The 57671-nt window shown below is 62.5% G+C and carries 49 protein-coding genes (1 of these 49 running past the window's edge); 30 read left to right on the top strand and 19 right to left on the bottom strand.

The annotated features are described in order from the left end of the window. The 5 genes from U5782_RS19540 to U5782_RS19520 all read left to right on the top strand — a co-directional run. On the top strand, positions 1-1271 hold the 3' portion of the coding sequence (locus U5782_RS19540; RefSeq protein WP_322045522.1) for an MFS transporter. The gene continues 25 nt to the left of window position 1, outside the view; 1271 of the gene's 1296 nt are visible here — the last part of the coding sequence; its start codon lies beyond the left edge, outside the window; it ends in the stop codon at positions 1269-1271. A gap of 28 nt (positions 1272-1299) precedes the next feature. Continuing rightward, complete coding sequence (locus U5782_RS19535; RefSeq protein WP_322045521.1) at positions 1300-1977, top strand: response regulator transcription factor; 678 nt, start codon at positions 1300-1302, stop codon at positions 1975-1977. Between the two features lie 33 nt (positions 1978-2010). Beyond that, the gene (locus U5782_RS19530; protein WP_322045520.1) at positions 2011-3387 is read left to right on the top strand and encodes a sensor histidine kinase; all 1377 of its coding nucleotides are present in this window, start codon (positions 2011-2013) and stop codon (positions 3385-3387) included. A gap of 225 nt (positions 3388-3612) precedes the next feature. Continuing rightward, on the top strand, positions 3613-4566 hold the full coding sequence (locus U5782_RS19525; RefSeq protein WP_322045519.1) for a DUF6402 family protein: 954 nt from the start codon (positions 3613-3615) through the stop codon (positions 4564-4566). Between the two features lie 777 nt (positions 4567-5343). Next, entirely contained in the window at positions 5344-5949 is a 606-nt protein-coding gene (locus U5782_RS19520) for a hypothetical protein (protein WP_322045518.1), read from the top strand. Between the two features lie 112 nt (positions 5950-6061). On the opposite strand, the gene U5782_RS19515 is transcribed toward U5782_RS19520, so the two are convergent. From U5782_RS19515 to U5782_RS19505, 3 genes are all read right to left on the bottom strand, one after another. After that, the gene (locus tag U5782_RS19515) at positions 6062-6799 is read right to left on the bottom strand and encodes a response regulator (RefSeq protein WP_322045517.1); all 738 of its coding nucleotides are present in this window, start codon (positions 6797-6799) and stop codon (positions 6062-6064) included. Positions 6800-6895: 96 nt separating this feature from the next. Then, the gene (locus U5782_RS19510) at positions 6896-7024 is read right to left on the bottom strand and encodes a hypothetical protein (protein WP_322045516.1); all 129 of its coding nucleotides are present in this window, start codon (positions 7022-7024) and stop codon (positions 6896-6898) included. Then, positions 7021-8250 carry an MFS transporter gene (locus U5782_RS19505; protein WP_322045515.1) on the bottom strand — a complete coding sequence of 410 codons (1230 nt, stop codon included), beginning with the start codon at positions 8248-8250 and terminating at the stop codon, positions 7021-7023. The genes U5782_RS19510 and U5782_RS19505 overlap by 4 nt, the downstream gene beginning before the upstream one ends. Before the next feature lie 201 nt (positions 8251-8451). Between U5782_RS19505 and U5782_RS19500 the strand changes: the two genes are divergently transcribed. Further along, a complete protein-coding gene (locus tag U5782_RS19500; RefSeq protein WP_322045514.1) occupies positions 8452-9432 on the top strand; it encodes a helix-turn-helix domain-containing GNAT family N-acetyltransferase in 981 nt (326 codons plus the stop codon). 9 nt (positions 9433-9441) lie between these two features. On the opposite strand, the gene U5782_RS19495 is transcribed toward U5782_RS19500, so the two are convergent. After that, entirely contained in the window at positions 9442-10371 is a 930-nt protein-coding gene (locus U5782_RS19495; protein WP_322045513.1) for a LysR substrate-binding domain-containing protein, read from the bottom strand. Positions 10372-10468: 97 nt separating this feature from the next. Between U5782_RS19495 and U5782_RS19490 the strand changes: the two genes are divergently transcribed. Next, a complete protein-coding gene (locus U5782_RS19490; protein ID WP_322045512.1) occupies positions 10469-11428 on the top strand; it encodes a serine aminopeptidase domain-containing protein in 960 nt (319 codons plus the stop codon). Positions 11429-11494: 66 nt separating this feature from the next. Next, on the top strand, positions 11495-12490 hold the full coding sequence (locus U5782_RS19485; protein ID WP_322045511.1) for an alpha/beta hydrolase: 996 nt from the start codon (positions 11495-11497) through the stop codon (positions 12488-12490). 131 nt (positions 12491-12621) lie between these two features. On the opposite strand, the gene U5782_RS19480 is transcribed toward U5782_RS19485, so the two are convergent. Together U5782_RS19480 and U5782_RS19475 are read right to left on the bottom strand one after the other, a co-directional pair. Continuing rightward, positions 12622-13350, bottom strand: coding sequence for an immunity 52 family protein (locus U5782_RS19480; protein WP_322045510.1), 729 nt, complete (start codon positions 13348-13350; stop codon positions 12622-12624). A gap of 164 nt (positions 13351-13514) precedes the next feature. Next, positions 13515-13673: a Tox-REase-5 domain-containing protein gene (locus U5782_RS19475; protein WP_322045509.1), complete on the bottom strand. Its 159-nt coding sequence runs from the start codon at positions 13671-13673 to the stop codon at positions 13515-13517. Between the two features lie 373 nt (positions 13674-14046). Between U5782_RS19475 and U5782_RS19470 the strand changes: the two genes are divergently transcribed. The 13 genes from U5782_RS19470 to U5782_RS19410 all read left to right on the top strand — a co-directional run bounded on the left by U5782_RS19470 (position 14047) and on the right by U5782_RS19410 (position 30260). Then, positions 14047-14571 carry a sigma-70 family RNA polymerase sigma factor gene (locus tag U5782_RS19470; protein WP_322045508.1) on the top strand — a complete coding sequence of 175 codons (525 nt, stop codon included), beginning with the start codon at positions 14047-14049 and terminating at the stop codon, positions 14569-14571. Positions 14572-14581: 10 nt separating this feature from the next. Continuing rightward, positions 14582-15631, top strand: a complete 1050-nt coding sequence (locus U5782_RS19465; protein ID WP_322045507.1) for a FecR domain-containing protein — start codon at positions 14582-14584, stop codon at positions 15629-15631. A gap of 131 nt (positions 15632-15762) precedes the next feature. Continuing rightward, positions 15763-18279, top strand: a complete 2517-nt coding sequence (locus U5782_RS19460; RefSeq protein ID WP_322045506.1) for a TonB-dependent siderophore receptor — start codon at positions 15763-15765, stop codon at positions 18277-18279. Between the two features lie 265 nt (positions 18280-18544). Beyond that, complete coding sequence (locus U5782_RS19455) at positions 18545-19021, top strand: type VI secretion system tube protein Hcp (RefSeq protein WP_322045703.1); 477 nt, start codon at positions 18545-18547, stop codon at positions 19019-19021. A 150-nt stretch (positions 19022-19171) separates the two neighbouring features. Next, complete coding sequence (locus tag U5782_RS19450; protein ID WP_322045505.1) at positions 19172-19747, top strand: hypothetical protein; 576 nt, start codon at positions 19172-19174, stop codon at positions 19745-19747. Then, positions 19744-20313: a T6SS effector amidase Tae4 family protein gene (locus U5782_RS19445; protein ID WP_322045504.1), complete on the top strand. Its 570-nt coding sequence runs from the start codon at positions 19744-19746 to the stop codon at positions 20311-20313. The genes U5782_RS19450 and U5782_RS19445 overlap by 4 nt, the downstream gene beginning before the upstream one ends. Positions 20314-20577: 264 nt before the next feature. Then, positions 20578-20967: a hypothetical protein gene (locus tag U5782_RS19440; protein ID WP_322045503.1), complete on the top strand. Its 390-nt coding sequence runs from the start codon at positions 20578-20580 to the stop codon at positions 20965-20967. Positions 20968-21165: 198 nt separating this feature from the next. After that, positions 21166-22134 carry a LysR family transcriptional regulator gene (locus U5782_RS19435; RefSeq protein WP_322045502.1) on the top strand — a complete coding sequence of 323 codons (969 nt, stop codon included), beginning with the start codon at positions 21166-21168 and terminating at the stop codon, positions 22132-22134. Positions 22135-22183: 49 nt separating this feature from the next. After that, on the top strand, positions 22184-22858 hold the full coding sequence (locus tag U5782_RS19430; RefSeq protein ID WP_322045501.1) for a response regulator transcription factor: 675 nt from the start codon (positions 22184-22186) through the stop codon (positions 22856-22858). Positions 22859-23104: 246 nt separating this feature from the next. Further along, a complete protein-coding gene (locus U5782_RS19425; RefSeq protein WP_322045500.1) occupies positions 23105-26374 on the top strand; it encodes an efflux RND transporter permease subunit in 3270 nt (1089 codons plus the stop codon). Next, positions 26364-27599 carry an efflux RND transporter periplasmic adaptor subunit gene (locus U5782_RS19420; RefSeq protein WP_322045499.1) on the top strand — a complete coding sequence of 412 codons (1236 nt, stop codon included), beginning with the start codon at positions 26364-26366 and terminating at the stop codon, positions 27597-27599. Before U5782_RS19425 ends, U5782_RS19420 begins: the two co-directional genes overlap by 11 nt. Beyond that, entirely contained in the window at positions 27592-29055 is a 1464-nt protein-coding gene (locus tag U5782_RS19415; protein ID WP_322045498.1) for an efflux transporter outer membrane subunit, read from the top strand. The genes U5782_RS19420 and U5782_RS19415 overlap by 8 nt, the downstream gene beginning before the upstream one ends. A 191-nt stretch (positions 29056-29246) precedes the next feature. Continuing rightward, a complete protein-coding gene (locus U5782_RS19410; RefSeq protein WP_322045497.1) occupies positions 29247-30260 on the top strand; it encodes a CAP domain-containing protein in 1014 nt (337 codons plus the stop codon). A gap of 606 nt (positions 30261-30866) precedes the next feature. On the opposite strand, the gene U5782_RS41660 is transcribed toward U5782_RS19410, so the two are convergent. Continuing rightward, positions 30867-31040 carry a hypothetical protein gene (locus U5782_RS41660; protein ID WP_415914371.1) on the bottom strand — a complete coding sequence of 58 codons (174 nt, stop codon included), beginning with the start codon at positions 31038-31040 and terminating at the stop codon, positions 30867-30869. Between U5782_RS41660 and U5782_RS19405 the strand changes: the two genes are divergently transcribed. From U5782_RS19405 to U5782_RS19395, 3 genes are read left to right on the top strand one after another with little or no spacing between them, the layout of a single operon-like run. Then, complete coding sequence (locus tag U5782_RS19405) at positions 30957-32453, top strand: OmpA family protein (RefSeq protein ID WP_415914370.1); 1497 nt, start codon at positions 30957-30959, stop codon at positions 32451-32453. The two genes, U5782_RS41660 and U5782_RS19405, sit on opposite strands and share 84 nt — an antisense overlap. Before the next feature lie 23 nt (positions 32454-32476). Then, a complete protein-coding gene (locus tag U5782_RS19400; RefSeq protein WP_322045495.1) occupies positions 32477-34144 on the top strand; it encodes a hypothetical protein in 1668 nt (555 codons plus the stop codon). Positions 34145-34194: 50 nt separating this feature from the next. Then, positions 34195-35061: a hypothetical protein gene (locus U5782_RS19395; RefSeq protein WP_322045494.1), complete on the top strand. Its 867-nt coding sequence runs from the start codon at positions 34195-34197 to the stop codon at positions 35059-35061. A 45-nt stretch (positions 35062-35106) separates the two neighbouring features. Here the strand turns inward: U5782_RS19395 and hutC are convergent, their stop codons facing one another. From hutC to U5782_RS19365, 6 genes are all read right to left on the bottom strand, one after another. Next, positions 35107-35868: a histidine utilization repressor gene (gene hutC / locus U5782_RS19390; protein ID WP_322045493.1), complete on the bottom strand. Its 762-nt coding sequence runs from the start codon at positions 35866-35868 to the stop codon at positions 35107-35109. Between the two features lie 42 nt (positions 35869-35910). Continuing rightward, positions 35911-37530 (bottom strand): histidine ammonia-lyase, encoded by a 1620-nt coding sequence (locus U5782_RS19385; RefSeq protein ID WP_322045492.1) that lies wholly within the window; start codon positions 37528-37530, stop codon positions 35911-35913. A 76-nt stretch (positions 37531-37606) separates the two neighbouring features. Beyond that, entirely contained in the window at positions 37607-38398 is a 792-nt protein-coding gene (locus U5782_RS19380; protein WP_322045491.1) for an ABC transporter ATP-binding protein, read from the bottom strand. Between the two features lie 35 nt (positions 38399-38433). Continuing rightward, a complete protein-coding gene (locus tag U5782_RS19375) occupies positions 38434-39180 on the bottom strand; it encodes an ABC transporter permease subunit (RefSeq protein WP_322045490.1) in 747 nt (248 codons plus the stop codon). 47 nt (positions 39181-39227) lie between these two features. Next, positions 39228-39950: an ABC transporter permease subunit gene (locus U5782_RS19370; RefSeq protein WP_322045489.1), complete on the bottom strand. Its 723-nt coding sequence runs from the start codon at positions 39948-39950 to the stop codon at positions 39228-39230. A gap of 86 nt (positions 39951-40036) precedes the next feature. Further along, a complete protein-coding gene (locus U5782_RS19365) occupies positions 40037-40897 on the bottom strand; it encodes a transporter substrate-binding domain-containing protein (protein WP_322045488.1) in 861 nt (286 codons plus the stop codon). Positions 40898-41302: 405 nt separating this feature from the next. Here U5782_RS19365 and U5782_RS19360 point away from each other — a divergent pair, with 405 nt between their 5' ends. Continuing rightward, positions 41303-43003 carry a metallophosphoesterase family protein gene (locus U5782_RS19360; RefSeq protein ID WP_322045487.1) on the top strand — a complete coding sequence of 567 codons (1701 nt, stop codon included), beginning with the start codon at positions 41303-41305 and terminating at the stop codon, positions 43001-43003. A gap of 30 nt (positions 43004-43033) precedes the next feature. Here the strand turns inward: U5782_RS19360 and U5782_RS19355 are convergent, their stop codons facing one another. Beyond that, complete coding sequence (locus tag U5782_RS19355; protein ID WP_322045486.1) at positions 43034-43999, bottom strand: sulfonate ABC transporter substrate-binding protein; 966 nt, start codon at positions 43997-43999, stop codon at positions 43034-43036. Between the two features lie 300 nt (positions 44000-44299). Between U5782_RS19355 and U5782_RS19350 the strand changes: the two genes are divergently transcribed. Beyond that, positions 44300-44572: a DUF4148 domain-containing protein gene (locus U5782_RS19350; RefSeq protein ID WP_322045485.1), complete on the top strand. Its 273-nt coding sequence runs from the start codon at positions 44300-44302 to the stop codon at positions 44570-44572. Positions 44573-44771: 199 nt separating this feature from the next. On the opposite strand, the gene U5782_RS19345 is transcribed toward U5782_RS19350, so the two are convergent. The 5 genes from U5782_RS19345 to U5782_RS19325 form a co-directional block, all read right to left on the bottom strand. Further along, positions 44772-45488, bottom strand: a complete 717-nt coding sequence (locus U5782_RS19345; protein ID WP_322045484.1) for a response regulator transcription factor — start codon at positions 45486-45488, stop codon at positions 44772-44774. Positions 45489-45549: 61 nt separating this feature from the next. Beyond that, on the bottom strand, positions 45550-47016 hold the full coding sequence (locus tag U5782_RS19340; protein ID WP_322045483.1) for a HAMP domain-containing sensor histidine kinase: 1467 nt from the start codon (positions 47014-47016) through the stop codon (positions 45550-45552). A 6-nt stretch (positions 47017-47022) separates the two neighbouring features. After that, positions 47023-47697 carry a response regulator transcription factor gene (locus tag U5782_RS19335; RefSeq protein WP_322045702.1) on the bottom strand — a complete coding sequence of 225 codons (675 nt, stop codon included), beginning with the start codon at positions 47695-47697 and terminating at the stop codon, positions 47023-47025. A gap of 155 nt (positions 47698-47852) precedes the next feature. After that, on the bottom strand, positions 47853-48542 hold the full coding sequence (locus tag U5782_RS19330) for a response regulator transcription factor (protein WP_322045482.1): 690 nt from the start codon (positions 48540-48542) through the stop codon (positions 47853-47855). Beyond that, positions 48539-50260, bottom strand: coding sequence for a HAMP domain-containing sensor histidine kinase (locus U5782_RS19325; RefSeq protein ID WP_322045481.1), 1722 nt, complete (start codon positions 50258-50260; stop codon positions 48539-48541). The genes U5782_RS19330 and U5782_RS19325 overlap by 4 nt, the downstream gene beginning before the upstream one ends. Before the next feature lie 258 nt (positions 50261-50518). Between U5782_RS19325 and U5782_RS19320 the strand changes: the two genes are divergently transcribed. From U5782_RS19320 to U5782_RS19305, 4 genes are all read left to right on the top strand, one after another. Continuing rightward, entirely contained in the window at positions 50519-51040 is a 522-nt protein-coding gene (locus U5782_RS19320; RefSeq protein WP_322045480.1) for a hypothetical protein, read from the top strand. 1463 nt (positions 51041-52503) lie between these two features. After that, positions 52504-53880, top strand: coding sequence for a replication initiation protein (locus U5782_RS19315; protein WP_322045479.1), 1377 nt, complete (start codon positions 52504-52506; stop codon positions 53878-53880). Positions 53881-55299: 1419 nt separating this feature from the next. After that, the gene (parA, locus tag U5782_RS19310) at positions 55300-55983 is read left to right on the top strand and encodes a ParA family partition ATPase (protein ID WP_322045478.1); all 684 of its coding nucleotides are present in this window, start codon (positions 55300-55302) and stop codon (positions 55981-55983) included. Next, positions 55973-57055 carry a ParB/RepB/Spo0J family partition protein gene (locus U5782_RS19305; protein ID WP_322045477.1) on the top strand — a complete coding sequence of 361 codons (1083 nt, stop codon included), beginning with the start codon at positions 55973-55975 and terminating at the stop codon, positions 57053-57055. Before parA ends, U5782_RS19305 begins: the two co-directional genes overlap by 11 nt. The last annotated feature ends 616 nt before the right edge of the window (positions 57056-57671 follow it).

The raw sequence follows: 57671 nt of genomic DNA, 5'->3' as shown, positions 1-57671 counted from the left end.
CGGGCGACTCGAAAGCGCGCACCGTGTTCCGCGCGGTCAGCGGCAACTTCCTCGAAATGTACGACTTCATGGTGTACGGCTACTACGCCGCCGCCATCGGCACGGCGTACTTTCCCGCCGGCAACGAGTTCGTCTCGCTGATGCTCGCGTTCTCCGTGTTCGGCGCGGGCTTTCTGATGCGCCCGCTCGGCGCGATCGTGCTGGGCGCCTACATGGACCGCCACGGCCGCCGCAAGGGCCTCATCATGTCGCTCACGCTGATGGCGATCGGCACGATGTGCGTGGCCTTCGTGCCGGGCTACGCGACCATTGGCCTGCTCGCCCCGGCGCTCGTGCTGATCGGGCGTCTGCTGCAAGGCTTCTCGGCGGGCGCTGAACTGGGCGGCGTCTCGGTCTATCTCGCCGAAATCGCCACCAAGGGCAACCGCGGCTTCTACTGCGCGTGGCAGTCGGCCAGCCAGCAAGTGGCCGTGGTGTTCGCCGCCGCGCTCGGCGTGCTGCTCAACAGCCTCGTGCCTGCCCAGGCGATGACGAGCTGGGGCTGGCGCGTGCCGTTCGTGATCGGCTGCCTGATCGTGCCCTTCCTGCTCTATATCCGCCGCACGCTGCGCGAATCCGACGAATTCACGGCGCGCCGTCATCATCCGAGCCTCGGCGAAATCACCCGCGCGATCGTGGCCAACTACGGCATCGTGCTCGCGGGCATGGGCCTCGTCATCATGACGACCACTTCGTTCTACCTGATCACGGCCTACACGCCCACCTTCGGCAAGGTCGTGCTCAAGCTCTCCTCGTACGACGCGCTGCTCGTGACGGTCTGCGTGGGCGTCTCGAACTTCATCTGGCTGCCGATCGCGGGCGCCGTGTCCGACCGCATCGGCCGCGCCCCCGTGCTGATCGCCTGCACCGCGCTGACCGTGTTCACCGCTTACCCGGCGATGCAGTGGCTCGTGGGCGCACCGTCGTTCGCAACGCTGCTGGTGGTCGAGCTGTGGCTCTCGACGCTCTATGCGTGGTACAACGGTGCGATGGTCGTCGCGCTGACCGAGCTGATGCCGGTCCACGTGCGCACCACGGGCTTCTCGATGGCGTATAGCCTCGCCACGCTCGTGGGCGGCTTCACGCCGGCCATCTCCACCTGGCTGATCCACCTGACCGGCGACAAGGCCGTGCCGGGCGCATGGATGAGCGTCGCCGCCGTGTGCGGCATGGTGGCGACCCTGTTCCTGTACCGCGCGAAGGCCACCCGCGAGCAATACAAGACGGCCTGACCGGCCTGCATCATTTCCGGAAACACGCATGAGATTGCTGCTCGTCGAAGACAACGAACAACTCGCGCACTGGCTCGTGCGCACGCTAAGCGACGACGGCTTCATGATCGACCACGTCGGCGACGGCGAGGCCGCCGAGGACGCGCTGCGCGCCTCGTCCTACGACGTGGTGCTGCTCGACCTCAACCTGCCGCGCATGTCGGGCAAAGCGCTGCTGCGCCGCATGCGCGGTCGCGGCGACGCCACGCCCGTGCTGATCCTCACGGCCACGGGCGCCATCGACGAAAAAGTGGTGTGCCTGGGCGCCGGCGCCGACGACTACATCGTCAAACCCTTCGACGCGCGCGAGCTGGTGGCGCGCGTCAAGGTGCTGGCGCGCCGCCAGGCGCCCTCGCGCTCGAACCGCATCCGCTGCGGCAATCTGCTTTACGACATGGACAGCCGGCGCTTCTATCTGGACGAGGAAGCGCTCACGCTCACGCCGCGCGAACATACCGTGCTGGAAACGCTGATCCTGCGCGCGAAAAAGACCGTCTCGAAGGCCGCGCTCGCGGAATCGGTCAGCGACGCCGATGCGCCCACCAGCGAGGACGCCATCGAAATCTACGTCTCGCGTCTGCGCAAGAAGCTCGAAAAGAGCACGGCGACCATCATCACGCTGCGCGGCCTCGGCTATCTGCTCGAAGATGCCGAAGCGGACGAGTGAGCTTCCTCCCTTCTTTCATCGCCTGGGGCCGCCATGAGGCCCACCAATAGCCTGCGCGTGCGCCTGCTGCTCTGGCTCGTGCTGCCGATGACCTTGTTCATCGCGGCGGCCGGGCTGATCACGCGCGGCAACGCCTGGCGCACGGCCAACCTGCTACAGGACGACGCGCTGCTGTCGGCGGCGCGCGTCATGGCAGGCGACATCGGCTGGGAAGGCAACACGCTGAGCGCGTCGATCTCGCCCAGCGCGATCGAGATCCTGCGCACGCCGCACCGCGATCAGGTGTTTTTCCGCGTGCAGGAAATCGGCGGGCCGATCATCGCGGGCACCTCGGACTTTCCGCAGCGCGTGCCCGCCACCTCGCCGCAGTGGTACGACGCCGAGGTCAACGGCACGCCCATCCGCGCGGTCTCACTGATTCGGCCGATGTACGACGCAGGCGCGACGCGCCGCGTGATCGTCTCGGTCGGACGCACGCTGTACGAGCGCGACGCGATGGCGGGTGCGCTCTGGCGTCCGCAGATGTTCTATTTCGCGGGCATCGTCACGGCCGCGGTGATACTCGTGTGCGTCGGACTCACGCTGGAGCTGCGCCCGCTCACGCGCCTCGCGCGCGGTCTGCCGCAGCGCGTGCGCACGTCGCCGAGCATGGCGTCGGTGCGTATCGACGTCGAGCCGCTGCGTACCGAACTACGCCCTATCGTCAGCGCGTTCAACGCCTGTCTCGATCTGATCGAGCGGCAGACGGCCATGCAGCGCCGCTTCATCGCCGATGCCGCGCATCAGTTGCGCACGCCGCTCACGCTGCTCGGCACGCAGTTGCAATATGCGCGCCGCCAGCAGGACCCCGAGCGGCTGCATGAGACGCTGCAGGCGATGCATCAGAGCAATCGATCGCTCGTCGGGCTCACCAACCAGCTACTGACGCTTGCGCAGGCCGAGTCTGCGGATTACACGCAGTTCGAAGGCGTGCCCGTGGATATGCGCGCGGTCGCGACGGGTGTGATCGAGCAACTGGCGCTGCTCGCGCAGCGGCGGCGCGTTGAACTTGTGGCGACGCTTGCCGAGAAAGCCGAGGTCATGGGCAACGAGCAACTGCTTTCGGTGCTGGTGTTCAATCTCGTCGATAACGCGATTCGTTATTCGCCCGAGGGCGGCACGGTGGTTGTGGCGCTCACGGCGGGTGCGAACACCCACATGCTCACGGTCGCCGATGAGGGCGCTGGAATCGCCGATGAGCTACGCGACAAGGTGTTCGAACCGTTTTTCCGGGCGTCGACTTTGCCGGGCAGTGGTTTGGGACTTGCGATCGTGCGCGAGATCGCGCGCGCGCATGGTGCGGAGGTCAAGCTCGAACGAGGCGGGCAAGGGCGTGGGACGGTGGCAGTGGTGGAGTTTGCGGTGGGGTGAGCGGGCTGCTGCCGCGCCGGGAATCATCCCAACCAGCAAGGTGAATGACCGCGAACTGACTACTCATCCCATAGGACGGCTGATTTAATACACAGCGAAAAATCCAGGTCGACGCAAATTTCTCAGACGATGAAAAGAATTGTCACACGCCATTGACGCCAGAACTCCACACAAAGAGAGTCGTTTAATTGTCCTCACAACGGAACGACCTGGAGTTCAAACGATATGCCGGAAGCATATATCGATGGTAGCGCCATTCCCTACTGCAAGATCAATTTTCTTAGATTGAGTTGGACGGTAAAGGAGAGTTGCCAGTGTGTCCGTGGAGTCGGATTATCTTCGGATCAGCCTCCACCTGCCGACAAATCAGCGCCACCGCCCCGACCGAAGCCCGAGCCAGTCAGGAAGAAAGACGCCGCGGACACGCTGATTGCCATCCTGGACGGCATAGAGCGCTTCAAGGCCTGGCGAGACGCACCTCCGGCTCCGAGGCCACCGCAAAAGCCCAAAGTAGTTCCACGATTCGATATTCAGCAATTTCCTGATGCGATGCGCGCCGAAGCCATGCCTGTCGCAGCAAAGCTTATGGAACGATGGTTTGCGGGGCAACTGAACTACTCTCCGACCGACGCCGATGAGGACAATGAGATAAATCAGGATGGAAACCCCTATCCTGAGGGCATGATTGATCGAACAACGATCAAGATGAAATGGGTACTCTCCTATGGCCGGGCGAAGCGAGCATACGATGAATTAATAGAGACGCGAATTTACAACGAAAGAGCCTACGCTGTATTGCAAAGAAGACTGCGCCCTTACGCAGACCGCATTGACCTCAAACCGTGGGATTTATGTGCCAGCGATCTGCATCTCCTGCATAAGCATTTTCAGTTTCAAAGGATGCCTGTAGGCGTCACACTGGCAGAGAAGAACGGTATGATTGTCGTTCCGAGCTATGCCCTGGCCGATGTCGCCGGTGTTCGATGGCTCGATTCTCCAGTCGTTGTTGGTGCAAGCGTCCCGTCAAGCATTTACGAGGAAGGGAAAGTATTTTTTCCGGTAAGAAATCGCGATTTCCGGGAGTGGCAATTGAAGCATAAGCGTGGCGGAGATTTCATAATCTTCTCAAATTACATATCACTTAGACTTCCGATGCCAATACGCGTTTTCATAGGATAAGTTGGCGATGTCAAGATCAATTTTATTCGCTGCGTCACTGATTTTTTTCATATCTTTCACCATTGAAATCCTTCTTCTCATAGTAGCAAGTGGAGAAAGAAAGAGCAGGTTTGTAAAGATTGTACGTCGCTACGGATTCGTTTTTATTCTTATAGGAGTAACGTTTCACGCATCCAACTATTACGACATCGCGATGAAGCGAGAGGCCGTATCGAAGTTCCATGATGACAAGTCAGATTCGGACAGGGGAATATATACAGCACGCTATGGCTATATGGGAAACCGAATGATACTTTTACGTGTTTACCGAACGTCAGATATGAGCTTGCTCGCTGAGCGGACTTACTACGATTCCGAAGCACCGTTATTAGCATGGTCGCAAGATCGCCTGTCCTATGGGCCTAATGATGGCGACTTCATCAAACTCCCGCCGACTTTGTTAGACCGCCTTCGTGCTCGCTTGCCCTAAGGCCTCGGAGAGCAGGCACAGCGACCCGTTTAGCGCCTCGCCGATAATCAAGCGCCACGCGAGAAAGCCGCGGCCGCCTCGTCTAATTCGTGAACTTGCTGATTTCCAGCCTCAAGTTGCAACTTCGCCAAACAGTCGACATCGCCACCAGACCCAGCGGCCAATTGCGAAGTCGACTTTGACGGAAGCACTTCCGGCTATCCCTGTCCCCTTCCTTCCCGCGACTTACAAACCCACCCCACCGGCGCGTGAACGGCATACGATGGCGCGACATAACATCGACCCGTTTCACTCCCCGGGGGTAATCCATGCCTATCAGCGCCGTCGGCGGTTCATCTGGCGATCCCACTTCGTTCTACGCGTACTGGAGGTCTGGGCCGAGCGCCGTCGACACCGCATCGTCGGGCGACACGCCGCTGTCTTCCGACGATGCGTCATCGGACCTTTCGGACAATTCGGACAGTTCAAGCGCCGATCCGCTCGCGCAGGCCGTCGCGGCCGCGCTGGATTCGCTCGGAACGGGCTCGGCAAGCGACTCTGGCGATTACGACGACTTCGCCGACCTGTCGGACAGCACGTCGAACAACGATGCCACCCCCGCCGATAAACTCGCCGCGCTTCAGCAATTCCTCGGCTCGCTGTTCCAGGCCGCGGGACAACAAAGCAGCGTAACGTCCGCGAGCTATGGCAGCGATCTCGCCTCGGCGGTGTCGGGCCTCGCGCAGTCGTCTTCGGCCAGTAGCAGTCTGGCTTCGAATTACCAGAACCTGTTGCTATCGCTGGGCATATCGCCGGCTGACGTGTCGGTCGGCACCAGCCTGGATCTTCAGCATTTCCTTTCGACGCTCGCGAGCAATCTACAGACGCAAGGCGCTTCGTCAGCGAGCGGCCTGTTCATCGATACTTCGGCCTGAGCGGTCATAGAGCAATCCCTGAAAGGCCTACCGGTGTCTCGGTGGTACCTGTCGCGCCGGGCGGTTTCGCCGGCGCGCTTTTTTTCGCGCATCGACAATCGATGCGGCGAATTCAGGCCTGGATTTCGACCAGGGCTTCCGGCACTTGCGCGGGATCGGGCACAAACACGTAGCCCTTGCCGCGCACTGTATGGATATAGCGCGGGGCTGCGGGATCGTCTTCCACCACGCGGCGCAGTCTCCAGATCGGCACGTCGAGGCTGCGTTCGCGGAATTCGCGCGCGTCGCGATGCACGATGTCGTGAATCAGCGTGCGCGTGAGCACCTTGTACGGATGCGTGGCGAAGATCTTGAGCAGCGCGAATTCGCTTTCGCGCAGCGGGATTGGCGTGCGTTCGCGCGAGAGCGTACGCATCGTGAAATCGAGTTCGAACGGGCCGAACTGATAGCGCGTGCGCACTTCGGGCGCGCTCGCCGTGGAGGGTCCGCGCCGGCGCAGGATGTTCTGGATGCGCACGAGCAGTTCGTGTGGATCGAAGGGCTTGGGCAGATAATCGTCCGCGCCTAGCGTGAGGCCGCGAATGCGATCGGACACGCTGCCGCGCGCGCTCACGAAAATCACGGGAATATCGTCGCCGGCCGCGCGCAACGCAGCGATGGCTTCGAGGCCGTCGGTCTGCGGCATCATGATGTCCAGCACGACAATCGAAGGCCGTTCGCGTTCGAGACGGCGTAGCAAATGCTTGCCGTCATGCAGGACTGCCGTATCGAAATCGTGCGAGCGCAAGAAACGGCTCAGCAGGTCGCGCACGACGGGATCGTCGTCAACTATGAGGACACAGGGCTTCATGCGCGAATTTTAAAGCAGCGCCCGTGCCCGTATGGGGGGCGTTTTCTTTCCGTTCCTTTCCTGTACAACGCGGCTTTGCGCCTTGTTTTGCAACGCTCAACCGCAGAAAGTCAGCCCCCAGAGCAGCGCCAGCAGCGCGGACGACGTGAGCCACCCTGCGAACGCCACCGCGCTGATTGCTATGAGCAGTAACACACCGGCCGCTGCGAACCATGCCGATTTCATGCCGCCTGCACCGCGCTTTCAGGCAAATGCCCGACGCGCGGGTCGTCGATCGGCAGATGTAGCAGCCCGGACACCACGCCAAGCGCGATCGAACCATACCAGAGCCATGCATAGGAATGCGTAGCATCGAACACCACGCCGCCCAGCCACACCCCGAAGAAGCTGCCAAGCTGATGACCGAAGAATACGAACCCGAATAGCGTGGCGATATACCGCACGCCAAACACCTGCGAGACGATGCCGTTCGTGAGCGGCACGGTGCCGAGCCACATGAGCCCCATCGCGAAGGAGAATATATAGAGGCTCGCGGATGTGAGCGGCAGCGTAATGAATAGCGCCATCGCGGCGGCGCGCGCGAAGTAAATGCCCGAGAGCAGATACTTGCGGCGCAGCAGGCCGCCCGCGTAGCCACACAGGAACGTGCCCGCCGTATTGGCCAGCGCGATGATGGCAAGGGCCATGCTCGCCTCGCGCGCGCTCATGCCCCGGTCGAGCAGCCATGCGGGCAGATGCGCGCCGATGAAAGCAAGCTGGAAGCCGCACGCGAAGAAGCCCAGATTGAGCAGCCAGAAGCCGCGATGCGCGAGCGCTCCCATCACGGCGGCGCGGATCGTGTCGCCCGGGTGGCTCGGCGAGCCGCTGGCCGCTGGCCGGTCGCGCAGCCATGCCGCGAGCGGCGCGGTCGCAAGCACGACCACCGCCAGCACGCCGATCGCCGCCGACCAGCCGATCGAGCCGATCATCCCTTGCGCGAGCGGCACCATCCAGAACTGCCCGAGCCCGCCGATAGTGCCCGCCACGCCCAGCGCCCAGCCGCGCTTGTCGGCGGGAAAAAGCCGCGATAGTGCCCCATACACGGCGCCGAAGGCCGTGCCCGACAACGCGACGCCGATCAGCACGCCCACGCCGAACGTATAGACGCCCACCGTCGCCGCGTGCGCCATCACCGCGAGGCCGAGCGCGTAGAGCAGCGCGCCCGCGAAGATCACGCGCGCCGAGCCGTAGCGATCCGCGATCATGCCGGTGAGCGGCTGCGCCACGCCCCAGAGCAGGTTCTGCAAGGCGAGCGCGAGGCCGAAGGTCTCACGCGGCCAGCCACGGTCGATCGTCACCGGCAGCAGAAACAATCCCTGCACGTTGCGCACACCCAGCGCCGCGCCCATCACGATGCCGCCCGCCAACACCAGCAGCCAGCGCTGCCGCCATGCCTCTTCGGGTGCCCTCACTGCGGTTCTCCTCGGCGCTTGCCGCGACACGTCCGGTCGCCATGCACGCAGTAAACCGCGCGTGAGGCAAGGTGCTCAAGTGAGTTTTTGGCTTGCTTCACATGCACCGGGCGCATGCGAGTCGCGCTAAAAATCCGCCCTTGAACAAGTTGCAACTTGCAACTAATATAAGTTGCGAATCGCAACTATTCGAGCACACGCATGGACTTCGTCGATCCCCCACCGCAAAACCGCGACACCACCATCCTGGAATTGCGCGACTTCTCGCGAAAGCTGGTGCGCGAGTTGGGTTTCATGCGCGCGACGCTGGCCGACAGCGAACTCGCGCCATCGGCGGTGCATGCCGTGCTGGAGATCGGCATGCAGCCGGGCGTCAACGCGAAAGATCTGGGCCAGACGCTGCGGCTCGACAAATCGAACACCAGCAGACAGGTGGCGCGGCTCGAAGCCGACGGTTTCGTCGAGCGTCGCGCCAGTGCCGACGATGCACGCTCGTCCGAGCTCTATCTCACGGCCGAAGGCCAGAAGCTGCGGCGCAAGATCGACCGGTTTGCCACGGATCAGGTCTCCAATGCCTTGCGACGCATGGTGCCGTCCGATCAGCAGGCGCTGCTGCGCTCGCTCGCGCTTTACGCCGATGCGCTCGCGCAGGACAACGGCGCCAAGGCCATTGCCGTCGATGCAAAAGACGGCCCGCAGATTCTCGAAGGCTACCGTCCCGGCTGCATCGGCGATATCGCGAGTCTGCACGCGCGCTACTACGCGCAGCATTGGCACTTCGGCGCGTTTTTCGAGCAGCGAGTCGCGACGGAACTCGCGGCTTTCGCCGCAGCGTTGCCGGCCACAGGCAAGGCGCTCTGGCTGGGTGTCGAGAACGGCCGCACGCTCGCTTCGCTGGCGATCGACGGCGATCCGCAAACGGGTATTGCGCATCTGCGCTGGTTTATCGTCGACGATAGCTTGCGCGGTTCGGGTATCGGCCGCCAGTTGATGACGCAGGCGATGCGCTTCGTCGACGCTCAGGGCTTTAGCGAGACGTATCTCTGGACCTTCAAGGGACTCGACGCGGCGCGTCACCTCTACGAGTCGTTCGGCTTCGCACTGGCCCAGGAGGCCGAGGGCGCGCAGTGGGGCACCACCGTCACCGAGCAGCGTTTCAGCCGCGTCAATCCGCAGCTTTAACCCACGCGCTTAGCTCGCGCGCGCTTCGTCCAGAATCCACTCGACGACGGCGCCCACGTCGGCGCGCGGCGCCGCGTCGGCCTGGTAAAGCCAGTAGGCGTAGCCGGTTGGCGCGCTGGGTTGCGCCGCGCCGGTTGAGGCGCTTGAGCCGACGACAACGAGCCGCCCGTCCGCCAGCATCGGCTCGACCAGCGCGAGACGGCCGAGCGCGATGCCGCGCCCCGCGAGCGCGGCCTGGATCACCTGGTCGTAGCGGTTAAAGCGCAACACGCCACGCGCGGGCCGGCCCTCCAGGCCAAGCGCGCCCAGATGATCGGGCCAGCGCAGCATCGGGCGGCGCGGGCCGTCGAATTCGAGCAGGACGTGGCGCTCCAGCGTGGCCGCATCGAGCGTTTTCACGCCCAGCGAGGGATGCGCCACCGGCATCACATATTCCTCGTAAAGCCGGTGCGCCGCGGCAAACGTCGAGGCCGACGCATTCGCAGGCGCATAGCGCAAAGCGAGGTCGACGCCCTCGGCGCGCAGGTCGAGCACCTTGTCCGTTGCGGCCACCCGCAGGTCGATATCGGGATGACGCTGCTGCAGCGCGCCCAGACGCGGCAACAGCCAGAGCCCCGCCACGCCGATGCTCGCCGTGATCGTCACGGGCTGGCGCACGCGCGGCTGCATGAGCGCATCCACGACATCCTGGAGTTGCGCGACCGCCCCCTCGGCGGCGCGAAAGAGGCGCTCGCCTTCGGGCGTAAACGAAATCGACCGATAGCCGCGATTGAGCAGGCGCACGCCGAGCATCGTTTCGAGCGCGTTGACCTGGCGGCTCACGGCGGACTGCGTCAGGCACAGATCCTCGGCGGCGAGCGTGATACTCATGCGCCGCCCGACGGCGACAAAACCACGGATGAAATCGAGCGACGGCAGCTTGACGAGCGGAATTGACATGCATGGTCCTCATGCGAACGATGCAGGAAGATTGATTGAGCGAACGGCCGGGGTCAAGTGGAATGGCGAACACCGCCTACCGGAGCCATCCCGTCTCATGAACCTGCAAGCGACGCCCGAACCCCTCACGCTGCGCGCCGCCGATGGCTTTGCACTCGGCGGCTTTGTCTGGCGCCATCGCACGCCTGCGCTGGACCGCACGCCGCGTCCGCTCGCAATCGTCAATGCCGCGACGGCCGTGCGCTGCCGTTACTACTTTCGCTTCGCCGCGTGGCTGCATCGGCATGGCTGGGATGTGATCGTCTATGACTACCGGGGCATCGGCGAATCGCCGCCGCAACGGCTGGCTGCGTTAGACGCCACCTGGCTCGACTGGGGCGAGCGCGACTTCGAAGCGGTGCTGCGCCATGCGAACGTGGCGTTTGCGGGGCAGCCGATCGACGTGGTGGCGCATAGCATCGGCGGCTTCGTGACGGGGCTCGCGCCCTCCGGCGCGCTGATCCGGCGCGTCTTCACGGTCGGCGCACAGTACGCGCACTGGCGCGATTACGCTGCGCGCAGCCGGATCGCGATGCTGATCAAGTGGCATGCGGTCATGCCCGCCCTCGCCGGGCTTTGCGGCTATTTTCCGGCGGCCCGGCTGGGCTGGATGGAAGATACGCCGCGCGGCGTCGCGCTCTCATGGAGCCGCAGCCGCGCGCGCTTCGAGGACACTTACGCGCGGGCGCCCATCGCCCGCACAGAAAAGCAACGCGCGGCGCTGGTAGAGCGCCTCGCCAGCTTCGCCGCGCCGATCCTGGCCGTGAGCCTCACCGACGACCCCTTCGGCACGGTTGCCGCCATCGAGCGCCTGCTCGCCTATTTCACGCACGCGCCGCGCGCGCATCTGCGTATCGCGCCCGCGCAGATCGGCGTCCCGGAAATCGGCCATTTCGCGTTTTTTCATGCTCGCTTCGAAAACTCGCTCTGGCCTGGCGCGCTGCACTGGTTGCGCACCGGCACCCTCGCACCGCAAGCACCTGGCAAGGTGGTTTCCGCCCACACCAAGGCGAAATAGATCGACCGTTCTTTTTGCGACGATATCTGCTATCGTGCGGGAGCCGCGACCTTCCCAGGAGTCTCCATGAGCGCATCATTCGAGCACCGTTACGCGTACACCAACGGCATCCGCATGCACTACGTCGAGCACGGCGAAGGGCCGCTCGTGCTGCTCTGCCACGGCTGGCCCGAGTCCTGGTACTCGTGGCGTCACCAGATCGAGGCGATCGCCGCCGCGGGCTATCGAGTGGTCGCCCCCGACCAGCGCGGCTACGGCGACACCGAAGCGCCGCTCGACACCGCCGCCTACGACATCCTGAACCTCACCGGCGATCTGGTCGGCCTCGTCCATGCGCTTGGCGAAACGCACGCGATCCTCGCCGGTCACGACTGGGGCTCCATCGTCGCCGCCACGGCGGCCCTGCTCCGCCCCGATATGTTCCGCGCGCTCGCCCTGCTGAGCGTGCCGTATCTGCCGCGCTCGCGCGTGCGCCCCGCCGCGTATTTCCAGACCCATACGCTGGAGAAGCACTTCTACCAGGAGTACTTCCAGTCGCCGGGCCGCGTCGAGCGTGAACTCGAAGAGGACATCCGCCGCTCGCTGCTCGGCATCTACTACACGGCGGGCGGCGAGAGCCGCAAGCATCCGGAGCATCGGCGGCAGGGTTTTATCGGCTTTGCAAAGAACCTGCGCTTTATCGATAGCCTGGCGTATCCCGACACGCTGCCGGGCTGGCTGAGCGCCACGGATCTCGATACGTTCGCCGCGCAGTTCCGCAAGAGCGGCTTTCGCGGCTCGATCGACTGGTATCGCAACCTCGACCGCAACTGGGCGCTCACGCCCTTCCTCGACGGCGCGCGCATCCAGCAACCCACGCTGTTCGTCGCGGGCGAACAGGACGGCGTGATCCACATGATGGCGAAGGCCTACGAGCAGTTGCAGGACCATGTGCCGCGCCTGACGAAGAAAGTGCTGATACCCGAGGCCGGGCACTGGATCCAGCAGGAACGCCCCGAAGAAACGAACGCGCTGCTGCTCGAATTCCTGCGCGACCCGGTTGTGCGCGGCGAGGGTCGCTGAGGGCGGGTTCACCTGCGGCTAGAAAGGGGCGCTCGCGCCCCTTTCTATTTCCGAAATTGTTGTGGCAGCTGGGTCGATGAGACTCACGCCTGAATAACGAGTCCCGCAAAAACGGGGCAATACACACAGCGTTATAGATCAACGAATCGCGGCAACAGGTCTTGGTCTGCAAGGCGGATTTCGATATCGTTTGCCACCTTGACATGCTCGCGGTTGTTCACGTCGAACACGTCATCCATTACGCTGACAATGATCGTGCCTTTTTGCTGCCCTTCGTGCATCACGGGAATCAAAGCGCGCGCTTCGGGAACCTGTGCAGGTGTAAGGGCCTGCGGCAGGTAGAGCATCCAGCTTACGCCGGGGCGGTCATCGAAGACTTGCTTCTCAAAATACGGGCGAGGTCCAAACGTAGCGAAAGGACAATTAAATTCCACCGCAACGGTGGATACCGCCTTTGCGCATGGTAGATATAGCCCCAATCGAGATCCACATTTTTGTCTCTCGCTTATGCTCAATTCAAATTGATTTGCAATGCTGCCGCAATCAATAATAATTGATATTGAAGACGTGTTTCCTTTTCCCGGATTTCCATTCCAAATATTAATACTTTTCGGTTGACCCGACTCATGCTGACTACGGAGAATCAATTCTTCGATAGCGGCAGATCGTGGTCCAGTGCCGTCGAATACTGGAATTCCTGATTTATCGCCTTCACCATCTGCGTTCAAATACCAAGGCCCACCTAGTGTTCCATCACTACTGGAAAGGTCCGAAAGCAGCGGATAAACGCGGCGAAGCTGAAGTGAGAAATTTCCTTCATTCACAGACGCATCGTCTCTGAATGACGCTTGTAAATACATGATATTCCTTATCCAGCGCAGGTCGAAGGAACCTCTGCCCTCGTGAGCGTTGGTTGCATGAACTTATCGAATCGTGGTGTTTCAAAATACCACATTAGTCTACTCGCAGGATTCCTCTTGACCACGTCAGCCTGGCGGATAACCTGCTTCTTCGTTGAACTGAATCAGTCGAAATCGTAAATTGACTCACCGTCTTCATCGAGAAATTTATCCATTAGCTGATCGTAATTTCCTTTTGCCTCTTGCAGCAAGCATTGCGCTTTCATAAAGCCGTCGAAAGTTACTGGCTTAGGTTCGTCGCCAGGTTGCCATGCCCACTCCATATTCCAGCCCTTGGTGCTTCTCCTCCTCCCGCCATGCACCTTGCCGGACAGGTCCGTACCGTCGATACGGCCGAGATCGGTCGCAGCCAGCGTCAGGAGCCCCCATCGCTGATGGCTTACGAACGAATTCTCCCCTTGGAATTCCCCACAAAACAGATGCCACAGCCGGATACCAGTGATCCCAAAATCTAACCTGTTGAATTTAAACAGAACAGATGCATGTAGATGTGCTGCAACGCGATCAAAAATCCATCACGATATTTGTTGCGCAAACCGTAACATCAAGTTATAAATGCAAATCATTCGTATTTAATGCGCATAGTCAGGTCGACGACACTGGCCAGCGGCGCGGGGAAAAAAAGGGGTTTGCTCGATGTCCGCCGTCCTGATTGACGCGCAACAGCAGGTGCACGCGCTCTATCGCGACCATCACGGCTGGCTGCATGGCTGGTTGCGCCGCAAGCTGGGCGACGCCTTCGAAGCCGCTGACCTCGCGCACGACACCTTCCTGCGCATCCTGAGCGCGCACGAGCGGCCGGGCCTCCCCGCGTTGCACGAACTGCGCGAGCCGCGCGCCTACCTCACGACGGTCGCGCGCCGCGTGCTGCTCAACCACTACCGGCGTCTCTCGCTCGAACAGGCGTTTCTCGACACGCTCGCGCATCTGCCGGAACCGCAGGTGCCGTCTGTCGAAGAGCGCCTCGTGATCCTCGAAACCCTCCATGAAGTCGATGCCATGCTCGACAGCCTCGCACCCAAGGTGCGCATGGCTTTCCTGCTCGCGCAACTCGAAGGGCTGACTTACGCCGAAATCGCCACGCGGCTCCAGGTGAGCGAGCGCACGATCAAGCGCTATATGGCGGACGCGTTCGAAGCCTGCCTGATGCTCGCGCTGTGAGGATGACGTCGTGAGGGCCGATCGCATCGAAACCGGCGCAGCCAGCGCGGACGACGACCAACGCCCGCTGGAGCGCGCCGTTGCGCGCGCGGCGGCCGAATGGCTCGTGCGCCTCGCGGACAATCCCACGCCCGAAGAGATCGACGCCTGCACGCGCTGGCGCGCGGCCAACCCGGAACATGCGCGCGCCTGGCGTCGCGCCGAACGGCTCAACGCGAAATTCAGCGTGCTGCCCGCGAACCTGGGCCTGCCCGCGCTCGCTCGCGCTGAGCGCAACGCGCCCGGAATGGCACGCCGCCGCGCGGCGCTCAAGACTCTGAGCCTGCTACTGGTGGCGGGGCCAACCGCCTGGCTCACCTGGCAAACGGCGCCGTGGCGCGTCTGGTGCGCCGACGCGCGCACCGCCACCGGCGAGCGCCGCACCCTCGTCCTCGCCGACGGCACCCGCGTGGACCTGAACACGGGCACCGCGCTCGACGTGGCGTTCGACGCGCACGAGCGGCGCGTGCGGCTCGACGCAGGCGAAATCCTCGTCGAGACCGCGCCCGACCCGCAGTCTCCCGCACGGCCCTTCATCGTGCAGACCGACGATGGGCGCATTCGCGCGCTCGGCACGCGCTTCGTCGTGCGCGAGGGCGCGGGCACACAGGTCGCCGTGTTCCACGGCGCTGTGGAAGTCACGCCGGCCGACGCGCCGCATCTCGCGCGCATCGTCAACGCCGGGCAGCAGACGCGCTTCACGGCCGACAGCATCGATCCCCTCACGCCCACCGATCCGCACAGCGCCGACTGGACGCGTGGCGTGCTGTTCGCTCAGGACGTGCGGCTGGGCGATTTTCTCGCCGAGTTGAGCCGCTACCGGCCCGGCCTCGTGCGCTGCGATCCGGCCGTGGCGAATCTGCGCATCTCCGGCGCCTTCCAGCTCGCCGATACCGACAACATCCTCGCCGCGCTGCCTGAGACCCTGCCCGTGCAGGTGATCTGGCGCACGCGCTACTGGGTGACGGTCGCGCCAGGTCCGCAAGCAGCACCCGCGACGCGGGCGAGCGGTTCGGCCTGACACAACGCCCCCTTCTCATCCTCAAGGCGCGGCTTCGAAAAAATTTCGCGCATACGTGTCCCCTTTCCTGATCTCGCGTGTCAAGCACGTATTAACCGACTCAACCACACACCGCACGATCAGGAGTTTCCATGTCCGCACGCCGGCCCCGCCGCGCCTTCCAGCCCGTTGCGCGCCACGCCGCCCGCCAGCGCTTTCTTTCGCTCGCCGCATTGACGCCGCGCGCTGCTGCCGTCGCGACCGCCGCACTCGCGCTGCGCGCCATTCCAGCCAGCCTCGCGCTGGGTGGCATGCTGGGCGCGCTGTGTGCCGCACCCGCTGCCCAGGCCGCGCAGGCCGCTGCCAGCCAGTCCTATGACGTGGCCGCCGGGCCGCTCGGCACCGCGCTCTCCGACTTCGCGGTGCAAGCTGGCGTGACCGTGCAACTCGACGCGCGTCTCGTCGATGGACTCAGGAGCCCGGGGTTGCACGGCAGCTACTCGGTAGCCGATGGTTTCGCCACGCTGCTGGCGGGCACGAAACTGGAAATCGCGCAGAGCGGCACGGGCGTGTGGCTCGTGCGCCCGCGCGCGGCCCAAAGCGCTGCGGCCGCTGAAGACGGCACCACGCTGCCCGCCGTGAAAATCGCTTCGCAGAGCACGAGCGCCGACGGCGCGACCGCAGGCGTGGTGGCCACCTGGTCCTCGACGGCGACCAAGACCGGCACGCCCATCGTCGAAGCGCCGCAATCGATCTCGGTAGTCACGCGCGACCAGATGAACGAGCAGAACGCGCAGACGCTCAACGCCGCCGTGCGCTACGAGGCAGGCGTCACGACCGAGACGCGCGGCGGCGTCGCCACGCGTTACGACATGCTCAACGTGCGCGGCTTTGGCGCCGATACCTACTGGAACGGCCTCAAGCAGATCCAGAACGGCATGTACGCGCTGCCCCAGGTCGATCCCTACCTGATGCAAAGCATCGACGTGCTGCGCGGCCCGGTTTCCGTGCTTTACGGTCAGGCGCAAGCGGGCGGTCTGATCAATCAGGAAAGCAAGCTGCCGACCGTGCAGCCGTACCACGAACTGGGTGTTGAGTTCGGCAACGACCGCCATCAACAGGCGACGATGGACTTCTCCGGCCCGATCGCCGGCGATCAGCATTATCTCTATCGCTTCACGGCGATCGGCCGCCAGGAAGACGGTCAGGTCGAAAGCACGCGTAACGAGCGCGTGGCCGTGGCGCCCTCATTCACGTGGCGTCCCGACGACAAGACCTCGCTCACGCTCTACGCGCTCTATCAGCGCGATCCGGCCAGCACGTCCTATGGCAGCGTGCCTGCGGTCGGCACCGTGCTGTACAACCCGCTCGGCACCATCGCGCGCAACTTCTACGACGGCGAGGCCAGCTTCGAGCGCTTCAGCCGGACCCAGGAGGCAGTGGGCTATCAGTTCGAGCATCGACTGAACGAGACGTGGCAGGTGCGCTCGAACGCCCGCTACTATCACATCAGCCAGGACTACGCGAGCGTCTACGGCAGCAGTCTCGAAGACGACGACCGCACGCTGGACCGCAGCACGATCGCTTCCAACGACCAGCTCAACACGTTCGCCATCGACAATCAGGTGGAAGGCAACTTCTCCACCGGCCCCGTCGATCACACTGTGCTCGCCGGTTTCGACTACCAGCACATGGCGACGAACTACGCAACGGGCTACGGCAGCGCGCCGTCGATCGACGTGTTCGATCCGGTCTATGGCGCCGCCATCGACGACCCCACGCGCACTAAAACGCAGGCAAGCAGCAACCAGTACGGCGTCTATGCGCAGGACCAGTTGCAGTACAAGAAAGTGCTCGTGACGTTGGGCGTGCGTCAGGATTGGGCCAATACGGTCACGAACGACCTCACCGACAACACGCGTCAATGGCAGAACGATCACGCCTTCACGTGGCGTGGCGGCGTGAGCTATCTGTTCGATAACGGCGTCGTGCCGTATTTCAGTTATTCGGAATCCTTCGCACCGCAGTCCGGCACGGACATCAACGGCAAGGCTTTCGATCCCGAGCGCGGCCGTCAGTTCGAACTGGGTATCAAGTACCAGCCCAAGCACTATAACGCGTTGTTCACCGCCGCAATCTTCGATCTGACGCGTAAAAATCTGCTCACCGCCGACGCGAGCAATCCGGCCTACTATTCCGAAGCGGGCGAAGCGCGCTCGCGCGGCGTCGAACTGGAGGCCAAGGTGAGCCTCACGCGCTCGCTCGACGTTGCGGCAAGCTATACGTACCTCAATACCATCTATACGAAGGACAACAGCGGTCTGCAGGACAAGCATCTTGCGGCTATTCCATCGAATCAGGCCTCGCTCTGGGCGTACTACACGATTCACGGCGGCCCGCTGGCGGGACTGTCGATCGGTGGCGGCGGCCGTTATACGGGTGCGACCTATAGCACCGACAATAGCTTCCAGGTACGCAGCTTCTTCCTGATGGATGCCGCGCTGCGCTATGACCTTGGCCACGCCATTCCGCGTCTGAAAGGCTCGGAGGTTTATATCAACGCGCAGAATCTTTTGAACAAGACCTATGTCGCGTCGTGTTACTACGGTAATTATTGTGCGTATGGTTATGGCCGTCAGGTTTTTGCGGGAATGAATTACCGCTGGTAAATGCAATAGTCCATTGTGTATTTCCTTTGCGTTCACGCGTTATATGACACGGCTGTCGTTTAACACGTGAACGCGCAGGCCGTTGCCGAAGCTCCTTCTTGTTACTCCTATCGCGCGCCAACGCGCAAAACCCTACACATCTCATCGTTTCCCGAGCATGAAGGTTCGAAACGATGCCACTCGCTCCTCAAATGCTGACAACCGTCAAAACGGCGTGCAATAGTGCATGGTATGAATGTCGACCTGAACACAAAAGGGATGGGGAATCATGGCCGACATTTTCATCAAGATCGACGGTATCGCTGGCGAATCACAAGATGCCACCCATGCTGAAGAAATCGAAGTCCTGCATTGGGGATGGGCTATCACCCAGAAATCCAGTATGCACAGCGGATCCGGTGGTGGTGCAGCAAAGGCAACCGTTGAGGACTTGAGTTTCACACACCACATCGATCGCGCAACTCCGAATCTGGCCGGCTACGCTTTCAGGGGGCAGCACATTCCCAAAGCACTGCTGACTATGCGAAAAGCCGGTGGCGTGCCACTCGAATATCTACGCATTACCATGTACGACGTGGTTATCACGCATGTAGAACCCGTTGCAGGTGAGGGCGTGGCGCTAGAGCACGTGCGCCTGTCGTTTGCACGAATGAAGCAGGAATATGTTGTGCAAAGCCCGATTGGCGGCAGTCAAGGGACGATAACCTCGCTTATCGACGTTAAAGCCAACACAACGGCTTGACGTGAGTTCCTCCGCAAAGCAGTGTCAAGTTCCATTATGTAGTCCGAGATCAGCAACGATCTCTTTCGATATTCTCGCTACGTTGACAACCTACAAAGTCCTCACGCGAAATAACGAATGATCGGCTCGGGGTACTCACGGGTGATGCGTATGCATAGAGGACTTTCTGTCTTATTGGCCGTTTGCCTGTTTCACAGTTCTTTTTCGCATGCGCAATTACCAGTTGGGACAACGCTTTCACACGGCGCTGGACTGGAGGAAGCCACACTGACGCGCATCGATGACCGCGACGGAACCTTGCTTGTTTTCAAGGTGAAGACGGAGACCATGTCGCTTCACGACCAGGGCGCAGCACTCGAAGATTTGCTCAACCGATCGATCAGGCAACACTCGCTGCCCGACCATTTCGACGTGAGACTCGGAGCAACGCGCATCGCATTGATCAAAGAGTTACAGAAGAAACTGTTGCAGCCTGGCGCTAACTGGAATCTCGCCAACGGACGGCCACGCGCGGGAGACCTGAACCGCGTTCTTTCAGACTATCTAACCGCTTTAGTTGCGCAATCACCGATCGGCATTGCGTTCGTTCATCACGGATACACGTTGAGCGTCAGCGGTCTCGAACATATCGAAGAAGAACCGAAGAAGTTCCCTCGGGTGGGAGCCCGAGTGCCGACGGACATCTTCGTCCTGGAAATCACTGCAGAACGGATTCGTGAACCATGACTCATCGCCCCCTTCCGCCATTCGACAAGCTTGTCGAGAATTACCCGTACAGGCAGTCCGTCACCGTTCTCAAGAAAATGATCGGCGGAAATGCCGACGATACGGCGTCGCAGGACCAGTGGCTTGGCGGCGCCTCGGGCGACACCTGTACTCTACGAATGAGCCGCGCTTTTAATTATGGTGGTGGCGTCATTCCAAACCAGGCTCATGGAATGGCGACCGTCAAGGGCAGCGACAGCCGCCGCTACGCGTTTCGGGCCCGCGAGTTCGATCTCTGGCTCCGTTCGTTCTATGGCCCTCCTGATATTGAGGTGAAAGGCAAACCTGTATCGCGGGATCGATTTCTCGGAAAAAAGGGGGTAATCAGCTTCGACATCACATTTGGCCTGAATGCCGATCAGCGGACTCGCGCGACGGGCCATCTCGACTTGTGGGATGGAGAGACATTCTTCGACGAAATTCTTGGTGTCAGTTATCCGACGCGCGACTTCTTTAAAGTGGCTGACGGTGTCGCCCTATGGTTGACGCCCGGCACGGCTGTTCTCCCTCGTCCATCGCGGGAATGAATTACCGTTGGTAAATGCAATAGTCCATTGTGTATTTCCTTTGCGTTCACGCGTTATATGACACGGCTGTCATTTAACACGTGAACGCGCGGCCCATTACATAGGCCCTTTCTTGTTACTCCCACCCTGCACCCACGCTTAAATCTCCACACGTCTGGCCGTTTCCTAAATTAGTTTTCATGTTGAGTGTGCGGCAACTTAAAACACCGATACCGGGCCGGAACCGATAATTCCTTCCAGTTTCTGGACTGCGAGGAACGCACCATGCAAAAGCCGATGTCGGTCGAACTCATTAACGAATACGGCGAGCACGCAGTCTGCGTGAAAATCGACGGCCACTCCGCCCTGCTCGATACCGCCGATGTAGACGGTCTCATCGAAGAGCTCAGCAAGCTGCGCGCGCAAATGCGCCCCGCCGTGCCTGATCAGCCTTTACGCTCGCATCAGTACGTGCTCGAAATCGATCCGTGCTGGTACACCGAGCGCAATCCGCTGTTCGACGGCGCAGTCGTCTTTTTCCGCCACACCGGCCTCGGCTGGGCCGGCTTTGCCATTCCCACCGAGAGCATGCAGCGTCTCAAGGATGCGTTGAGCGCGCACGAAGCCGCCGCGCAACGCGAGATGCACATGCCCATGCACGCGCTACCGAACTAGGCAGCGCGCGGCGCCGCGGCCGGGCCTCGCCTGGCAAGCCTCGCCTCCCGTTCAATTCGTGAAATCGGACCCGCGCGCAGCGCGAGCGGGCTAACGCGTCACGCGCCTTGCGTGCGCCGCCTCCGTTCGTCCCTTTATTTCAGGGCTTTCTGCGCGCTGCCCTGAGCTTTCTCGCCCTCACCGGCACGGACTCGCCACATGAACCAGCTACAAGCCATGCGCGTTTTCACGCGCGTCGTCGATCTGAGCAGCTTCAGCCTCGCGGGCAAGCAACTCGGTATGTCCGCCGCGGCCGTCACGCGCAGCGTCGGCATGCTCGAAGCACATTTGAACATGCGCCTGTTGAACCGCTCCACGCGCAGCCTCTCGCTCACCGAAGCGGGCCGTCTCTATCTCGACGGCTGCCGCGCCGTGATCGACAAACTCGACGAAGTGGAATCCGAACTCGTGCGCGCCACGCGCGACCCGAGCGGCGTGCTGCGTATCGCCGCGCCTTCGGTGTTTGCAAGTGGCGCGCTCAGCGCGCTGCTGGGCGCGTATCGCGGCGTGAATCCGCGCGTGGATTTCGACGTGACCGCTTACGACAGCCATATCGACATGATCGAAGGCGGCTTCGACGTGTGCTTCGCCACCGACCGCCAGCAGGTCAACGCCTCGCTCGTGAGCCGCAAGATCACCTCCGTGAAGGAACTGATCGTCGCCACGCCCGCCTATCTCTCGCGCAAGGGCATGCCGCGCACGCCGGGCGATCTCGCGCAACACGATCTGCTGGCCGTGTCCGACGCGCCGCGTTCGTGGGAGTTCGCCAACGTCGAAGGCGTGCAGCGCGTGAGCGTAAGCGGCCCGCTCACGGCGAGCGGTTACGCCACCGTGCGCGCCGCCGCACTCGCCGATATGGGCGTCGCGTTGCTGCCGCTGCCGCTCGTCGCCGACGATATCGCACGCGGTGTGCTGCTGCCCGTGCTCAACGCCTATGACGTGAACGGCGGCATGCAGCATGTCTCGATCGTGTATTCGGGCCGCAATTACCTCACGATGAAAGTGCGTAGCTTTATCGACTTCGCGGTCGAACAGTTTCGCGCTCAACCCACGCACAGCAAGCACGCTCCGGCTATCGCGCATCCTTTGCCACAGACTCTGCCCCACGCCCTGCGAGCCGTTGCGTGATCACCGCTAGATCTCCGCGTGATCCTCTAGTCACGACACCTGGAAAGCCATGCCCAGAATATTGACCATCGAAGACGACGCCATCACCGAACAAAGCGTCGTCCCTACGCTCGCCTCGACGGGCTTCACCGTCGATGTTGCGCGCTCCGGCCGCGAAGGCATCGCCATGGTGATGGCCGGCGACTACGATGTGGTCGCGCTCGAGCGCCGCCTACCAGATCTGGACGGACTCACCATCGTCACCACCATGCGCGGCGTGGGCATCGAAACGCCCGTGATCGTCATGAGTTCGACCACCGGTGTGGAAGAGCGCATCCAGGGTCTGCGGGCCGGTTGCGACGATTACCTCACGCGCCCTTTCTCGATCGACGAAATGTCCGCTCGCGTGGAAGCGCTCGTGCGCCGCCGCACGCGTCCCGTGGCGGCAGAAACCGTGCTGCGCGTGGGCCCGCTCGAACTCGACCTCGTCAAACGCAAGCTCACCTGCCGCGACACCATCCTGCGCCTGCGCCCAACCGAGCTGCGCGTGCTCGAATTCATGATGCGCCACGCGGGTCAGGTGCTCACGCGCACGATGATTTTCGAAGGCGTGTGGGGCGGCCGTTTCGATCCGGGCACCAATCTCGTCGATGTGCACGTGGGACGTCTGCGCAATCGCGTGGATACGCCGGGCGAGCCCTCGCTGATCCGCACGATACGCGGCTCGGGTTATCTGCTTGGTTGAAATAAAAGCAGCAATAGCGAATAAAGTTTTTTATTTAGCACTTCGTAGTCCTTTTTGTTAAAAAAACCGCGCGCCAAATAAAACTTCTTTCATCTGTCTGGTTGCTGGACGTTACACCGCGCCCGCCACAATACCGGCGTCGGTTCCTCCGTAGTTTCCCGTACTTTCCACGCTTCTTTCGCGCCGCCTGGGCGCACCAGTACGCGACGGGAACCGGCGCCGATGTTCTGAACGGAGCCCCTTCTGATGCTGAAAATCGTCCGGCTGGCCTTGAACCGACCGTACACGTTCATCGTGCTGGCCCTGTTGATCCTGATCGCTGGCCCGCTCGCTGCGTTACGCACGCCAACCGATATCTTTCCGGATATCCGCATTCCCGTGATCAGCGTGGTGTGGAATTACGCCGGTCTGCAACCCGACGACATGTCGGGCCGTATCGTCACCTACTACGAACGCACGCTCGGCACGACCGTCAACGATGTGGCGCACATCGAGTCGCAGTCGTTCCGCGGCTACGGCATCGTGAAGATCTTCTTCCAGCCGACCGTGGATGTGCGCACGGCCACGGCACAGGTGACGTCGGTCTCGCAGACCGTGCTCAAGCAGATGCCGCCAGGCACCACACCGCCGCAGATCCTCAACTACAACGCGTCCACGGTGCCGGTGCTGCAGCTGGCGCTCACGAGCGACAAGCTCAACGAGCAGCAACTCGGTGACTACGCAACCAACTTCATCCGGCCACAGTTGCTGTCCGTGCCCGGCGTGGCAATTCCCACGCCTTACGGCGGCAAGACGCGTGAAGTGCAGATCGACCTGAATCCGCAGGCGTTGCAGGCGCGCAAGCTCTCCGCGCAGGACGTGGCGAACGCGCTCGCGCAGCAGAACCAGATCATTCCTGCGGGCACGCAGAAGATCGGCCAGTTCGAATACAACGTGCGCCTGAACAACAGCCCGCTCACGATCGACGCGCTCAACAATCTGCCGATCAAGACGGTGGACGGCACGGTGATCTACATGCGCGACGTGGCGCATGTGCGCGACGGCTATCCGCCGCAAGGCAATATCGTGCGCGTGGATGGCCATCGCGCGGTGCTGATGTCGATTCTCAAGAACGGCTCGGCATCCACGCTCGACATCATCGCGGGCGTGAAGGCCAAGCTGCCGCTGGTCGAACAGTCGCTGCCGCCTAGCCTCAAGCTCGTGCCGCTGGGCGATCAATCCGTGTTCGTGAAGGGCGCGGTGAGCGGCGTGGCGCGCGAAGGCATTATCGCGGCCGCACTGACCTCGGCCATGATCCTGCTGTTCCTCGGCAGTTGGCGCTCGACGCTCATCATCGCCGCATCGATTCCGCTCGCCGTGCTCGCGGCCATCGCGGGTCTCGCGGCCTGTGGCGAAACGCTCAACGTGATGACACTGGGGGGGCTTGCGCTCGCGGTGGGTATTCTCGTCGACGATGCCACGGTAACGATCGAGAACATCAACTGGCACCTGGAGCAAGGCAAGGACGTACGCACGGCGATTCTCGACGGCGCCGCGCAGATCGTCGCGCCCGCGCTGGTTTCGCTGCTGTGTATCTGTATCGTGTTCGTGCCGATGCTGCTGCTCGACGGCATTGCGCGCTACCTGTTCGTGCCGATGGCGGAGTCGGTGATCTTCGCGATGATCGCCTCGTTCGTGCTTTCGCGCACCTTCGTGCCGATGATGGCGCGCTATCTGCTCAAGCCGCACGCCTCGCAAGGCCACGCTTCGGGCGAACTCGCGGCCGTAATGGCGCCGCACGGCGCGCACGATCATGTGACGCCTTCGCGCAATCCTTTCGTGATGTTCCAGCGCGGCTTCGAGCGTCGCTTCGAGCGCGTCCGCGCGGGCTATCGCGGCGTGCTGGGCCTCGCGCTCACGCATCGCAAGGGCTTTATCGTCGGCTTTCTCGTTGTCGTGATGCTGTCGTTCGCGCTGGTGCCTTTCCTTGGCCGCAACTTCTTCCCGAACATCGATTCGGGGGAAATCGAAATTCACGTGCGCGCGCCGATCGGCACGCGTGTGGAAGAAACCGCCGACCTCTTCGACCACGTTGAAGATGCCGTGCGTCATGTGATTCCCGCCGATCAGCTCACGAGCATCATCGACAACATCGGTCTGCCGAATAGCGGTATCAACCTGACGTACAACAATAGCGGCACGATCGGGCCGCAGGACGGCGACATCATGATCTCGCTGGGCGAGGATCATGCGCCGACCGCCCAGTACGTGAAACAGTTGCGTACGCAACTGCCGCGTCTGTTCCCGGGCACGACGTTCTCGTTCCTGCCGGCCGATATCGTCAGCCAGATCCTGAACTTCGGCGCACCCGCACCGATCGACGTGCAGGTGAGCGGCCCGAACATGGAAGCGAACAAGCAGTACGCCAACGAACTGCTGCGCCTTGTGGCCAAGGTTCCGGGCGTGGCCGACCCGCGCATCCAGCAGGCCTCGACCTATCCGCAGCTGACCGTAGCCGTGGACCGTTCGCGCGCGGACGAACTCGGCATCACCGAGCAGGACGTGACGAACTCCGTGGTGGCAAGTCTTTCGGGCACCAGCCAGGTGTCGCCAACCTACTGGCTCAATCCGAAGAACGGCGTGTCGTATCCGATCGTCGCGCAGACGCCGCAGTACCGCATGACCACGCTCTCCGACCTGCAAAACCTGCCGGTCACGAGCAAGACCGGCGGCTCGCAGATTCTCGGCGGCATCGCTACGATCACGCGCGGCACCGCCGACGCCGTGGTCTCGCACTACAACATCATGCCGCTGTTCGACATCTACGCGACCACCCAGGGGGCCGATCTGGGCGCCGTGGCCTCGCAGATCCAGCAGGCGATCCACGCCACCGCCAAGGACGTGCCCAAGGGCTCGACCGTGACGATGCGCGGCCAGGTGCAGACCATGAACAGCGCGTTCACGGGTCTGTTGCTCGGTCTCGCGGGCGCCGTGCTGCTGATCTATCTGCTGATCGTCGTGAACTTCCATTCGTGGGCCGACGCGTTCGTGATCGTCTGCGCGCTGCCTGCCGCACTCGCGGGCATCGTCTGGATGCTGTTCACCACGCACACGCCGCTCTCCGTGCCGGCGCTCACCGGCGCGATTCTCTGTATGGGCGTCGCGACTGCCAACGCGATTCTGGTCGTCTCGTTCGCCCGCGAGCGTCTCGCCGCCACCGGCGACGCGCTGCGCGCCGCGATGGAAGCCGGCTTCACGCGCTTCCGTCCGGTGCTCATGACCGCGCTCGCGATGATCATCGGCATGGCGCCGATGGCGCTCGGCATGGGCGACGGCGGCGAACAGAACGCCCCGCTCGGCCGCGCCGTGATCGGCGGCCTGCTGTGCGCCACGTTCGCGACGCTGCTGTTCGTGCCGGTGGTGTTTAGCCTCGTGCACCGTAATGACAAGGGCAACGACGAGGGTAATGACGACCCGCACGATGCCATCCCCACTCTGGAACAACCTGCCCTCGAGGGAGAATCCCATGTCCACTGAAGTCGACATCGCCTCGCCGCAACCGCTGCGCCACCTGAAGTCCGTCGCCGCCGTGGCGTTGATGATCGCCGCCGGGATTGTCTCCGGCGGGCTCTTCAGCCGCGTGCACGCGCATCAGGAACTCACGTCCTGGACCGACGCCCAGTCCGTGCCGACCGTCGCCACCGTGCTGCCCGAGCCGAGCCCGGCTTCTCAGGCGCTCGTGCTGCCGGGCCACCTGGCCGCGTACATCAACGCGCCGATCTACGCCCGCGTGTCCGGTTACCTGCATGCGTGGTACGCCGATATCGGCACGCATGTGAAGGCGGGCCAATTGCTCGGCCTGATCGATACGCCCGACCTCGATCAGCAGTTGCAGCAGGCACGCGCCGATCTGCAGAACTCGATCGCCAACGAGAAGCTCGCGGCCACCACCGCGAAACGCTGGACCGAAATGCTCAAGCAGGATTCGGTCTCGCAGCAGGATGCCGATGAAAAGACCTCGGACCTGATCGCCAAGCAAGCCACCGTGGAAGCGAACCAGGCGAACGTGCGCCGCCTCGAAGCGCTGGAATCGTTCAAGCGTCTGACCGCGCCGTTCGACGGCGTGGTGACGGCGCGCAAGACCGATGTGGGCGCGCTGATCACCGCGGGCAGCGGCAGCGGCCCCGAACTCTTCACGGTATCCGACGCGAGCCAGTTGCGCGTCTACGTGAGCGTGCCGCAGAGCGACGCGGCCTCGATCAAGCCCGGCATGCACGCCACGCTCACGGTGCCCGAGCGCCCCGGCGTGAAATTCGATGCGAAGCTCGTCGATACCGACCAGTCGATCTCGGCCGATTCGGGCACGATGCTCGTGCAGCTTGCCGTCGACAACAAGCAGGGCATGCTGTTCCCAGGCGAATACACCGAAGTCCATCTCGCGATGCCCGGCGACGCACACGCGCTCTTCGTGCCCGCGAGCGCGCTGATCTTCCGCGCACACGGTATGCAGGTGGCCGTGGCCGGACCTGACCACCGCGTGGAATTGCGCGACGTGACGATCGGCACCGACCTGGGCACGCGCGTCGAACTCACCCAGGGCCTGAAGGCCGGCGAGCGCGTGATCGACAATCCGCCCGACTCGCTCGCGAACGGCGATGTGATCCGGCTTGCGGCCACCGCTGCGACGAATGCCCCGGCGAACACGGCGTCCACCAACGCTGCGAACAACGCGTCGCACGATGCGGAGCGTGCGCATGGTTAAACGGTTCGCCCTGCCCTCGCTTGTGCGCCCGCGGCTGCGCTTGCTGGCGCTCGCGGCCACGGCGCTGCTCGGCGCCTGCTCGTTCGCGCCCGTCTATCACGCGCCTGCTACGGCGATGCCGACGCACTTCAAGGAGACCGGAGGCTGGCAAATGGCGCAGCCCGCCGACGAGCTACCGCGCGACGGCTGGTGGAAGGTCTTCCACGATCCGATGCTCGATCAACTGGAGCCGAAGGTCGAGCAGGCCAACCCGAACATCGCCGCTGCGCTCGCGCGTCATGACGAAGCGGACTCGCTCACAGCGCAGGCGAAGTCGGCGCTGATGCCGACCGTCGGTGTCGGCGCACAGGTTCAGCGCGACCGGCAGTCGGCGCTGCGGCCGCTGCGTGGCTCGGACCAGCCGAACGTCTACAACTCGAACACGCTCGATCTGAGCGTGGGCTACGACCTCGACCTGTGGGGCAAGGTGCGCAACGAGGTGAAGGCGGGCCAGGCGAGCAGCGAAGCCAGCGAGGCCGATCTCGCCACGCTGCAACTGAGCCTGCAGGCGAAGCTCGCGACGACCTGGTTCAACCTGCTCGGGCTCGATCAGCAGTCCAAACTGCTCGACGATACGATCGCGGCCTACCGTCACGCGCTGGAGCTGACCGAGAGCCGCCATCGCGGCGGCATCGCCTCGGATCTGGACGTGTCGCGCGCGCAGAACCAGCTCGCCGCCGCCCAGGCTGCGGCCGACGATGTGAGCGGTCGACGTGCGCTCATGGAACACGCGATCGCCACGCTGATCGGTGTGCCTGCGTCCGAGTTCAACGTCGCGCCGGACACCCTGCGCCCGCACCTGCCGAATCTGCCCGCCGGGCTGCCTTCGGCGCTGCTGCAACGGCGTCCGGACATCGCTGCTGCTGAACGCCGCGTGGCGGCTGCCAATGCGGAAATCGGCGTGGCGAAAGCGGCATTCTATCCAGATCTGTCGCTGAGTCTCGACGGCGGTTACCAGAGCGACACGTTCGGGCCGTGGCTGGCCGCACCCAACGAGATGTGGTCGATCGGGCCGACGCTGGTGGGGACGATCTTCGACGGCGGCCGCCGCGAGGCGATGGTGCACGGCGCGCGCGCGAAGCTCGCCGAGAACGGCGCCGATTACAAGGCCACCGTGCTCAATGCATTCCAGCAGGTCGAGGATAACCTCGCGTTGCTGCACCATCTGGGCGATGAGGCGCAGCGCGAAGACGAAGCGCTCACGGCGGCGCAGCGCACGCTGACGCTTTCCATGTCGCGCTATCGCGATGGCGTGGTGAGCTATCTGGATGTGGTGACGGCGCAGACGACGGAGTTGTCTACGCAGATTACGTCGCTCGAACTGGATACGCGGCGGCTGGATGCGACCGTGGGGTTGATTCAGGCCATCGGCGGTGGGTGGAGTACGAAGCAGCTTGAGGCGAAGCAGGCTTCGTGATGCGCAGAGTGTGATAGGTCAAAGCGGGCGTGATGCCCGCTTTTTTTTCGCCCAGAAAATTCCGCCATCTGACCCTCAAGCTTCGGCTGATGCGGTCGTTATCGGTATGGAGCGCCCGCTTCATTACATAGTCTTTCCGAGTGCGGTGCGATTCGCAAGCCCAATAACAAAACGACAAAGACCAAACTGAGATGACCGGCAAGATTTCCTTATTTTCGGCGCTGGCTGGCGCCGCACTCCTCGCGGCATGCGGCGGCGGTGGCGGTAGTGGCAGCGATGGCGGTAACAGCACCAGCACCGCGGCTGCGTCAGCGCAGACGGGAACAGAAGCGAATGTGGCAACGCCGGTCTACGCGGCCAGCAGCGTTCAGCTCGCCATGTTTCAAACCGTGAATGCAGCTCGCCAGCAATGCGGATTTCCAGCGGTGGTCGAGAACACCACGCTGGACACCGCTGCACAGAAGCATGCAACTTATATGGCCGACAATGCCGGCGCTGTCACGGATACCGAGGTTGCAGGCAAACAAGGCTTCACGGGCGTCACCTACGCCAATCGTGCTCAAGCGGTCGGATACCCTGCGTCCGTGGGTGTTGGAGGAGAAAGCGCCGGGTATTACACGACCGCCACCCTTGCCGACACGGTCTATGGAACCAGTATGGCCACGGCTTGGATCTACGGCGTGTACCACAGTTACGTGGCCGTTCAGCCCTATCAGGAAATCGGCTTTGGCACGGATCGCCTGATCTATAACGGCCAGACGAACCCGATCTACAACGGGTTTCCAATCGTTGTGGCCGCAAACAGTATGGCCGGCAATCTTCCGTTGAGCGGGAATCTGCCGCTCACGTACCCCTGCCAGGGAACCACCAATGCGCCGTATGCCTACGGAGGCGAAATCCCGTTGCCGCCGGGTACGACTTCGGGTGTCAACTGGGGCCCAACAATTGCGATTGCAGGCAATACGTCGGACACGATCAGGATGACGTCCGGCACGTTGACGGATACGTCGGGCAATGTCATCACGCTCCAGGTGCTCGATTCCACCACGGATTCCAACAAGCTCATTCCAAACAACGCGGGCTCGGCCTATCCGCTGAATCCCTTGCAGCCGAATACGACCTATACGGTCAGCATCAAGGGCACGTATAACGGCGCGGCGTTCTCGCGCACCTTCACGTTCACGACAGGCAGCAGCGCGGCTTGATTGCGTAGTGTGATGTGCTCCCCCGTCGAACCCCGGTGTCGTGGGGCCAACGGGTGGACAGCACCCGTGCGCGTGTCCGCGATCAAAGGAACGCCCGCGCACGCTTGAATGTGTGCGCGAGCAACGATCTAAATTCGATATCAAAATTGCGATCCTCTGCTGGATATCTTCAACACCCGAAGCATGTGTAATGCATATTCGAGTATTGATGAAGTCGTTTGTCAGGCTTTAGCCGTTCACGGTCACGATGTGGCGAACCTCCATTGGCAAACGTTTTCGATATCCGAACAGACCGTCTAAAGCGAGGAAATTGCATCACATCGTTTGAATCGAAGCGCGATTTAGCCGATCGATTCAACCATTTCTCTGCGCTAAAACACTAAAGAGTTTGTGACTGTTGCCGATATGCCCGATTGAAAGACGCTTACGGTGCTGCTCGAATTCGACGAAGTCCGATCTGTGCAGCCACGTGCGGAAATCAGATAAGAAAACACAAGGGCCTGCATGAAAATCCGAAATTGCGTCCTGCTCGCAGCGACCGTGAGTACGGCTGGTTGCGCGATCAATCCGCAAACCGGTCAATCCGAAATTGCACCAGCGGTTAAATCACAATTCAACAGTACGTTCAATAGCGACGATCCTTGCTCGAACAACGATCGCAATATCGGCGTTGTCGCGGGCGCCGTAGCAGGAGGGTTGATCGGATACCTTAGTCATGGTGCGAAAGGCGCCGTGATTGGCGCGGCCGCCGGTGCGGGCGGCGGTTTTTTGATCGGGCATTTGATGGACTCCCGACGCTGCGGTCTCTACAAGATTGCACAGGCCAATCAGTTGAACCTTGCGAGCGCATCGATTACGCCAGGCAAGCTCGGGTTGCAAGGCAAGGATGCAAACAGCGCAATTGGTCTTGACGTTCAACTGCAAAACAAGAGTGACGAATTCGAAGTGGGTTCGTCGAAGCTCACGCGTGCTGCACGCGCATACCTTGCACAGATTGCACAACTGTACGCGCCGCAAGCGGTAGCCGCCGGTCTGCCCGCGAGCGCGTCGCCTCAGGAACGACAGCAAGCCACCCAGCACAGTGTGCTGATCGTCGGCCATACCGATGCGCAGGACGCGACGTCAGGAGCGGACCTGGCGCGCCTTTCGCAGGAGCGCGCGAAAGCCGTCGCAGACGTATTCGCGCAGAATGGGGTGCCGGCTTCGAACATCTACTATCAAGGCGCGGGCGACGCACTGCCGCTCATGTCGAATACCACCCAGCAGGGGCGCGAGGCGAACGATCGCGTACAGATCGTCGACGTACCGACGCAAGGCGATCTGCAACTCTATCTGCAACGACGCGGCGCTAACCCGGCGAATTTCGACCATGTCGCGACGATGGCCGGGCACGCAGCCGAAAACACCGGGGCCGATACTTCAGCATCGCGCGACGGTGCTGCGCTTCCTACTGCGAATACGAGCGATACGCCCGCGCCTCAGACACAAGCCAGCACGCGTGGAAGTGCCGCGAAACAGGCTGCCGTCGCAGCGCAGAGTCCGTCTGCCGTCGCGAAGCCGCCGCGTAGCATTGCCGCGACCGCGCCGGTCCAGACCGCGCGTAACGCTCCTGCGCAGCGCAGCGTCCACGCGGGAAGCTATGACTTCGGCGGCGGCCCGATTCACCCGCCGGGCGAGCCGATCAATCTCGGCGCCGCGGTCGACCACTCGATGTTCAGCCTGATCACGTCCGCGCATGCCGATACGCCCGTGATCGTAGGCTCATGCCTGAGCGACCATCCGCATCCCACAACTCCGGTGCGCAACCTGAAGACCGCGCAGGAACTTCCCCCGCGCGATTTCGCCCGCGGCTTTTATGGAACCGTGTGGGGCACCAACGCCAACGGCAATCTGGTCGCCATCACGGGCGCGACCATTCCGCTCGATGCCGGGGCGCCCATTCCACGGCCAACCGTACTCATCTACAGAAACTATCAGGGGAACGTCCATCAGGCGCCCAGCTTCAAGGGGCAAGCCAACGTGAACGTGTATCGCGGCACGCAGAAAACCGTCTACCGCGTATTCATCGACGGCCCCGCGCGATGCCTCGATCTCGTTGTCGCCGACGCTCAGTTCAAGGGGCAGGGGAACCTCTATTACGACGACAACGGCAGTGCATTCCTTGCCACCCCAGAGTTTGCGATGCAACGCTGACCCTTCACGGATAACAACACTACATGTCTGAACTGATGAACCTGATTCTCGAGCACACGTGGACGACCGTCGTCTTCAGCATCGCCCTCCTCGGCGTGATTTTCCTGACCTGGTCGAAATACACGCGCAGCCTTCTTGGCAAGGACTTTTGGGTTGTCATGCCGTTCGTCGGCAAGATGGCGACCTGGAAGAACATGACTGAGGGCACGGGTGACTATGCTGTCGATATCGCGCACGATGCCGGCTATGTCGCCCGCACGCTCACGGTCCCCGCCGAAGTCGAACTGTTCAATTACTACGAAGACGGCCTGGAAAAGACGGGGCGTGAAGCGTTTCTCAACGCGCGTGAATACCTCAAGATCTCCGGGCAGAACGGCCGCAAGCCCATGTCCTCCACGCTGTGGGCGATTCTCGGCGTGTTGACCGTCGCGGAAGCCATCGGTACCGGGCTCCTGCTCGCGCCGCTGTTGTCGAAGGACATCACGCCCGTCTTTGCGATGGTGGCCGGTTCGGCGATCGCATTCGTCATCGCGATTGTCGCCGTGCGCTTCACGCACGCGGCCGGCGAGGACATGTTCGCCAACACGCTGCTCTCCAAGGTCCGCAACAGCTTCAAGCAGAACAAGGGGTTCCGCCGCGGGGACGGCACGAAATACGGCGACTTCGTTAAATCCGTCGGGCCCGAAGACGATCAAGGCATTGACGCCGACCTCGAGCCGGCAGCACGGCTCGGTGCGCGTATTGGCGCAACGAGCATGTCTTCGATGCAGCCGCGACGCATGAACATCATTCTGGCGGTCGCGTTCATTGTGCTGTTCGCCGTCGGCACGACCGCGTATCGCCATTACATGTTCAACCACGAGCAGGACGTTGCGGCGAGTGGACCGGCTGAGGCAACCGACGGTGCGTCGGGGAACTTCCAGAACATGTTTGCGCAGGGCGGCAATACGGCACAGCCATTGCCCGACGAGGTGGCCGATGCGGCGAACAAGTCGCGCCAGCATGCGCAGGACGCGGTGAATCAGGATTCGTCGATGGCCAACGACGCCGGCATCATGATTCTCGCGCTCATCTACGTGTTCACGCAGCTCCTCGGCCTGCTCACGGGCTACAAGTACTCGTTCTTCAACGAGGATGGCGAGAAAGCCTACCGCAAGACCCTGGGCCAGCTCGGCTATGACGACTTCCTGCGCGTGGCGGTCCGCCCAGTGGCGCAACGCGCGCAGATGCGCCTTGGCCAGTTGCGCGCGAAACTGTCTAGCGCCAACCCCGGCTACGGTGACCGGATGAAGCCGTTCGATTTCATGATGGCCTATCACGAGTCGCTTGCTGAAGACGAGCGCAAGGCGGGTGCGGCATGGACATCCGCGCTGCAGCGCGAGGCGGCCCCGTCGCCTGCGGCATCGCAGCCTGAGGTCCGACACACGCAAGCCGTGCAACCGGCGCCTGCGCCAGTGAAAACGGTTGCAGCGGATGACCGCACGCGCCCGGAAACGACGGAAACGCTGGACCTCGAAAAACTCGCCAGGGAAATTGCAGCGGTTGCCGACAAGGAGTCGCGCCAGCGTCTCGCGGCTGATCTGATCGGCCAGCACAAGCTCGATCGCGAGAATCAACGCGTGCTCGTCGCGGCCGTCAAGCGCCTCCAGGAACAGCAGAGCCTTGATCGCGACCTGCTCGAATCCCTTTAATCCGAGTTTTGACCTTCGCGCCACCCACACCGGGTGGCGCCCATCGTTCGATGAAACACTTCAAGCTTCTACAGGCAACGCTCGCGGTTGTGGCAGCATTCGCCGTCTGCGCGAATGCGCACGCGGGTCTCGTCAACGACGTGCCGAGTTGCTATGCCGCGACGCACATCGCGCCGGAAACGCAGCCCTACGACAAACTCGTGTATATCCTCGTCGACCAGACGGTCTCGCTCGGGTCGACACTCGAGCAGTCGGTCGTGGATAACGCGCTGCGTATGGTGCAGCCGGGATCGAAATTCGTGATCGCCGAGTTTTCAGCATTCTCCCAGGGCCGGTATCTGAATGTGCTTCATACGGGCATCGTCGAGCGTCCCCTCGCCGACGCGCGCATCAATTCAACCCCGATGCGCGCGGCCAAAGCGCTCGACCAGTGTCTAGGCCAGCAGGCCGGCTTCGCTCGCACGATGGTCGCGAAGACGCTAGCCGAAGTCATGACGGGAAGCAGCAGCACGCTCGACCAGTCGGACATTCTGATGGCGTTCAGAAGCGTGGCGGACGCCGTGAATACCGATCCAGCGAGTCACAAGACGCTGTTCGCCGTCACGGATGGGCTCGAAAATTCGACCGTCACGAGCTTCTACGCGCGGGGCTCCGTGCGCGACATCAACCCGGCAACTGAACTGACGAAGGCTGTCGGTTCGCACATGGTCGCGGATTTCGGGGGAGCCAAGGTCTATGTGCTCGGTGGGGCGATGATGCCGCCCGCCACGCAGGGCACCAAGGGGCAGCGCGATGGCTATCGCGACCCCCATACGCTCGACGACCTGAGCCAGTTCTGGCACGGTTATTTTGCCAAGGCTAATGCGCGTCTCGTGGCGTTCGGCGAGCCAGCGCTTCTGGAGCCGGTGAGCTATTGATCTGGCTGGCGTCCCGGCGGCCTTCGCCGCTCAGGGACGCTCACGTCAAACCTTCCCCGCCAGATGAAACCGCGACGCCGCGTGCCAAAGCTGCACCGACGTCGCCACCACCTCGCCCACCCACGTCCGCCGCTCGACCATCAAACACGGCTCGCCGATTTCAATATCCAGATGATGCCGCACGTAAGCATCAGGCTTGCGCGCGTAAATGCGAAACTCCGCGCGCTGGATCGGCGCGAGCCGCACCATGTAGTGATTAGGCGTCTCCCGTGTGAAATCCTGCTGCAAATACAGCGGAAACAGCTCCGGATTCACATAGCGATCCTCGTACTGGATCGCCTCGCCCGCTTCGTAATGCACGATGCGCGAGTGGAACGCGGGCCCCTGTGTCAGCCCTAGCGCGACCAGCGCCGCTTCATCGCCACTCGTATCCAGCGCGAGCACACGCGCCGTGTGCCGATGCCCGCGCGCCGCGATTTCATCGGCGATATTGCGGATCTCCAGCACCGTCGATTCATAGTCGCGCGGCGCGACAAAGGTGCCCGAGCCCTGCACGCGCGTGAGCACGCGCTCGGTCGTGAGTTCGCGCAGCGCGCGCGACACGGTCATGCGCGCGACGCCAAACTCTTTCACCAGCACCGTCTCGGACGGGATCGCATCGCCCGGCTTCCAGGTGCCGTTTTCGACGCGCTCCAGCACGTAGCGCTTGATCTGTTCGTAAGGCGGCGCAGTGCGGCGCGTCGATGTCGATGTCGATGTCAAACGCCGCGTGTCCTCGGTTGCCAGTGCGAAAGCGTCGATATTCATGCTCGTGTCGGCTCCTTCGGCGTCGGTTGCGTTCAGGCGCGCTCAGCGTCCCATTGCGTTGACGAGCGCATCGTTCGCCGATGCGGCGGCACCGCGTGCCACCTCTTGCAGCGCAGGCTGCGGCGCGCAATCGAGGCGTTCCGCGAGCGGCCGTTCGGCCTGCGGTTCGGGCAGCGGCGGCGGATTGCCATCGGCGATCAGGCGGAACGCCACCGACATGTCGCCCGCCAGCGGGCGGTCGTCGCGATAGGTCGGCAGCATGCCGCGAATGCGGCCGTAGAGCGCTTCCGTGTAACGCGCGCGCACGGCATCGACGGGTTGCAGGTCGTAGGCCTGGGCGGCCGCCAGCAACTCGATGCCGAGTATGCGGCTGCTGTTCTCGATCACGGCCAGCGCCTTGAGCGCCGCCGGCGTGGCGTGGCACAGGTGGTCTTCCTGGAGGCCCGAGGTCACGCCGCCATCGAGACTCGCGGGCGCGGCGTCGCGGCGGTTCTGCGCGACCAGCGAAGCTGCGGTGTACTGCGCGATCATGAAGCCCGAGCGCGTGCCGCTCGCATGCGCGAGGAACGCGGGCAGACCGCTCACGAGCGGATTGACGAGGCGGTCGAGCCGGCGCTCGGCCATCGCCGCGACCTGGGCGACAGCGGCGGCCAGGCTGTCCATCGCGAGCGCGATGGAGGCGCCCACCGCATGCGCCTGCGAGAACACCTGCGGCGCGTCGGGCGTGCCATCGACGATGGGATTGTCGGTCACCGACGCCAGTTCGCGATTCACGACTTCGGCGGTGGCGGCGAGTACGTCGCGCGCCGCGCCATGCACGTGCGGAATCGTGCGCATGCTCAGCGGGTCCTGCGTGCGGCGGCCCAGCGCGGCCGCCAGCAGTCCGCTTTCCGCAAGCGCCGCGCGCATGCGCGTGCCGACCTGCGCGAGCCCCGGCGACACGCGATATGCAAGCGACTGCGCGTCGAAGGCCGCCATCTGGCCGCCGAGATTTTCGAAGCTCATGGCCGCCACGGCGTCGGCCCAGTCGAGCAGACGCTGCGCGCGTTCAAGCGCCAGCGCGGCCAGCCCAGTCACGCAAGGCGTGCCGTTCACGAGACTCAAGCCTTCCTTCGCCTGTAGCGCGAGCGGTTGCAGGCCGAGTCGTTCGAGCGCTTCGGCGCCGCTCAGGCGCTCGCCGTGCCAGCGCACGTGTCCCGCGCCCACGCAGACGAGCGCGATATGGGCCATATGGCTCAAGTAACCCACCGAACCGAACGCGGGCACTTCGGGCAGGCAATCGGCTGCGAGCAAGGCTTCCAGTTGCTCGACGAGTTCCACGCGCACGCCCGAATGACCGTGCGCGTAGTTGTTGATCGCCGCGGCCATGATGGCGCGCGTTTCCTGCGCGCCCAGCGGCGTGCCCACGCCCACGGCATGGCTCATGAGGATGTTGTGCGAGAGATCGTGCTGCTCGGCGGGCGAGACCACCACATCGCAGAGCGCGCCCACGCCCGTGTTCACGCCATAGGCACGAATGCCGCGCGTGACGATCTGATCGACCAGCTCGCGCGCCGCGCGAATGCGCGTGCGGGCTTCATCGGAGAGTTGCAGCGACTCGCCCGCGGCGACAGTGGCGATATCGCGCCACACGAGCGGGCGTTCGGAACGGATGACGGTCATGGTATGGATACCTGATTATCTTTTCACGGGCTTTGTTGCGCCCGCTCGATTTAAACCCTATGAACCCTATACGCGCTCAGTGTGCGTTGCGGTCCTGATGGCTCGACACGAACTGGCGGAAGCGCTCCGACTTCAGTTCGCCAAATACTTCCTGCGGCGTGCCGTCCGCATCGACGAGACCCTGATGCAGGAACATCACGCGATTCGAGACGTGCTTCGCAAAACCCATTTCGTGCGTGACGACCAGCATCGTGCGGCCTTCTTCCGCGAGCGAGCGCATCACGCGCAGCACTTCGCCCACGAGTTCGGGATCGAGCGCGGAGGTCGGTTCGTCGAACAGCATGACCTTCGGATGCATCGCCAGCGCGCGCGCAATCGCCACGCGCTGCTGCTGGCCGCCCGAGAGATGCGCGGGGTAGTGGCCGCGCTTGTCGGCGAGGCCCACTTTCGCGAGCAGCGCTTCGGCTTCTTCCGTTGCCTCGGCGCGCGTGCGCTTGAGGACGCGCATCGGTCCTTCGATGAGGTTCGCCATCACCGTCATGTGCGACCAGAGGTTGAAGTTCTGGAACACCATGCCGAGTTGCGAGCGTACGCGATCCACCTGACGGCGGTCTTCGGGTTGCAGCTTGCCGTCGCGGCGGCGCTTCATTTTCAGCGCTTCGCCTTCGAGTGCGACGGTGCCGTCATCGGGCATTTCCAGCAGGTTCAGGCAGCGCAGAAACGTGCTCTTGCCCGAGCCGCTCGCGCCGAGAATCGAAATGACATCGCCCTTGTGGGCGTCGAGCGAAATGCCCTTCAGGACGTGGTGCTCGCCGAAGGACTTGTGAATGTTCCTGACGGACAGGGCGACCGGTGCGGCTGCGTTCATGGGTGACTCCGTGGATGTCCGGTTGGGTCGGCCGTTCACGAGGCGGCGCGAGGGGTTTCGAGTGTCGTCAGCTTGCGGGCGGGCGCGACAGGCGCGGCGCGCAGATGGTGCGAAAGGCGTTTTTCCAGCAGCCCGATCAGGCGCACGATGAAGAAGTTGAGCGCGAGGTAGATCAGCGCGGCGCAGGTGAAGACCTCCGTCGTCCGATAGGTCTGCTGAATGATCTGCTGGGCGACGCCGGTGACTTCCCAGACCGTCACGAGGCTCGCGAGCGCGGTGGACTTCACCAGCAGCACGGCTTCGGTCGAGTAGGCGGGCAGGCACTGGCGCAGCGCGATCGGGCCAATCACGCGGCGCAGCAGCGCGAAGCCTGAGAGGCCGACCGAATAGCCCGCCTCGATCTGGCCCACCGGCACGGCCATCAGGCCGCCGCGAATGATTTCCGCCGTGTAGCCGGCGGTGCACAGCGCGAGCGAGAGCACGGCGCACACATAGGGTTCGCGCAGCACGGGCCACAGGAAGCTCTCGCGGATCACGCCGAACTGGCCCAGGCCGTAGTAGACGAGAAACATCTGGATCAGCAGCGGCGAGCCGCGAAACACCAGGATATAGGCGCGTGCGAAGCGGTTGGGCAGCCAGCGCGGCGACACGCGCATGGCCACGATCACGAGCGAAAGCAGGCCGCCGAGCACGAGCGAGGCGAAGAAAAGTCCCAGCGTGATGGGCACGGCTGCGATCAACTGGCGCAGGGTGTCGAGCAGGAAGTCGATGTCGATATGCATGTCGGGTTCCGCCGCGTATCTGTTGGGTCGGGTTGGATCGGACTGGATCAGTTACGCGCGAAATTGCGCTTGAAGGAGCGGCCGACATGCGCTTCCGCGCGGCCGAAAATGCGGTTCGAGACGCCCGTCATCGCCAGATACAGCGCGCCGCCCGCCACGAAGAACAGGAAGTACTGGTGCGTCGATCCGGCGGCCACCTGGCTTGCACGCAGCAACTCGGCCAGACCCGTCACGGAAATCAGTGCGGAGTCCTTGAGACTGAGCTGCCACACGTTGCCGATGCCCGGCAGCGCGAAACGGAACACCTGCGGAATCAGGATGCGGCGCGCCATCGTGAGCGTGGGCATGCCGATCGCGCGCGCGGCTTCGAGTTCGCCGCGCGAGACCGCGAGCACCGCCGCACGGTAGACCTCGGCCTGATACGCGCCGGAAATCATGCCCACGGCGACCGCGCCAATCGCAAACGGCGGCACGCCGACAAAGCCATCCGCACCGAACCATTGGCCGATGCTGGTCACGAGCGCCGAGCCGCCGAAGTAGAACAGATAGATGACGAGCAGCTCGGGCACACCGCGAAACACCGTGGTGTAGCAGTCGCCGAGCACGCGCAACACGCGAAAGCGCGAGAGCTTGGCGGCGGCGACGAGACCGCCGAATACGGCGCCCAGTGCGAGCGCGGCGATCGTGAGCACGACCGTCATGAGTGCGCCGAGCAGCAGCACGCCGCCCCAGCCCTCGGCGCCGAAGCCGAGCATTTCGATCACTGACATGATGACTACCTCAAACGATCAGACGGATACAGGCTGAATGCACGCGAAAACGGCGCGCGCCCGAGGACGCGCACCGCCAGTGAGGCTCAGGGCGTCACGTCGGTCTTGAACCACTTGAGCGCGAGCTTCTTGACCGTACCGTCGGCCTGCGCAGCGGCGATAGCGGTGTCGAACTTCGCCTTGAGGTCGGTGTCCTGCTTGCGGAAGGCGAGGCCTTCGCCCGGGCCCCAGACCGGACCGGCGATTTGCGGACCGGCCATGACGATGCTGTTCGAGTCGGGCTTGCCGATGTTGGCGGTGTAGTAGGTGACGTCGTCGAACGAGGCGTCGATACGGCCGTTGGCCAGATCGAGATCGCGCTCGGGCGCGGACTTGTAGACGCGGATCGACGCGACGTCCTTGAAGTTGTCGTTCACGAAGCGCGTGTAGATCGTGCCCGATTGCAAGCCGATGGTCTTGCCCTTGAGCGCCTTGCGCAGGCCGTCGATGGCGGGCAGGTTGCTGCGCGCGTCGTTGTCGAGTTTCACCTGGCTGACGCTCGCGCCGGCCTTGGGCAGCACCTTCGTGTCGGTCACGGCGAACGTGGCGGGCGTGGCGGCGTAGGGCTTCGAGAAGGCGAGGATCTTCTCGCGGTCGGGCGTGATCGAAATCGCATCCATCAGGACATCGAACTTACCGGCCTGGAGGCCCGGAATCATGCCGTCCCAGTCCTGCGTGACCAGATTGCACTGGAGCTGCGCGCGGGCGCACAGGTTGGCGACGAGTTCCGGCTCGAAGCCGCCGAGCTTGCCGCCCGGCAGGGTCAGATTCCACGGCGCGTAGCTGCCGTCGAGCGCGATCGTCACCGATTTCCATTCCTTCGCGCCGGCGTTGCCGCCTGCCAGCAGCGCCGCGCCGCATGCGGCTCCGATCAGGGCCTTGATGAGCCTGGTGCACTTCACCTGCATGTCGCCACTCCTTGTAGTCGAGTCAACCTTGATGAGGCGGGCGCACCGTGCAGCCCGTCCGTGTTGTCTAGACAAGATTGCGGGAACAAAAAGGCGGACGCAAGCGCTTTTCAATAAAAACCGGGTGTTCCAGGGAATGCCCTGGGCATCAGCCGCACAGGCGCATTAAGCCGATGAATGTGTAGTCTGACTGCATATTCGCACGCGCGCGGGCCGCAGGCTGACGGCGGAATGGCGCGACGAGTTAGCTAGACGACTTGTCGTGGAACGGTCTCGATGCTCGGGCTGCGCGTCGCGCCTGTCATCGCGAGGTCACGCGCAAAAGCCATCGTTTCGCCGACACTTCCCCTGCAAGGCTGGCAGCGCGACATGCGTTCGCACGCCCCCGTCACGAGGCGATTCGACATGACAAAGAAGAACATCCCCGAGGCACCGTTCACCGAAACTCCCGCCGGCGTATCGCACGTATCGCGCCGTGGCTTCCTGAAGCTCGCCGGCGCGTCCGGTTTCGCCAGCGCGGCGGGTGCCGCGGCCTCGCTCACCGGCGTGGCGAAAGCCGATACGCCCGCACCCGACGGCACGCCCGAGCAGATCCACCTCACCTGGGGTGCGGACCCGACGAGCGAAGTCGTGGTGTCGTGGGCGTCGCTGGCCGCCGCCACGCGTCCGCGCGTGACCTTTAGCGCCGACCGTGGCCGGCGCGAGAACGTCGAGGCGATCCAGCGCACCTACACTGACGGCCTCACGGGCGCGGTCGTGTTCACGTACCACGCGCGCCTGCGTGGTCTGCAAGCGGACACGATCTATCGCTACGAAGTCACCGCCGACAACGACAGCCACGCGGGCAATCCATTCAACGCGAGCTTCACGACCGCGCCGCGTGGACGCAAGCCGTTTCGCTTTACGAGCTACGGCGACCTCGCCACGCCCAATACGGGCTGGGTTCTGTCGTCGCCGCAAAGCCGCTTTGCCGTGGCCGCCGTCGAGCGCTTCCAGCCGCTCTTTCACCTGCTCAATGGCGACCTCTGCTATGCGAATCTGAACCCCGCGCATCAGACCGAGGTGTGGCGCGACTTCGCGAACAACAACCAGACGTCGTCGTCGAATCGTCCGTGGATGCCGTGCCCCGGCAATCATGAGATCGAGTTCTACAACGGCCCGCAGGGGCTCGAATCGTATCTCACGCGCTATACGCTGCCCGACAACGGCACGCGCTTCGCAGGCCGCTGGTATCGCTTCCGGGTGAGTAACGTGCTGTTCGTTTCGCTCGATGCCGACGACGTGGTCTATCAGGACGCCGCTGCCTTCGTGGCCGGCCCCGCGCCGCTCGTGCCCGCCGCGAGTACGGGCAACGCGTCCATCGCCCCGGGCTCGTCGTTCTACGTGCGCGGTTATAGCAACGGCGAGCAGACGCGCTGGCTCGAAACGACGCTGCGCGAGGCTTCACAGGACCACGACATCGACTGGATCGTCGTGCAGATGCACCAGGACGCGCTCAGTTCGTCGAAGACCGGCAATGGGTCGGACAAGGGCATCCGCGAGGCGTGGCTGCCGCTGTTCGATCGCTATGGCGTGGATCTGGTGGTGTGCGGTCACGATCACGATTACGAGCGCAGCTATCCGGTGCGCGGCTGCAACCATCACGCGGGCGTGGATGCGAGCACGGGTGCGCCGGTCGATACGCTGCAACCGAAGCCCGTGGCGCAGACGCAGGCGGGCGCCAACACCTTCGACACGAGCCACGGCACGATCCACCTGATTCTGGGCGGCGGGGGCACGAGTGCGCCGCTCGACGTCTATGGCGTGGATTCCGGCAATGGGAATCCGCAGGCGAAGGTGTTCACGAAACCCAACCGCCCGGTGCCGGGCGCGACGGCGGGTACGTGGGTGCGAGCGGGGGCGGATGCGCTGGAGGACGCCATCTGGTCGGCGCAGCGCGATACGGGTACCGGTTATGGGATTGCCGTGTTCGACGTGAACCCCGGCGAGCACGGCGGTAAAACCACCATCACGATGAACTACTATCACGCGCCGGGCGCGGACCAGACGCCCACACCGGACTATGAGCTATTTGAGACGGTGACGCTCGCGAAGGCACGCGGGTAACCTTCGGGCGGCGCGTCGGCTACCTTGAAACTATGTCGAGGCGACGCCCAGCGTCGCCGCCTCCTGGACATCGACACGTTTGGGCACGAGGCCGAGATCGAGGAAGGTATCGGCAATCTTCTGCTGCTCACCAAGGATCGTTTTCGTGATCGGCACCGTGCCGAACGCAATGCGATCGACTGCCTGCTGCACGACCGGCGCGGGCAAACCCCAGAGCTTCGCGAGTTCGGCGGCATAGTCCGCGCGATGGGTCTTGCCCCATTCGTCGGTCTTCGCGATTTCTTCGACGACGATGCGCAGCACGTCCGCGTTCTGGCGCACATAGTCGCGCGACGAAAAGTAAAACCCGCGGTTCACGACAACGCCCGTCGCATCGGCCAGCACGCGCGCGCCGAAGCTCGCCTGCGCCGCCGCGAGGAACGGGTCCCAGATCCCCCAGGCGTCCACCGAGCCGTTTTCGAAGGCCGCACGGGCATCCGGCGGCGAAAGGAACACGGGATGCACGTCGGCGTAATCGAGGCCATGCTTGCGCAGCAATTGCACGAGGAAATAGTTCACGTTGCTGCCGCGCGTGAAGGCGATGCGCTTGCCCTTGAGATCCGCCACTTCGCGCAAGGCTGAGTTGCGCGGCACGATCACGGCTTCCGACTGCGGGCGCGGCGGTGTAGCGGCCACATAGGCGAGGGGTGCGCCAGCGGCCTGCGCGAAGATGGGCGGCGCTTCGCCCACGTCGCCGAAATCGATCGAGCCCACGTTGAGCGCTTCGAGCTGCACGGGGCCCGCGTTGAACTCGGTCCATGTCACGCTCACTCCCAGCGGCGCGAGGCGCTGTTCGAGCGTGCCACGGCCCTTCAGGAGGCTCAGCGCGCCCTTCTGGTTACCGATGCGCAGCGTACGCGGCGCGGGGGCCGCCAGCGCGCCTGACGCGTGCAGGGCGGGCAGCGCCGCAGCAGCGGCGCCGAGCGAAAGTTTGAGGAAGGCGCGGCGTGTGCTCATGGGATCGTTTCTCGAAAACGGGTCGTAAGGTCCGACCGATTCTACGAACGAGTCCGCTCAAGCAGAACGATGGAGTTTTCCGATCCAAATCAGCGTGAGGACTAAGCACGTGACAGCGCAAGCGCCTGCTGGGCCTCGTTCAGCGCGCCTCCTTCAACGATTCCTCGCATTTGCCTAAACATTTCTTCATGGTCCTGCATCGGGTTCGATAGGCTGACCTAACTATTCTCTCGTCACCGGGATGCGATTTATCGCATTCGCTAACCGGCCAATCAAATACGTTCTCTGGAGGATAGATCCATGAAGTCGCTCATGCTCATCGCTGCATTCGCCGGTGCCATCGTCACCACGTCCGCTTTCGCCCAGACCGCTCCGTCGCAAAACAGCCAGCCGGCTGCGGCGACCCAGGTCGCCATGAACAACACGACCGCGACGCCCGCCAACGGCGGTTGGGTAGCGCCTTATGGTCAACCGGTGCACGAAAAGACCCGCGCCGAGGTTTATCACGAACTCGTGCAGGCCGAGCAGGATGGCCAGCTCGCGTACCTGAATTCCACGCTGTACGCGCATTAAAGCCTTGCTGCGCGGCCTTTTCGTCGCGCGAAGGGCCTTGGCAGCACCCTGCGAAAGCGGCACGCTCGATGCGTGCCGCTTTGCTTTTGGTGAGACCTTTTGCGTGACAGGTACACGAACCATGACATGCATGTGACCTGAAATCCCATAGGCGGTTACCTTTGGGATTCAGCGTGCAATCATCGGTTCAGGCGTGCGCTCAGACGTGCTTCGGCAGCGTGAGTTGATAGCCGTAACGGCTGATGGTTTCGATGCGCATTTCGATGGCTTCGCGTTCGAGCTTGCGGCGCAGGCGAGAGACCACGAGGTTCACTGTCGAAGGATCGATATCGTCTTTCTCGGGCCACGCGTAGCGAATCATCTGGTCGCGCGGCACCGGCATGTTGACCTGACGCAGCAGGCATTCGATCAGCAGGTATTCGCGGCGCGTGAGTTCCGCGCGACGCGCGCCTTCGACGATCTCGCGCGTGCTGGCGTCGAGCAGCGGTAGCTGTGCGTCGCTCCCGGCGGCGGGCTGCATGCTGAGAGCTGTATGCACGACGGACGCGGGGCCTGTGCGCAGCAGCGCGAGCATACGCTCGTGCATTTCGATGAATGAAAACGGATAGCGGAAACAGGCATCGGCGCCCGCGCGCAGCAGTTGCGAGCGCGCGTGAGCGCCCGCTTCGATGCCCAGCACCGCGATGATGGTCGCGCCGTTGGTCGCCTGCGCGAAGCGCGGCAGCAGTGCCTGGAGTTCAGGCAGCATCGCGCCATCGAGCGCAACGGCAATCACCGCATCGAACGATTCTTCGCCTGCGACGTAGAGGCCATCGCGCAACTCTTCTGCGCGTTGCAGGCTGTGGGCGCTTTCCTGAAGGGCCTTTTGCAGCCACGCGCCTTCGGCGTGGCAGGGCGAAATGAGGAGAATGCGCATGGGATCGTCGGTCGTGTGCTGCTGTGTAGCGTGTTGTGTAGCGTCTCGGCGCGAACGTCGCTCAGGCGAGCGCGCGCGGCCAGCATTCCACGCTCATGCGTGCGCCGGGGCCGCTTGCCGGCGTGGCGTCGTCGGCATCGGCATGAGCTGCGGTGAGATCGTCCGCATCGTTGATATGCAGCGTAAAGTCGTGCACACGCATCACGGCCGCGACCACGCTCAGACCCAGGCCCGAGCCCGCGATATGCCGCACGGCGTCGCCGCGATAAAAGCGTTGCAGCACGGCGGCGCGCTCGGCGGGCGCGATGCCGGGACCGTTGTCCGCGACCTCGAGCAGGGGGCCGAGTGGCGTCGAGCGCAGCGCCACGCTGACGATGCCGCCTTGCGGCGCGAACTTGATGGCGTTGTCGATGAGGTTGCTGAAGGCTTCGAAGAGCAGCGCGCGATCGCCGTGAATCTCGCTCACGGCTTCCGTTTGCACGCGCCAATCGATCTCGCGGCTTTCCGCCAGCGGCTCGTAAAGCTCTGCGAGTTCGTCGACCAGTTCGCGCAGATCGACGGTCGCGAAACCACCGCGACGATGCAGCGTGGCGATCTCGGAAATGCGCAGCATGGCGCGGAAGCGTTCGAGCAACTGGCCCGTTTCGGTACGCGCGCGCTCCATCATATCGGTGCCCGCTGGGTCGGCGCGCAGGCTCTCGCGTTCGGCGATGTGCGCGAGCAGTGTGTGCAGATGCACGAGCGGCGTGCGCAGATCGTGCGCGATGCCGTCGCATGCGCCTTTGACTTCGCCCATCAGCCGTTCGACTTCGTCGAGCATGTGATTGACGAGATGCGCGAGCATGTCGAGTTCATCGTCGCCGCCGATCGGCAGGCGCTGATCCAGGTCGCCGCGCGCGATGCACTGGGTCACGCGGCGGAATTCGCGTACGCGGCGAATCTGTCGCATGCCGAGCACGAGCCCGCCCGCGACCGCCGCAAGCAACGCCAGCACCGCGCCAACCATCAACGTGCGCACCACGAACTCGCGAATTTCGAGCACGTTGGTCATGTCGCGCGCCACCACGAGATGCATGCCATTGGGCCGCACTTCGCCCATCGCGCGCACGATCGGCGACTGCACGCGGTCGCGCAATTCGAGTGTGTGCTTGAGGGTGCAGCCCACGCGATCGAAGGTGATGCTGGACGGCACTTCGAGCAGGTCGCCAGCCACGTAGCGGCCGTCGGCCGTGAACAGGCCGTAGTAGTTCACATGCATGCGCTCGTGCTCGAGGCGCTGATAGATCGCATCGGGCAATTGCGCATCGGGAATCGAATCGAAGTAGATGAGCTGCCAGCCCATGATCGTGTCGGTATCGCGCTCGATCGAACTGGTGGCGCTCCAGGCGATGAAGCCCACGAGCAGGGTGAGAAACACGCCGAACAGCGCGGTGTAGGCGCACAGCCAGCGAAACGTGGTGGTGTGCCAGCGCCGGCGCGGCAGCACGGGCGCGGCGGGCGCATGGGGTAAAGGCGAACGGCTCGACACGCGGGGTTATCCGAGAATGTAGCCGGAGCCGCGCACGGTCTGGATCAGCGGCGCCACGCCCGGCGGATCGATCTTCTTGCGCAGGCGTCCCATATGCACGTCGATCAGGTTGGTGCCCGGATCGAAGTGATAGCCCCAGACGGCTTCGAACAGCATCGTGCGCGTGATGGTCTTGCCCGCGTGGCGCATCATGAATTCGAGCACGCGGTATTCGGTCGGCAGCAGCGCCACTTCCTCGCCGTCACGGCGCACCTTGCGCGAAATGAGGTCGAGTTCGAGCGGTCCCACATGGAGCGCGGTTTCGCGCGCAACCGTGGAGGCCTGGCGGCGGCGCAGCAGCACTTCGAGGCGCGCGGTCAGTTCTTCGGGATCGAAGGGCTTGGTGAGGTAGTCGTCGCCACCCGCGCGCAGACCGCGCACGCGTTCGTCCACGTCGCCGAGCGCGCTCAACATCAGCACCGGCGTCTGGATGCCGACCGTGCGCATGGCCGTGAGGATCGACAGTCCGTCGACGCCCGGCAGCATACGGTCGAGCGTGATGGCGTCGTACTCGTCGCTCATGGCGCGCGCCATGCCGTCGCGGCCGTTGTCGACCCAGTCGACAACAAAGCCGCGCTGGGTCAATTCACTCACAATTTCGTTGGCTGTGACGGCATCGTCTTCCACCGTCAATACACGCACCTGACTCATTTCCTCGCACTCCGCCTCGCGTCACCTGCTCGGCCTCTCTCGAAGTGCAAGTTTACCGTCGTGAGGCCGTCGTGCCGCGCGAGCTTTCATGAAATTAAATTTAGGTTTGCAAATGCCTCACGCTTCCAGGTCGGCTTGCAACGGGCTTACGACGACGCGTTCGGCGGCTCGCCACGCAGGTCGAGCTGGTAACCATAGCGGTTGATGGTCTCGATCTGGGTCCGCGCGCCGTGCTCGATGAACTTGCGGCGCAGGCGCGAAACCACGAGGTTGACGCTGGAGGGTTCGACATCGCCCTTTTCGGGCCACGCATAGCGGATCAGCTGCTCGCGTGCGACTGGCGCGTTGGCGTGGCGCAGCAGGCATTCCACGAGCAGGTATTCGCGCGTGGTGAGCGAGATGCGGCGGTTTTCCTCGACGAGATCGCGCGTGAGCGGATCGAGCCGCGCGAGATTCGGCCCAACCTGGGCGAGCGTCGTGCGCCGCAGCGCGAGCATGCGCTCCTGGATTTCGAGGATCGACCAGGGCTGCACGAAGCAGGCGTCCGCGCCCGCGCGCAGCAGGCGCGCGCAGTCCGCGGGCGTCGCGCGCGTGAGTGCGATCACGACCGCGGGGGCGTCGGGCAGACGGGTGAACGAGGCGAGCGCGTCGGCAAGGCCGTCGTGCGCGTTCGCACCGCTCGCGCACAGGATCACCGTGTCGAACGGTTCATGGGAGGCGAGGTAGACCGCGTAGTAGAGGTTGTCGGCAACCTCGACGCTGTTCAGGCTCTCGCTCAGCGCTTTATATAAATAGCTCCGCTCCGCGTCGGAGGAGGAGCACAGCAGGACTCTCATTGATAGCGCGTGGTAGGGCGGGGGTGGGGAGGCCAGCAGTCGATGGTGACGGTCGTGCCCGCAGTGGTGGCGTGGGTCGTGGGGTTCGTTGTTGTGTCGCTGCTTGCCTTGCTTATTACGTTGTTTCTCGTGCTGCTTTTTGTGCTGCTTTTTGCATCGTTTGGCGCCACGGCCGTCGGTGGGGTAGGGGGGGCGTCGCTCCGCGCATCGCCGATCGCGAGCCGGAAGTCGTGCAGACGCAGCACCGCCGCGACGATGCCGAGGCCCAGTCCTGTGCCCGGCACGTGGCGCGCCGCGTTGCTACGGTAGTAGCGGCCCAGCACCGCGCTGCGCTCGGCGGGGGCGATGCCGGGACCGTTGTCGGTGACGCTGAACTGGGCGCCCGCGGAGGTCGCGTGGAGCGCGACGCGCACGACGCCGCCGTGCGGAGCGAACTTGATGGCGTTGTCGAGGAGATTGCTGAAGGCCTCGAAGAGCAACGCGCGATCGGCGTAGATCGGCGCGACTTCGGCGGGGGGGATGTCCGGGCCCGCGCCCAGATCGACACGCAGGTCGATGGCTTTGTCCTCGGCGAGTGGCGCATAGAGTTCGCATAGCTCGGTCACGAGAGCGGGCAGCGCCACCTGGGCGAACGCACTGCGCCGCTTGATAGCGCCGATCTCCGAAATGCGCAGCAGCGCCGAGAAGCGCTCGAGGACCGTGTCGGCCTCGTCGCGCGCGCTCTCGAGCACGCCGGCCACGGCCGGTTCGCCACGGCGCTGCAGGGTATCGGCGGCGTGCGAGAGACGCAGGCGAAGCCGCGTGAGCGGCGTGCGCAGATCGTGGGCGATGCCGTCGCAGGCGCTCTTGACTTCGCCGATCAGCCGTTCCACCTCGTCGAGCATGCGGTTGACCAGATCGGCCAGCATGTCGAGCTCGTCGCGGCCCACGACAGGTAACCGCTCGCCGAGTTCGCCGGCCGCGATGCGCGCGGTCGCGCGGCGTATCTGCGCGACCCGGCTGATCTGCCGCATGCTCAGCAGCAAGCCCGCGCAGAGGCTACCGCACAGGCACAGCAGACCGCCGCCGAATAGCGCCTTGAGCAATTCGCCGTGGACGTGGCGCACGTCCGAAAGCGTTCGCGCTACGACGAGGCGCGAGCCATCGGCGCGGATCTCGCCGAGCACCCGCAGCGCCGTCCGGGGACCTTGCTGGGAGCCTTGCACGGCGCCCGTGTCGAGCACGAGGGTCTGGCCGCTCGCACGCTCGTGCGAACGGCCCCAGGGATCGAGCACGAGTCCGGTGGGCAACGCATGGATATCACCGGCCTGCCAGCGGCCGTCGGCGCTAAAGAGGCCGTAGAAGTTCTGCTGCCGGTTTTCGCGGTGCAGGCGGGCGTCGATCGCGGCGCCAAGCGACGCGTCGCTGCGCGAATCGAAATAGCGCAGTTGCCAGCGCAGTCCGCTATCGGTTTCGCGCAGCATGGCGTGGGTCACCGAATACTCGATGAAGCCGAGCAGGACCATGAAGGAGACCGAGAAGATGGCGGCGTAGGCGGCGAACCAGCGGAAAGTCGTGGTTTTCCAGCGCTCGTGACCCAGCTCGCCCGCAGCCGTGGGCGACGGTGGCGCGTCGCCGGACCCTGGCGTGTCGGATGCCTCGGGCACGAAGGCGCCCACGCGGCCCGCGACCCAGCCGGGCAGGTTCATCGCGGGCCTCGCGCCGGATGCTCGCGCCATTGCGTCGTGATTTCGCTGGCTGACATGACTTCCCTCGTTGAGCGCACGAGCGGCATGGTTGCACACGTGCCCAGCCATGATAGGGGCGGGCACCCACCCAAACGGCATCACGACGATGAAGAGGGGGTCATGTTCTTACCGTCGGTTGACGCGAAGCTGTCAGTTTGTCAATTCGGATCTACGCTCGGCCACGAAATTCGATGCGTGTGACTGCATCGATCGGCGGACGCAGTGGGCGCCGCCGATGACAGTTCTTTCATGCTGGTGAGCATTTTGCGCATCGGCTGTCTGCTTATTCTCGATCTCCGTTGGCATTTCGGTCGTGCGCCCGCGCTGTGTTTGCGTGGCCACGCGCGACAAGCCATCTGTACGTCGGCGAGCCCGCCGGCGGTCCATCCTCGGACTGATCAGGTATCGGTCCAGAACAAATCGGAGATCACCATGAAGTCTTGGCTCAAGTTCGCATTGATTCCTCTTCTTGGCGCCGCGAGCGTCAGCGCGTTCGCCGCTCCCCATCTCTCGCCGCGTGCGTGTCACAGCTATCCGTTCGTGAAACCCGCGCATGAGGTCACCCACGACGAACTCATGCAGGAAATCAAGGATCTCTCAAAAGTGGGTTATGAGGAGCACGCGGTCGACAACAACTATCCGGACGACCTCGAGGCAGCCCAGCAGCGCCTGGGCACGCTCTATCGTCACGATTGCCTCCCGCATCAGACAGCAGGCAACGCCCAGGGACAACCGCAGGCTCAAACCCGTACGCAGGCGCTGGCCGACTGAGTATTGAGTTCACGCCTCACAAGGTCACCATTCGCGATTGTTGCGGTGCACCTTGCGAGGCCGCTCAGGGCAATTCCCCATTTCTGGTGACCTTTCGCAGGTAACGCGTTATGGGAACCGGTGACCTTCGGGTTTTCATAACCGACGTCCGTCTGCAACGGCTGACAAAGGTACTGTTCAGACGGATCTCGGGTTACCTTCCGCCAGGTGTCTGAAATCATCGCTTGGCACTGCAGCCAGCAGGGCGCTCCCATAAGCGGGTACCAATCTGGCACCTGTCTATCCCATATCGCGGGACCATCTAGCTGTAATTCCATAAAAATCATGCGGTTACCTTGTTAACTCAAAGTGAGTTAACAAGATCCCGCGGATAGGTCACAGCTGATGGGAGCACGGATCGGGCTCTCGGCGAATAGGTCACCACGGGTGGGATCTGGCATGTTGGTGACCACTTACATCTCTATAGGGTCCCGGTTTTGGGAGACCTCTTTCCTATCGGACGCGTGTTTGAGTGTTTACCTAATACGCTTTAGAACCTTTAGTAAACCTTTAGCCAGCTGGAAGCCTTATGGGATAAGGGTTTGCGGCCGATTTGGTGGCGTGTTATGGGGCCTGAGGTACCGGGTATGGGAGTTCGGGGCTGTGGATATGGGACTTCGGTATCCGCAGATGGGGATTCGAGGTTGTGGATATGGGAAAAAGGTCGCCCTGTATGGGAAAAATGGCTTATTTACGCTGAGGTTCCCTTTTATGGGAACTGGCTTGGGTACCCTGTTATGGGCGTTCGGGGAGGTCTCGTGCATGGTAGAGGGGTGATTTTCCGCTGTTTGGGTAGCCTGATATGGGAAATCCGTTAGGTAACTGGTTATGGTGGGTGTTCACGGTTGGCGCTGAAGGTCACCGGATCGCCCGGAAGGGGAGACTTCGTGGGGAGACTTGATGCACGGACACCAGCGATTCGCTGGGTAACCGGATATGGGTTTCTTTGAAGGTAACCGATTATGGTCTGCAATCGGCTTCTCGTCCCTTGGAAGAGGCGGATTTTGGACTATTTGAGGTTCCCAGTTATGGGATCGAGGCAAGGTCACCTTCGATGGGAGATTTCTGAAGGCCGATCATGTGGGGAGACCCCAGGAAACCAATCGGGAAAAAATCCCATAACTGGATACCTGTGGGTAACTTGATCGAGAGTGAGTGCTCACATAACCGCTAAAGGTGGCCTGTTATGGGGTCTCTTTCGAGCGAAGAGACGTTAAAGGTCACTTGCTATGGGAGCATTTGGCGCAGGCCGTGTGCCCCGCCAGGCCTGGATCGATTGGTTTGGCCCGCCTGCGGGAGCCACGCTTGTCAATTTTTCGCACGGCTGGTGTCGTGAGTGCGCACTGACATTGCGGCGAGCTTGAGTCACCTGGTCGCTTGGTATACAGTTACCAACCGACCAGGTTCCCTATCATGTGGGTCATATGGCAAGAAAAAAGGCCGATGCCGGCGACGCCGACAAGCAAGGTGCACTCGTATTCCAGCAAGGCCAGCCGCCTGATCTCTTCCGCAAGGCGGTCCCCGCGATTCACATCGCGCCGAAATCCGGATCGATCAGCCTTCAGCAGCGCAAGATGTTCAGCTCGCTGATCAAGAACGCAATCCGCCAGGATTCCCTCGAGCAAGGTCGCTCGTCGTTCGAAATTACGATCTCTGCGCTCTCGCAGGACGTCGATCTGAACAGCAACAACACAGAGTACGTCAAGGAAACGATCAACTCGCTTATCAGCACGGTCGTCAACTGGGACTATCTCACGCAGGACAAACGCAGCATCTGGAAAGCGTCGGGCCTGCTCGCGGGTGCCGAACTCGAACGATCGGTGCTGCGCTACACCTTCTCCGAGCAGATCCGCGGCGAACTGCTGAATCCTGAAATCTACGCGATGATCGACATGCGGATCACGCGTCAATTCAGGAAGGCGCACTCGCTGGCGCTGTGGGAGAACGTGGTTCGCTATGAGGCCGTCGGCCTGACGGCGCGCTTTCCGCTCGCGACGCTGCGCGACCTGATTCTCGGCCAGGATACCTCGGCGCAGTCGTACAAGCTGTACAAGCAGTTCAAGAGCCGCGTGCTGGTGCCCTGCATCAAGGAAGTCAACGAGATTTCGGATCACAACTTCGAACTCATCGAGCACAAGGTCGGCCGTTCGGTGGTGGCGCTGCAGTTTCGCGTGACGCGCAAACCGGACACGGACTCGTCGCAGGAACTGCGCGCCAACGAGACGCTGCTGATCGGCGAAATGGCGAAGTTCAGTATTCCGGTGTCGGAAGCGCGGCGCCTGCTCAAGCAGTACGGCGACGAAAAAATCCGTACCGCAGTGGCCTACACGGCGGCGCGTGTCTCGCAGAAGAATGCGGCGCCGCTGGCGAATGTGGCCGCCTATTTCCGCAAGGCGCTGATGCAGGGTTATCAGTTGCCGGGTGCCAATGCGGCGGCCGGTGCCAATGCCGACGCGGGCAAGGCACGCGAAAGTCAGGACCAGGTGCAGGACCGCTACATCGCGGCGAAAATTGCCGAAGCGCGTTCCTACTTCAACGAACTGGAATACGACGATCAGACGGCGCTCATCAAGCGATACAACGAGACCGTCGGCATGGACAAGCTCAAGGTGTCGACTTCGAAGGTGCCGAGCAAGATGGCCTCGACGAACTTCTTCCGTTGGGTCGTGCTGGATACCTGGGGTCAGCCGACGGCCGCCGATCTGCTCGAATTCCTGTTGAGTGGACAGCAGGCGCCGATGGGCGACGCTCAAGGTGTGGTGGGGGACATTGAACTGGCATTCAAATCCCGCGAGGAGTAGGGCAAGGTCAAAGGTGTGCGGCATACGTCGCCGTGCATCTTGTCCTTCTAGCGAAATTTGCCAATTATAAAAACATAAGTAAATTTCGCTTTCTGTATTTTCTGCATATTTTGGATTGGTGCCGGACTTGTGTAGTTCTGCAAGCTGATCGAAATCTCGATTCCCTCCTGCGTTGGCTCAGACTCGAAAATTCATTCGTGGTCTGCCGTGCCGCGATCTCCCCCCTTCTCCTATCGCTCTTGATGTTGACGATCTCCACGTGGAGATTGATTTGTCGTTTGTGTGGTTAGGCGGCCTGTATCAGGGGCGAGCCGCTTCGACGTGCGAGAGGGGAGTGTTGGCGGCGACCTTAAGGTGTATTCCGATCGCTAATGCCATTCGACTCGATAGGGTAGTGGTTTGATCTTGTTGCCCCGGCTGTTGGAGGTACTTCGCCCTTATCGCTGCAGTGGCCTCCACGGGACTGCGCAAGCGACCTCTGACGCATTTGCTAGTTACCCTTCGGTGAAATGGATTTCTCCACGTGAAGAGTCTCAAAGGCACGCTTGTTTCTCTTTTCTGAGGGACGGTAACTCTCACGACTGCCCTTGTGCGATTCAACGATGACTACGGCGATAGATATCTGCCGGTGGGATATGTATCTCCACGTGGAAAGTTCTGGAGCCAGAGATAATTCATTTCCGGGACTGCGTTGATCGTGGCGGCCTGCATATCATTTATCCGCCAGGTCAGACGCTGACATATTTTCGGCAACGCGCCTGTCTCCACGTGGAGACTCCACATTCGTAGGATTGCCTTGAATTTGCAGACGCATCGTTGGCCTCTGCGAATCTCACCGTGAGCAATAGCTCTCACGATGTTGCTTTGATTTCGTGATCTTTTTCGTCTGCGGGTCGAACTGCAGAGCCAAGCAGTCTTCACGTGGAGAGTGCGAGAGTATGGATCTTCGATTGTCGAGCAAGCCGACGATTTCGCAGATCCTCGCGCAAGCAAAACGCAGAGAAGATGATTCTCCACGTGGAGAGCAATCGTCCCGAACAGTCCTATTGGTCTGTTCGGGCTGCGATAGACACCGTGAACTCAATCTTTTTACCAGTGGTATTCACGTTCTCGATCATCGGATTATTGGAACTACACAGCAGTAGCCCCGGCGGCGGTGGCCTTCAGAATCTCCACGTGAAGATTCGATCCCCCGTGAAGAACATCATCAACATCGACTCGAGCAGATGCAGTCGAGGCCAACCGCCCCTGTCTCTTATCCAAACGGCCAGTTTGGTGGTCAACCAGCAACGATTTCAGCGCTAAAGCTAGAATTTACTTTAACTTGCCGCTAGACTGCCAACTGACTCGCTGGAGAGTCTCCACGTGGAGAGTGCGCGTGAAGATGAGTCCACCGTTGAACATTGCATGGAGAACCGAATGGGACTGGTCATCGCTGTAGCGAACCAAAAGGGTGGGGTAGGCAAGACAACTACCAGCATGAATCTGGCGGGAGCATTTCAGTCTGAAGGCTACAAAGTTTATGTGGCCGATGCTGACGGCCAGCAATCGTGCATGAGTTGGTGCGCAGCAGCTGGGCCGGAAACGCCCTTGCCATTCCGGGTCGGCAGCATCAACAAACTGGAAAAGATGATTGGGCCGGAAATCGCCGCATTGGCGAATGACTACGATGTCGTGATTGTCGATTGCCCGCCGAACATCAACGATCTGACGACGGCGCGTGTTCTTGCTGTTGCCGACGCGACAGTCATTCCTACCGACGCATCGCCCATCGACATCTGGAGTAGCGAGGGGATGATGGAACTGGTCGAGCGTACCCGCGTCGCCAATCCTGCCGGTAAATTCGCGATTTTGCTGAATAAATCTAATTCGAAGACCCTGCTGCATACGCAGATGAGCGCCATCCTCGCAGAGAGCAACGTGCGGGTCCTGACTTCCACGGTCAAACAGCGCGAGCTGTATCGTCAGGCGGCGGCACTCGGCCGAACGGTCTTCGACGTGAAAGGGGTGCGTGGCGTGAAGGTGGCCAAGGACGAAATCGCGGCGGTCTACAACGAGATCATCGCGCTCGTTCAGGAAGAGGAGGTTGTCGATGGCAACTAAGCTGAATTTCACCAGCAAAGTCCGCGCCGGCATGGCTGTCGAGCGCGTATCGGCAGGAGAGCGTTTAGCTGATGGCGATGTTGTCGGCATTGCCCAGCGCGATGCGGCGCTCGTGACGCTGGCTGAAGTTCAGCCCGTAGTAGCCGCAGATGCGGTAGCAGTGGCCGCGCCGGTCTCGTCCGAGCCGCCCATTGTGACGACCACGACGGTTATGGCGGCTACGACGGCCAATCACGTCGTTTCGCAGATTCCCGTCGAAGACGTGGTCTCGAATCCGTACAATCCGCGCGCGTTCTACAGCGCGGAAACGATCGACGAACTCGCCGAAAGCTTCGAGAAGCAAGGCCAGATCACGCCGATTCTGGTGACGCGGCTCGCGGAGTTTCCGGGCAAGTATGTGATCGTCGACGGTGAGCGTCGGATCCGGGCAGCGCGATCGCGTGGCGACAAGCATATCGACGCCGATGTGCGCGACGGGCTCGACAACCAGAACCTCTACCTGCGCGCCTACCACGCGAACAAGGAACGCGAAGAGCAAACCGTTTTCGACGACGCGCTGGCCTGGAAGAAGCTCCTCGACGATGGGGTCTATATCGACCAGGTCGAACTGGGCGTGGCCGTCAGTGAGGATCCGAAGCACATCAGCAAGGTGATTTCCCTGACGTCACTACCGTCCTATCTTCTGCAACGCATGGCGCAAAATCGGAAGGACGTCGGGCTCGGTCATGCTTACAACATCAAGCTGATTTTCGATCGTGCCGGCGCGACGGTCGCGGAGCATTGGCTCGAACAGGTGATCGAGGGCAAAGCGAGTGTGCGCAAGCTCGAGGCCGCTGCGTCGGCTGAAGCCGGCGCCCGGCGCATCGGTCCGCGCCGTACGCACTATCAGTCGCGCGTGCAGTTCAATCGCCCCGACGGTGTGGCGCTTGGCGAACTCAAGTTGTTTGGTGACGGGCGCGCTGAACTGAATCTCAAGGGCATCGGCTCTGCCGACCAGCAGCGACTTGCCGAGCGTATGAAAGCCGTGATCGAGGAATGGGCCGCCGATATGGAAGCAACGGCAGCAAGCTGATCACGCGCGTGCATTTCGGATGAAGAGGGCAGGGCTACGCCGTGGCCTTGCCTTTATTTTTTGACCCCACCCGGCGTAGATTCATCTCAGAACAGGTGCGTGGGGTCGAAACCGTGAAACATTCGCCCGAATCTTTTATGTCGAATAAAATCCTTTGTAATCAATAACTTGAGTGGTATTTCGTCGAATGTTTCACGACTCGGCTCGTTTTGCTGGTGATTTCAAATGCTCAATCGCCCCAGTATCGAAATGTCCTGTCGGTTTTCACCAAAAGCGTACTATTCGAAATGTAATTCGTAGTTATTGGAACAATTTGTCTTGAGGTGACGTGGATTGACAATTCCAGTCAGCTACGCCATCCTTATACGAATGAACACGCGCCGCTGCCCGATTACGCTGATTATTATCACCATTCATCGAATGGTGGGTTAGCGTACGTCTGGTAAAAGCGACAACAACCCGCCCCACGAGGCGGGTTTTTTGTTTCCGCTTCCTGGGCTCAATAAGAGACAGCACAGGAGCCGTCATGCAGGTCCAATCGAGCCTTACCGTAGTCGAAGCCGAAACGCGCGATGCCACGCGAAAAACGCCGCAGACCGACTATCTCCGCCTGATT

It is taken from the genome of Paraburkholderia sp. J67, from assembly GCF_905220265.1.
In the GTDB taxonomy this organism is placed as follows: Bacteria; Pseudomonadota; Gammaproteobacteria; order Burkholderiales; family Burkholderiaceae; genus Paraburkholderia.
Note: the sequence above shows the minus strand (reverse complement) of the source record. Positions and strands in the feature narration are given on the sequence as shown.

Bases quoted from the DNA above. Each gene is read 5' to 3' on its own strand.
- U5782_RS19370 (WP_322045489.1), bottom strand. From the start codon at position 39,950: ATGTCAGTGATCGAAATGCTCGGCTTCGGCGCCGAGGGCTGGGGCGGC.
- U5782_RS19450 (WP_322045505.1), top strand. From the start codon at position 19,172: ATGCATAGAGGACTTTCTGTCTTATTGGCCGTTTGCCTGTTTCACAGT.
- U5782_RS19385 (WP_322045492.1), bottom strand. From the start codon at position 37,530: ATGACCGTCATCCGTTCCGAACGCCCGCTCGTGTGGCGCGATATCGCC.
- U5782_RS19355 (WP_322045486.1), bottom strand. From the start codon at position 43,999: ATGAGCACACGCCGCGCCTTCCTCAAACTTTCGCTCGGCGCCGCTGCT.
- U5782_RS19435 (WP_322045502.1), top strand. From the start codon at position 21,166: ATGAACCAGCTACAAGCCATGCGCGTTTTCACGCGCGTCGTCGATCTG.
- U5782_RS19490 (WP_322045512.1), top strand. From the start codon at position 10,469: ATGAACCTGCAAGCGACGCCCGAACCCCTCACGCTGCGCGCCGCCGAT.
- U5782_RS19515 (WP_322045517.1), bottom strand. From the start codon at position 6,799: ATGAAGCCCTGTGTCCTCATAGTTGACGACGATCCCGTCGTGCGCGAC.
- U5782_RS19430 (WP_322045501.1), top strand. From the start codon at position 22,184: ATGCCCAGAATATTGACCATCGAAGACGACGCCATCACCGAACAAAGC.
- U5782_RS19350 (WP_322045485.1), top strand. From the start codon at position 44,300: ATGAAGTCGCTCATGCTCATCGCTGCATTCGCCGGTGCCATCGTCACC.
- U5782_RS19365 (WP_322045488.1), bottom strand. From the start codon at position 40,897: ATGCAGGTGAAGTGCACCAGGCTCATCAAGGCCCTGATCGGAGCCGCA.
- U5782_RS19475 (WP_322045509.1), bottom strand. From the start codon at position 13,673: ATGGAGTGGGCATGGCAACCTGGCGACGAACCTAAGCCAGTAACTTTC.
- U5782_RS19395 (WP_322045494.1), top strand. From the start codon at position 34,195: ATGAAACACTTCAAGCTTCTACAGGCAACGCTCGCGGTTGTGGCAGCA.
- U5782_RS19425 (WP_322045500.1), top strand. From the start codon at position 23,105: ATGCTGAAAATCGTCCGGCTGGCCTTGAACCGACCGTACACGTTCATC.
- U5782_RS19530 (WP_322045520.1), top strand. From the start codon at position 2,011: ATGAGGCCCACCAATAGCCTGCGCGTGCGCCTGCTGCTCTGGCTCGTG.
- U5782_RS19345 (WP_322045484.1), bottom strand. From the start codon at position 45,488: ATGCGCATTCTCCTCATTTCGCCCTGCCACGCCGAAGGCGCGTGGCTG.
- U5782_RS19360 (WP_322045487.1), top strand. From the start codon at position 41,303: ATGACAAAGAAGAACATCCCCGAGGCACCGTTCACCGAAACTCCCGCC.
- U5782_RS19330 (WP_322045482.1), bottom strand. From the start codon at position 48,542: ATGAGAGTCCTGCTGTGCTCCTCCTCCGACGCGGAGCGGAGCTATTTA.
- U5782_RS19380 (WP_322045491.1), bottom strand. From the start codon at position 38,398: ATGAACGCAGCCGCACCGGTCGCCCTGTCCGTCAGGAACATTCACAAG.
- U5782_RS19445 (WP_322045504.1), top strand. From the start codon at position 19,744: ATGACTCATCGCCCCCTTCCGCCATTCGACAAGCTTGTCGAGAATTAC.
- U5782_RS19535 (WP_322045521.1), top strand. From the start codon at position 1,300: ATGAGATTGCTGCTCGTCGAAGACAACGAACAACTCGCGCACTGGCTC.
- U5782_RS19375 (WP_322045490.1), bottom strand. From the start codon at position 39,180: ATGCATATCGACATCGACTTCCTGCTCGACACCCTGCGCCAGTTGATC.
- hutC (WP_322045493.1), bottom strand. From the start codon at position 35,868: ATGAATATCGACGCTTTCGCACTGGCAACCGAGGACACGCGGCGTTTG.
- U5782_RS19420 (WP_322045499.1), top strand. From the start codon at position 26,364: ATGTCCACTGAAGTCGACATCGCCTCGCCGCAACCGCTGCGCCACCTG.
- U5782_RS19525 (WP_322045519.1), top strand. From the start codon at position 3,613: ATGCCGGAAGCATATATCGATGGTAGCGCCATTCCCTACTGCAAGATC.
- U5782_RS19495 (WP_322045513.1), bottom strand. From the start codon at position 10,371: ATGTCAATTCCGCTCGTCAAGCTGCCGTCGCTCGATTTCATCCGTGGT.
- U5782_RS19520 (WP_322045518.1), top strand. From the start codon at position 5,344: ATGCCTATCAGCGCCGTCGGCGGTTCATCTGGCGATCCCACTTCGTTC.
- U5782_RS41660 (WP_415914371.1), bottom strand. From the start codon at position 31,040: ATGCCCGATCAAAAAACCGCCGCCCGCACCGGCGGCCGCGCCAATCAC.
- U5782_RS19415 (WP_322045498.1), top strand. From the start codon at position 27,592: ATGGTTAAACGGTTCGCCCTGCCCTCGCTTGTGCGCCCGCGGCTGCGC.
- U5782_RS19480 (WP_322045510.1), bottom strand. From the start codon at position 13,350: ATGTATTTACAAGCGTCATTCAGAGACGATGCGTCTGTGAATGAAGGA.
- U5782_RS19500 (WP_322045514.1), top strand. From the start codon at position 8,452: ATGGACTTCGTCGATCCCCCACCGCAAAACCGCGACACCACCATCCTG.
- U5782_RS19440 (WP_322045503.1), top strand. From the start codon at position 20,578: ATGCAAAAGCCGATGTCGGTCGAACTCATTAACGAATACGGCGAGCAC.
- U5782_RS19320 (WP_322045480.1), top strand. From the start codon at position 50,519: ATGCTGGTGAGCATTTTGCGCATCGGCTGTCTGCTTATTCTCGATCTC.
- parA (WP_322045478.1), top strand. From the start codon at position 55,300: ATGGGACTGGTCATCGCTGTAGCGAACCAAAAGGGTGGGGTAGGCAAG.
- U5782_RS19460 (WP_322045506.1), top strand. From the start codon at position 15,763: ATGTCCGCACGCCGGCCCCGCCGCGCCTTCCAGCCCGTTGCGCGCCAC.
- U5782_RS19315 (WP_322045479.1), top strand. From the start codon at position 52,504: ATGGCAAGAAAAAAGGCCGATGCCGGCGACGCCGACAAGCAAGGTGCA.
- U5782_RS19510 (WP_322045516.1), bottom strand. From the start codon at position 7,024: ATGAAATCGGCATGGTTCGCAGCGGCCGGTGTGTTACTGCTCATAGCA.
- U5782_RS19305 (WP_322045477.1), top strand. From the start codon at position 55,973: ATGGCAACTAAGCTGAATTTCACCAGCAAAGTCCGCGCCGGCATGGCT.
- U5782_RS19410 (WP_322045497.1), top strand. From the start codon at position 29,247: ATGACCGGCAAGATTTCCTTATTTTCGGCGCTGGCTGGCGCCGCACTC.
- U5782_RS19400 (WP_322045495.1), top strand. From the start codon at position 32,477: ATGTCTGAACTGATGAACCTGATTCTCGAGCACACGTGGACGACCGTC.
- U5782_RS19325 (WP_322045481.1), bottom strand. From the start codon at position 50,260: ATGGCGCGAGCATCCGGCGCGAGGCCCGCGATGAACCTGCCCGGCTGG.
- U5782_RS19470 (WP_322045508.1), top strand. From the start codon at position 14,047: ATGTCCGCCGTCCTGATTGACGCGCAACAGCAGGTGCACGCGCTCTAT.
- U5782_RS19485 (WP_322045511.1), top strand. From the start codon at position 11,495: ATGAGCGCATCATTCGAGCACCGTTACGCGTACACCAACGGCATCCGC.